Annotated in this window: 47 protein-coding genes and 4 pseudogenes (2 of these 51 only partly in view); 23 read left to right on the top strand and 28 right to left on the bottom strand. The window is 63.7% G+C overall.

Going from position 1 to position 57,671, the window contains the following annotated elements; translation table 11 throughout:
* A protein-coding gene (gene istA / locus ACX9MO_RS18170) for an IS21 family transposase (RefSeq protein ID WP_462212855.1) crosses the window boundary here: on the top strand, positions 1 to 829 show its 3' portion. 740 nt of this gene lie to the left of the window's left edge; 829 of the gene's 1,569 nt are visible here — the last part of the coding sequence; its start codon lies off the left edge, out of view; it ends in the stop codon at positions 827 to 829.
* Entirely contained in the window at positions 759 to 1,487 is a 729-nt protein-coding gene (istB, locus tag ACX9MO_RS18175) for an IS21-like element ISPkr1 family helper ATPase IstB (protein ID WP_462212856.1), read from the top strand. Before istA (ACX9MO_RS18170) ends, istB (ACX9MO_RS18175) begins: the two co-directional genes overlap by 71 nt.
* Before the next feature lie 95 nt (positions 1,488 to 1,582).
* On the opposite strand, the pseudogene ACX9MO_RS18180 reads toward istB (ACX9MO_RS18175), so the two are convergent.
* Positions 1,583 to 1,883: pseudogene (locus tag ACX9MO_RS18180) on the bottom strand (transposase); the annotation flags it as partial.
* A gap of 44 nt (positions 1,884 to 1,927) precedes the next feature.
* On the opposite strand from ACX9MO_RS18180, the gene ACX9MO_RS18185 reads away from it, so the two are divergent.
* Positions 1,928 to 3,100: an IS5 family transposase gene (locus ACX9MO_RS18185; protein WP_462214478.1), complete on the top strand. Its 1,173-nt coding sequence runs from the start codon at positions 1,928 to 1,930 to the stop codon at positions 3,098 to 3,100.
* A gap of 279 nt (positions 3,101 to 3,379) precedes the next feature.
* On the opposite strand, the gene ACX9MO_RS18190 is transcribed toward ACX9MO_RS18185, so the two are convergent.
* On the bottom strand, positions 3,380 to 4,321 hold the full coding sequence (locus ACX9MO_RS18190; RefSeq protein WP_462212857.1) for a sensor histidine kinase: 942 nt from the start codon (positions 4,319 to 4,321) through the stop codon (positions 3,380 to 3,382).
* Positions 4,322 to 4,486: 165 nt separating this feature from the next.
* Here ACX9MO_RS18190 and ACX9MO_RS18195 point away from each other — a divergent pair, with 165 nt between their 5' ends.
* From ACX9MO_RS18195 to ACX9MO_RS18230, 8 genes are all read left to right on the top strand, one after another.
* Positions 4,487 to 4,801 carry a hypothetical protein gene (locus ACX9MO_RS18195; protein WP_462212858.1) on the top strand — a complete coding sequence of 105 codons (315 nt, stop codon included), beginning with the start codon at positions 4,487 to 4,489 and terminating at the stop codon, positions 4,799 to 4,801.
* Positions 4,802 to 4,926: 125 nt separating this feature from the next.
* The gene (locus tag ACX9MO_RS18200) at positions 4,927 to 5,451 is read left to right on the top strand and encodes a 2Fe-2S iron-sulfur cluster-binding protein (RefSeq protein ID WP_462212859.1); all 525 of its coding nucleotides are present in this window, start codon (positions 4,927 to 4,929) and stop codon (positions 5,449 to 5,451) included.
* Positions 5,448 to 6,419: an FAD binding domain-containing protein gene (locus ACX9MO_RS18205; RefSeq protein WP_462212860.1), complete on the top strand. Its 972-nt coding sequence runs from the start codon at positions 5,448 to 5,450 to the stop codon at positions 6,417 to 6,419. Before ACX9MO_RS18200 ends, ACX9MO_RS18205 begins: the two co-directional genes overlap by 4 nt.
* Positions 6,416 to 8,605: a xanthine dehydrogenase family protein molybdopterin-binding subunit gene (locus ACX9MO_RS18210; RefSeq protein WP_462212861.1), complete on the top strand. Its 2,190-nt coding sequence runs from the start codon at positions 6,416 to 6,418 to the stop codon at positions 8,603 to 8,605. The genes ACX9MO_RS18205 and ACX9MO_RS18210 overlap by 4 nt, the downstream gene beginning before the upstream one ends.
* A 17-nt stretch (positions 8,606 to 8,622) precedes the next feature.
* Positions 8,623 to 9,210 carry an exopolysaccharide biosynthesis protein gene (locus ACX9MO_RS18215; RefSeq protein WP_462212862.1) on the top strand — a complete coding sequence of 196 codons (588 nt, stop codon included), beginning with the start codon at positions 8,623 to 8,625 and terminating at the stop codon, positions 9,208 to 9,210.
* Between the two features lie 121 nt (positions 9,211 to 9,331).
* Complete coding sequence (locus ACX9MO_RS18220) at positions 9,332 to 9,709, top strand: glucose dehydrogenase (protein ID WP_462212863.1); 378 nt, start codon at positions 9,332 to 9,334, stop codon at positions 9,707 to 9,709.
* 16 nt (positions 9,710 to 9,725) lie between these two features.
* Positions 9,726 to 11,846 (top strand): pyrroloquinoline quinone-dependent dehydrogenase, encoded by a 2,121-nt coding sequence (locus tag ACX9MO_RS18225; RefSeq protein WP_462212864.1) that lies wholly within the window; start codon positions 9,726 to 9,728, stop codon positions 11,844 to 11,846.
* A gap of 206 nt (positions 11,847 to 12,052) precedes the next feature.
* Positions 12,053 to 12,382, top strand: a complete 330-nt coding sequence (locus ACX9MO_RS18230; protein WP_462212865.1) for a hypothetical protein — start codon at positions 12,053 to 12,055, stop codon at positions 12,380 to 12,382.
* Between the two features lie 38 nt (positions 12,383 to 12,420).
* Here ACX9MO_RS18230 and ACX9MO_RS18235 read toward each other — a convergent pair whose 3' ends face one another.
* From ACX9MO_RS18235 to ACX9MO_RS18270, 8 genes are all read right to left on the bottom strand, one after another.
* On the bottom strand, positions 12,421 to 12,825 hold the full coding sequence (locus tag ACX9MO_RS18235; protein WP_462212866.1) for an MBL fold metallo-hydrolase: 405 nt from the start codon (positions 12,823 to 12,825) through the stop codon (positions 12,421 to 12,423).
* Positions 12,826 to 13,071: 246 nt separating this feature from the next.
* The gene (locus tag ACX9MO_RS18240) at positions 13,072 to 13,575 is read right to left on the bottom strand and encodes a MarR family winged helix-turn-helix transcriptional regulator (RefSeq protein WP_462212867.1); all 504 of its coding nucleotides are present in this window, start codon (positions 13,573 to 13,575) and stop codon (positions 13,072 to 13,074) included.
* A gap of 152 nt (positions 13,576 to 13,727) precedes the next feature.
* Positions 13,728 to 14,537 (bottom strand): DUF305 domain-containing protein, encoded by an 810-nt coding sequence (locus ACX9MO_RS18245; protein ID WP_462212868.1) that lies wholly within the window; start codon positions 14,535 to 14,537, stop codon positions 13,728 to 13,730.
* A gap of 106 nt (positions 14,538 to 14,643) precedes the next feature.
* A complete protein-coding gene (locus tag ACX9MO_RS18250) occupies positions 14,644 to 15,630 on the bottom strand; it encodes a c-type cytochrome (protein WP_462212869.1) in 987 nt (328 codons plus the stop codon).
* Positions 15,627 to 16,127, bottom strand: a complete 501-nt coding sequence (locus ACX9MO_RS18255; RefSeq protein ID WP_462212870.1) for a cytochrome c oxidase assembly protein — start codon at positions 16,125 to 16,127, stop codon at positions 15,627 to 15,629. The genes ACX9MO_RS18250 and ACX9MO_RS18255 overlap by 4 nt, the downstream gene beginning before the upstream one ends.
* Positions 16,128 to 16,195: 68 nt before the next feature.
* Positions 16,196 to 16,600: a hypothetical protein gene (locus tag ACX9MO_RS18260; RefSeq protein ID WP_462212871.1), complete on the bottom strand. Its 405-nt coding sequence runs from the start codon at positions 16,598 to 16,600 to the stop codon at positions 16,196 to 16,198.
* A complete protein-coding gene (gene ctaD / locus ACX9MO_RS18265; protein WP_462212872.1) occupies positions 16,597 to 19,158 on the bottom strand; it encodes a cytochrome c oxidase subunit I in 2,562 nt (853 codons plus the stop codon). Before ctaD ends, ACX9MO_RS18260 begins: the two co-directional genes overlap by 4 nt.
* Entirely contained in the window at positions 19,155 to 20,171 is a 1,017-nt protein-coding gene (locus ACX9MO_RS18270; protein ID WP_462212873.1) for a cytochrome c oxidase subunit II, read from the bottom strand. Before ACX9MO_RS18270 ends, ctaD begins: the two co-directional genes overlap by 4 nt.
* Positions 20,172 to 20,622: 451 nt before the next feature.
* Between ACX9MO_RS18270 and ACX9MO_RS18275 the strand changes: the two genes are divergently transcribed.
* From ACX9MO_RS18275 to ACX9MO_RS18290, 4 genes are read left to right on the top strand one after another with little or no spacing between them, the layout of a single operon-like run.
* Complete coding sequence (locus ACX9MO_RS18275; protein ID WP_462212874.1) at positions 20,623 to 22,863, top strand: acyl-CoA dehydrogenase; 2,241 nt, start codon at positions 20,623 to 20,625, stop codon at positions 22,861 to 22,863.
* Positions 22,860 to 24,143, top strand: a complete 1,284-nt coding sequence (locus ACX9MO_RS18280; protein ID WP_462212875.1) for an acetyl-CoA C-acetyltransferase — start codon at positions 22,860 to 22,862, stop codon at positions 24,141 to 24,143. Before ACX9MO_RS18275 ends, ACX9MO_RS18280 begins: the two co-directional genes overlap by 4 nt.
* On the top strand, positions 24,140 to 26,197 hold the full coding sequence (locus tag ACX9MO_RS18285) for a 3-hydroxyacyl-CoA dehydrogenase NAD-binding domain-containing protein (RefSeq protein ID WP_462212876.1): 2,058 nt from the start codon (positions 24,140 to 24,142) through the stop codon (positions 26,195 to 26,197). Before ACX9MO_RS18280 ends, ACX9MO_RS18285 begins: the two co-directional genes overlap by 4 nt.
* A complete protein-coding gene (locus ACX9MO_RS18290) occupies positions 26,190 to 27,998 on the top strand; it encodes an acetyl-CoA hydrolase/transferase C-terminal domain-containing protein (RefSeq protein ID WP_462212877.1) in 1,809 nt (602 codons plus the stop codon). The genes ACX9MO_RS18285 and ACX9MO_RS18290 overlap by 8 nt, the downstream gene beginning before the upstream one ends.
* A 25-nt stretch (positions 27,999 to 28,023) precedes the next feature.
* Here the strand turns inward: ACX9MO_RS18290 and ACX9MO_RS18295 are convergent, their stop codons facing one another.
* On the bottom strand, positions 28,024 to 28,500 hold the full coding sequence (locus tag ACX9MO_RS18295) for an MgtC/SapB family protein (RefSeq protein ID WP_462212878.1): 477 nt from the start codon (positions 28,498 to 28,500) through the stop codon (positions 28,024 to 28,026).
* A 242-nt stretch (positions 28,501 to 28,742) separates the two neighbouring features.
* Between ACX9MO_RS18295 and istA (ACX9MO_RS18300) the strand changes: the two are divergent.
* Positions 28,743 to 30,310, top strand: a pseudogene (istA, locus tag ACX9MO_RS18300) (IS21 family transposase).
* Positions 30,240 to 30,968, top strand: a complete 729-nt coding sequence (gene istB / locus ACX9MO_RS18305) for an IS21-like element ISPkr1 family helper ATPase IstB (protein WP_462212856.1) — start codon at positions 30,240 to 30,242, stop codon at positions 30,966 to 30,968. Before istA (ACX9MO_RS18300) ends, istB (ACX9MO_RS18305) begins: the two are co-directional and overlap by 71 nt.
* 473 nt (positions 30,969 to 31,441) lie before the next feature.
* Here the strand turns inward: istB (ACX9MO_RS18305) and ACX9MO_RS18310 are convergent, their stop codons facing one another.
* The gene (locus ACX9MO_RS18310) at positions 31,442 to 32,203 is read right to left on the bottom strand and encodes a MauE/DoxX family redox-associated membrane protein (protein WP_462212879.1); all 762 of its coding nucleotides are present in this window, start codon (positions 32,201 to 32,203) and stop codon (positions 31,442 to 31,444) included.
* A 10-nt stretch (positions 32,204 to 32,213) separates the two neighbouring features.
* The gene (locus ACX9MO_RS18315; protein ID WP_462212880.1) at positions 32,214 to 33,038 is read right to left on the bottom strand and encodes a DUF6692 family protein; all 825 of its coding nucleotides are present in this window, start codon (positions 33,036 to 33,038) and stop codon (positions 32,214 to 32,216) included.
* Between the two features lie 305 nt (positions 33,039 to 33,343).
* Here ACX9MO_RS18315 and ACX9MO_RS18320 point away from each other — a divergent pair, with 305 nt between their 5' ends.
* Positions 33,344 to 33,835, top strand: coding sequence for a hypothetical protein (locus ACX9MO_RS18320; protein ID WP_462212881.1), 492 nt, complete (start codon positions 33,344 to 33,346; stop codon positions 33,833 to 33,835).
* Between the two features lie 146 nt (positions 33,836 to 33,981).
* Entirely contained in the window at positions 33,982 to 35,610 is a 1,629-nt protein-coding gene (locus ACX9MO_RS18325; protein ID WP_462212882.1) for an FAD/NAD(P)-binding protein, read from the top strand.
* Positions 35,611 to 35,787: 177 nt separating this feature from the next.
* Here ACX9MO_RS18325 and tnpC read toward each other — a convergent pair.
* The 4 genes and pseudogenes from tnpC to ACX9MO_RS18345 form a co-directional block, all read right to left on the bottom strand.
* A pseudogene (tnpC, locus tag ACX9MO_RS18330) lies at positions 35,788 to 36,582 on the bottom strand (IS66 family transposase); the annotation flags it as partial.
* A gap of 19 nt (positions 36,583 to 36,601) precedes the next feature.
* Positions 36,602 to 36,997: an IS66-like element accessory protein TnpA gene (tnpA, locus tag ACX9MO_RS18335; protein ID WP_462212883.1), complete on the bottom strand. Its 396-nt coding sequence runs from the start codon at positions 36,995 to 36,997 to the stop codon at positions 36,602 to 36,604.
* A gap of 230 nt (positions 36,998 to 37,227) precedes the next feature.
* Positions 37,228 to 37,740, bottom strand: coding sequence for a LysR substrate-binding domain-containing protein (locus ACX9MO_RS18340; RefSeq protein ID WP_462212884.1), 513 nt, complete (start codon positions 37,738 to 37,740; stop codon positions 37,228 to 37,230).
* Between the two features lie 127 nt (positions 37,741 to 37,867).
* Positions 37,868 to 39,219, bottom strand: a protein-coding gene (locus ACX9MO_RS18345) for an IS3 family transposase (protein ID WP_462212885.1) whose coding sequence is annotated in 2 segments (ribosomal slippage) — positions 37,868 to 38,883 and positions 38,883 to 39,219 — 1,353 coding nt in all. Because the reading frame shifts where the segments join, the coding sequence is not laid out codon by codon here.
* Positions 39,220 to 39,326: 107 nt separating this feature from the next.
* Here ACX9MO_RS18345 and ACX9MO_RS18350 point away from each other — a divergent pair.
* The 4 genes and pseudogenes from ACX9MO_RS18350 to ACX9MO_RS18365 form a co-directional block, all read left to right on the top strand.
* Positions 39,327 to 40,427, top strand: a complete 1,101-nt coding sequence (locus ACX9MO_RS18350) for a 3-isopropylmalate dehydratase large subunit (protein WP_462212886.1) — start codon at positions 39,327 to 39,329, stop codon at positions 40,425 to 40,427.
* Complete coding sequence (gene leuD / locus ACX9MO_RS18355; RefSeq protein WP_462212887.1) at positions 40,408 to 41,013, top strand: 3-isopropylmalate dehydratase small subunit; 606 nt, start codon at positions 40,408 to 40,410, stop codon at positions 41,011 to 41,013. Before ACX9MO_RS18350 ends, leuD begins: the two co-directional genes overlap by 20 nt.
* Entirely contained in the window at positions 41,010 to 41,774 is a 765-nt protein-coding gene (locus tag ACX9MO_RS18360) for an SDR family oxidoreductase (RefSeq protein WP_462212888.1), read from the top strand. The genes leuD and ACX9MO_RS18360 overlap by 4 nt, the downstream gene beginning before the upstream one ends.
* A 105-nt stretch (positions 41,775 to 41,879) precedes the next feature.
* Positions 41,880 to 42,181 (top strand): annotated as a pseudogene (locus ACX9MO_RS18365) (transposase); the annotation flags it as partial.
* A gap of 640 nt (positions 42,182 to 42,821) precedes the next feature.
* Here the strand turns inward: ACX9MO_RS18365 and ACX9MO_RS18370 are convergent.
* The 11 genes from ACX9MO_RS18370 to ACX9MO_RS18420 all read right to left on the bottom strand — a co-directional run.
* Positions 42,822 to 43,961 carry a BamA/TamA family outer membrane protein gene (locus tag ACX9MO_RS18370; RefSeq protein ID WP_462212889.1) on the bottom strand — a complete coding sequence of 380 codons (1,140 nt, stop codon included), beginning with the start codon at positions 43,959 to 43,961 and terminating at the stop codon, positions 42,822 to 42,824.
* Positions 43,962 to 44,503: 542 nt separating this feature from the next.
* Complete coding sequence (gene ggt, locus ACX9MO_RS18375) at positions 44,504 to 46,096, bottom strand: gamma-glutamyltransferase (protein ID WP_462212890.1); 1,593 nt, start codon at positions 46,094 to 46,096, stop codon at positions 44,504 to 44,506.
* Positions 46,097 to 46,106: 10 nt separating this feature from the next.
* Positions 46,107 to 47,507: an amidohydrolase family protein gene (locus ACX9MO_RS18380; protein WP_462212891.1), complete on the bottom strand. Its 1,401-nt coding sequence runs from the start codon at positions 47,505 to 47,507 to the stop codon at positions 46,107 to 46,109.
* 17 nt (positions 47,508 to 47,524) lie between these two features.
* Entirely contained in the window at positions 47,525 to 49,036 is a 1,512-nt protein-coding gene (locus tag ACX9MO_RS18385; RefSeq protein WP_462212892.1) for a M81 family metallopeptidase, read from the bottom strand.
* A gap of 10 nt (positions 49,037 to 49,046) precedes the next feature.
* Positions 49,047 to 50,939, bottom strand: a complete 1,893-nt coding sequence (locus ACX9MO_RS18390) for a dipeptide ABC transporter ATP-binding protein (protein ID WP_462212893.1) — start codon at positions 50,937 to 50,939, stop codon at positions 49,047 to 49,049.
* Positions 50,940 to 50,944: 5 nt separating this feature from the next.
* Positions 50,945 to 51,817 (bottom strand): ABC transporter permease, encoded by an 873-nt coding sequence (locus tag ACX9MO_RS18395; protein ID WP_462212894.1) that lies wholly within the window; start codon positions 51,815 to 51,817, stop codon positions 50,945 to 50,947.
* Positions 51,814 to 52,758, bottom strand: a complete 945-nt coding sequence (locus ACX9MO_RS18400) for an ABC transporter permease (protein WP_462212895.1) — start codon at positions 52,756 to 52,758, stop codon at positions 51,814 to 51,816. The genes ACX9MO_RS18395 and ACX9MO_RS18400 overlap by 4 nt, the downstream gene beginning before the upstream one ends.
* A 6-nt stretch (positions 52,759 to 52,764) precedes the next feature.
* Entirely contained in the window at positions 52,765 to 54,363 is a 1,599-nt protein-coding gene (locus ACX9MO_RS18405) for an ABC transporter substrate-binding protein (RefSeq protein WP_222490020.1), read from the bottom strand.
* Between the two features lie 92 nt (positions 54,364 to 54,455).
* On the bottom strand, positions 54,456 to 55,472 hold the full coding sequence (gene cuyA / locus ACX9MO_RS18410; protein ID WP_462212896.1) for a D-cysteate sulfo-lyase: 1,017 nt from the start codon (positions 55,470 to 55,472) through the stop codon (positions 54,456 to 54,458).
* 60 nt (positions 55,473 to 55,532) lie between these two features.
* The gene (locus ACX9MO_RS18415) at positions 55,533 to 56,537 is read right to left on the bottom strand and encodes a LysR family transcriptional regulator (protein WP_222490022.1); all 1,005 of its coding nucleotides are present in this window, start codon (positions 56,535 to 56,537) and stop codon (positions 55,533 to 55,535) included.
* A gap of 285 nt (positions 56,538 to 56,822) precedes the next feature.
* A protein-coding gene (locus ACX9MO_RS18420; protein WP_462212897.1) for a M81 family metallopeptidase crosses the window boundary here: on the bottom strand, positions 56,823 to 57,671 show its 3' portion. It continues 648 nt past the right edge of the window; 849 of the gene's 1,497 nt are visible here — the last part of the coding sequence; its start codon lies beyond the right edge, outside the window; it ends in the stop codon at positions 56,823 to 56,825.

A 57,671-nucleotide genomic window follows, 5' to 3' on the forward strand; every position in this document is an offset into this window, starting at 1 on the left:
CGGTGTTGTCCGACGGCGGTTCTTCGTGCCACGGCCGAAGTTCAAGAGCTACGCCGAACTCAACGCCTGGCTCGCGGATCGCTGTGTTGCCTGGGCCAAGGCCAACCCGCACCAGGAGCTTCGGGATCGAACGAACTGGGAGGTCTTCCAGGACGAGCGCGCGAGTCTTGTGCCCTACGTCGGTCCGTTCGACGGCTGCCATGCCGTGCCGGCGTCGGTCTTGAAGACCTGCCTCGTCCGGTTCGACAAGAACCGCTACTCCGTGGACGGCCGGGCCGTTGGCCGACCTGTCGAGATCCGTGCCTATGCCGAGCGGGTCGAGTTCTGGCAGGACGGCAAGATCGTGGGGCAGCACGCCCGAGCCTTCGGCCGCGACAAGGCCATCTACGACCCGTTGCACTACATTCCGGTTCTGGCTCGTAAGCCCGGCGCCCTCCGGAATGGCGCCCCCTTCAAGGACTGGGACCTGCCGCCGGCGATCAGGCGCGTGCAGCGCAAGCTTGGCAAGGTGCCGAACGGCGACCGGCAGATGGTCCAGATCCTCAGCATGATCCCAATCGATGGGCTGGATGCGGTGGATGCTGCCTGTGCCGAGGCCCTGAGCGAGGGGGTCCCCGCAGCCTCGGTCGTCATCAACATCTTGGCCCGGCATCGGGAGCCGTCACCGCCGCTGACCATCGATACGCCGGCCGCGTTGCGACTGACCTGCGAGCCCGTCGCCGATTGCAAACGCTACGACAGTCTCAAGAGACCCAACCATGGAAAGATCACAGGTGCTGGACGCGATGAGCCAGCTGAAGCTCTACGGCATGAAGGCCGCCTACGATGAGATCATCACCACGGCGGTGAAGCGTCAGCACGAACCACAACAGATCGTCGGCGACCTGCTAAATGCCGAGATCAGTGAGAAGCAGGCGCGCTCGATCAAATACCAGATGACGATCGCCAAGCTGCCTCTGGCGAAAGAGGTCGATGAGTTCAGCTTTGAAGAGACGCCAGTCAACGAGACGCTGGTGCGCGATCTGGCCGCCGGGGAGTTCCTCGAACAGCAGCGCAATGTCGTGCTCATCGGTGGCACCGGGACTGGTAAATCGCACCTGGCCGTCAGCATCGCCCGGGCCTGCATCCGGCGCGGCAAGCGGGGGCGCTTCTTCAATGTCGTGGACCTGGTAAACAAGCTCGATGCCGACGCCCGTGCCGATCGACAGGGGTGCACCGCAGACCTGCTGTGCCGCCTCGACTTCCTGATCCTCGACGAACTCGGGTATCTTCCCTTCGCTCAGACCGGCGGCCAGCTGCTGTTCCATCTCATCAGCCGCCTCTACGAGCGCAACTCGATCATCGTGACGACCAATCTCGACTTCGGCGAATGGCCTTCGGTCTTTGGCGACGCCAAGATGACCACTACGCTGCTCGACCGGCTGACCCATCACTGTGACATCGTCGAAACCGGCAACGAGAGCTGGCGCTTCAAGACCCGTGAATGACCAAGACCTCGCTGGCCCGATACGGCTGCGCTGTGTGAGGGCTACACCGCATCGGGCCAGCTACCCGGGCGCTCCAAGGGGGTCATTTTTGGATGCCGATAGGGGGTCAAGATTGCCTGCCGATTGGCATTCAGGGTCTTCTGCCTGCGGCAAAGCGTCGAGTAATCCGGAACAGGCCAATCAAGCCCAGCAAGGCGCAGGAGGCTCGCGACCATCCCGGCTTTCTGCCTGAGCGGCAGCTCGAACATAACCTTGACGATAGGCAAACTGGAAAGCGGCGTTCGAAAAGACCGGCGCGTGCCTGGTCATCTCCTCGTCCAGCCAGATCAGCAGCGCCGCGCGCTTCCTGAGCGCATCTTTATCAGGCTGCTGAAAAACTCCGGTCTCGACGCGCATCGAGGAACATGATTCATCGCCACCACGGTATGATGGAGGTGGCGATGCGCGGATCGGACGAGGTGACGGGGTCGCTGTTCAGCTATGTCGATCTTGAGGAGCGCATCCCGTCCCGGCATCCGCTGCGCAAGATCAGATCCGTCGTCAACGATGCCCTGCGTTCACTGGATGCCGAGTTCGATCGACTTTATGCGGGTGAGGGCCGTCCTTCCATTGCGCCGAAACGCTTGATCCGCGCCAGCCTGTTGCAAATCCTCTACTCAATCCGATCCGAGCGGCAGCTCGTGGAGCAGATGGACTACAACTTGCTGTTCTGGTGGTTCGTAGGCCTCGGAATAGATGACGCGGTGTGGGTCCCCACGGTGTTCACGAAGAACCGCGACCGGCTGCTGACCACGGACATGTCCCGCAAGATCATGGCCGCCATCCTGGCGCATCGCGAGGTCGCGCCGCTGCTGTCCGACGATCATTTCTCGGTCGACGGAACGCTGGTGAAGGCCTGGGCATCCATGAAGAGCTTCCAGCCAAAGGACAGTGCGATGCCCGACCGGGACGACGATCCGGGTGACCCGCCAGATGACCGTGTATCGCCAACATCGTCTCCTGACCAATCCACTGCCGAGCCCAAACCCATGCCCCGTCCCGCACGCCGCAGCCGCAATGCCGAAGTCGATTTTCGTGGCGAACGTCGGTCGAACGCGACGCATGCGTCGATGACTGATCCCGAAGCCCGGCTGTTCAAGAAGTCGCCCGGCGCTGGCGCGGTGCTATGCTTCATGGGGCATAGCCTGATGGAGAACCGTTCCGGCCTGATCGTGCAGGCCGACCTCACGCAAGCTGACGGGCACGCCGAGCGCCGTGCCGCCATCGACATGCTCCATCGGCACTCGCCCGGTTCGACGCGGCGTCTGACCCTGGCAGCGGATCGTGGCTACGACAGCGCCGATTTCGTCGCCGAACTGCGCCAGATCGTGGTGACGCCGCATGTCGCCCAGAAGTCCCGCCATTCAGCCATCGACGGTCGGACCACCCGACATCCCGGCTATGCCAAATCCCAGCGATGCCGAAAGAAGATCGTGGAACCCTTCGGCTGGGCCAAGACCGTCGGCGGCCTGACACAGACCATGTATCGCGGCATAGAGCGCGTGCGCGCCCGCTTTACGCTGACAATGGCGGCCTGCAATCTCGCAAGGCTGCCGAAACTGCTGGCAGCCTGACCGGGGAAGCCGCAGTCAGGTCTGCCTGCGCATGCTCCAGCCCCACCCAGCATCCGCGTCGAGGGAAACCATCCCTCACGCGGGCCTTTTTCAGCGCCCTGTTATAGGTGGACCAGTTCGAGGTGCGGTAGCGGGCAGGCTTCGGCTTGCTCATGGTGTTAGTCTAACCGCCTGGATTCCCTATATGAATCCTTCACCGGCCGAGTTTTGCAACAACGCCCTCGCCGAGTGTCATTTTGAATTCCGGATAGGCGTAATTTCCCACTTCAGATAAGGCTTCTATTCGCCAATGGGAAACTTCAATCGGATGGTCAGCAGTCCATTATCGAAGCAACGCTGCTTCTCAGCGCCCAATTGCGATGCGCACGCCTGAAGGAGGCGCGAGCCAAACCCCTTTTCCGCGTTGAAATCGTAATCAGCCACCTTCTCTCTCCAAATCAGTTCGAGCACTCCGTCGACGACCGCCCACGCGATTTCGAGCTCCCCTTCGCAATGCTTCAGCGCACCATACTTAGTAGAATTTGTCACCCATTCGTGGATGATAAGCACAAACGATGTAACAGCTTCAGCAGGAACCATGACGTCTTCACCCTGCGAGATGATGGATTGATCACTTCGCGCCGGAGCCAGCACATTGTCGATCAGTTCCCGGAGCGGCAGCGGCTTTGACGTATCCGTCCGAAGCATCATAGAGTGCGCACGATCCAGCGCTGAGATCCGCCCCCTCAGATTCTCAACGAGTTCTTCCTTACTCTGGCTTTCCCGCCCGGCACTGGAAACCATCGAGGACACCAGAGCGAATAGGTTCTTGATCCGATGGTTCATCTCGTCGAGGTGGAGCTGCCTTTGCATTCGCAGCTCCAACTCCTCCGTCACGTCCATGCTCACGCCCAGAATACGTGGCAGTCCCGAGTGTAGACCGAGCTGGCCTATCCCGCGGATCCAACGCTGGCGGCCGTTTGGCAGATTTAGACGGAAGGTCTCGTCAAAAACGTCACCGATGGACCTTACATTTTTCAACGCCGAAGCCACTTGAGCCCGGTCTTCCGGATGTAGCCGGGAGATAACCGCATCCTTGGACTGCGCCTCTTCGGCAGTGACGCCGAAGAAAGCCCGGCATTGCTCGTCAAAGCTCATAGAGCCGGTCGCCGGCTCGATTTCCCACCGACCGAACCCGGCAAATCCTAAAGACTGCTCAAGCCCGTTTTGATCAAAAGACATTGCGCCCCACCTCGATCGATAAATCAACATCGATAAGAAAACTCAGCAACGAGACCTGGATGGCGGCGAAGTAATTCACCCCCCAAGCACCAATTCGCCGGTTTGCCTCTCAACCCCTGACGATGCTCAGCCTCCAGAAGATGGAGGCATATCATGCCGGTTACGTTGAACAAGACCAACAAAACTTGCGATGTCAAGGTAGCGGCATCGGAACAAACCGTGGCTTCATCACATCCCATCTGGAAAGGGCAACTGCGCCGGTCGCTCATTCGATCCCCGTGGAAGTTCATTCTATTATCAAGTCCGATGCCCGCGTTTCCTTCAAGCATTTCCGAGGGCCATCCGGCAAACTGCTGCGCTACCACAGAACAGCCTCCAGTGTCGGCGCCGGTCAAGGGCGACGACACCCTCAATGGCTACGAACTGGGCGACAATGAATGCAAGTCATTTGTGCGGGATGTCTGCCGTCAATCAGGCTGATCTGTGACGAGGCCGCCGCCTTGCATGAACTCTCTGGCGACTAAACGAGCTGACCGGACATCTCGCTGTTGGAACGAAGACCTATTTCATTCGTTGGTTTGAAATAACCGCCAAAGGAGAGCTCCATGAAAACGTCCTTCACCGTGAATGGCTCGCCCTTCTCGCTTGATCTCGATCCACGCGTCACACTTCTCGACGCCCTGCGCGACCACCTGAACCTGACGGGCAGCAAGAAGGGCTGCGACCACGGTCAGTGCGGAGCCTGCACAGTGCTTGTCGACGGTCGCCGGATCAATGCGTGTCTGAGCCTCGGCGTGATGCACGACGGCGACGAGATCACAACGGTCGAAGGTCTTTCCAAGGACGGTCGCTCTCCCCTGCAATCTGCATTCGTGCGTCATGACGGTATGCAATGCGGTTATTGCACGCCGGGGCAGCTATGCTCCGCCACCGCTGTCTTTCGCGAAATCGCGGAGGGTTGGCCCAGCCATGTCAGCGAAACGCTCGACGGCCCCTACGCATTGACGCGCGAAGAACTGTCCGAACGGATGAGCGGCAATATCTGCCGCTGCGCCTGCTACCCGGGGATCAACGCGGCGATCCTCGAAATTGCCGAGGAAGACGTCGGTTTTGCGGAGGCCGCGGAATGAAACCTTTCGACTATCAGCGCCCCGACACCCTCTCTGGCGCCCATGGCGCCGCCCGTGACGGCGCGACCTTCATCGCCGGCGGCACCAACCTGATCGACCTCATGAAGCTCGAGGTGATGGCACCCGATACTCTTGTCGATATCTCGCGGCTGGGCCTTGACCGGATCGAGCCGCACGGCGACGGTCTGCACGTCGGGGCGACGGTGACCAACTCTGACCTCGCAGCCGACTTGCGCATCCGTCGGGACTATCCGGTGCTGGCGCGCGCCCTCCTCGCGGGGGCCTCCGGACAGCTTCGGAACAAGGCGACCACCGGTGGCAACCTACTCCAGCGGACGCGCTGTCCATATTTTTACGACACCGCCACGCCCTGCAACAAACGCAGCCCCGGCTCTGGCTGCGCGGCTCTGGGCGGAGAAATGCGCAACCATGCGGTTTTGGGGACCTCTGAGCATTGCGTCGCCCTGCATCCGTCCGACATGGCGGTGGCGATGCGCGCGCTCGACGCGATGGTCGAGGTTGAGGGCGCGGAGGGCGTGCGTCGAGAGCTTGCCTTGGACGACTTCTACCGACTGCCCGGCGATCGGCCGCATCAGGAGACAACGCTGGACGCCGGTGACCTGATCACAGGCGTGATCCTTCCCGCCACCTTCGGCGGGCGCCAGACCTATCGCAAGGTGCGGGACCGCGCCTCCTATGCCTTCGCATTGGTCTCGGTCGCCGCGACCGTGCGGATGGAGAATGATCGTATTTCGAACGTCGCACTCGCGTTCGGTGGCATCGGGACGCGGCCATGGCGTGACCCCGACGTCGAGGAGCTGCTGACCGGGGAAACCCCCACCACCGCGCTATTCGAAAAGGCTGGAGACATTCTGATGAAGGACGCTGTCCTGCGTGAGGGGCTGGAATTCAAGGACACGCTTGTCCGCCGCCTGCTGACCGCGACCCTGACGGAGATGACCCAATGACCTTTGATCTGAAGATCGACGAGCCGCATCCCGAACACCGCGCCGACGGCCTCGCGCAGGGCCTGCTGGGACAGGACAACGACCGGCCCGACGGATGGCTCAAGGTCGCCGGGACCGCGACATATGCGGCAGAGGAACAAGCCGACAGTATGCTGCACGGGTTCCTGGTGCGCGCACCGAAGATCGGCGCAGTCTCCTGCCCGAATGTCGACGACGTGCGCGCCATGGAGGGTGTTCGCAGCGTGCTGCGGGACCCGCGCATGATCCGCAACGCCGCCCAGGGCACCGCCAATGAAGCCCCGGTTCAGGGCGTCGACCGTGCGGCCTATGTCGGTCAGCCCGTTGCGCTTGTCGTGGCCGAAAGCTTTGAGCAGGCCCGCCATGCAGCGCAGGCTCTGGTCGTATCCGTCGAAGAAGAAGACAAGCCCGTCCAGCCCGATGCAGTCGAGCCCGAAAAGCCGGAAGACAAATCAACCGAGCTCGGCGATCTGGATCGAGCCATGTCCGAGGCAGTCTTCGCCGTCGATGCCGTCTACACCACTCCCTCCATGGTATCGGCAGCAATGGAGCCACATGCGGCCACCGCGCATTGGGATGGAGAGACGCTGACGCTGCGCGGATCGCTCCAGATGCTGAAGTTCAACCGCAATGAACTGGCCGATAGCGTTGGCCTCGACCCGAAACATGTTCGCGTGCTGGCGCCCTATGTCGGCGGCGGCTTCGGGTCCAAGCTGGGCATTTCAGCGGATTGTGTCGCGGCTGCGCTCGCCGCGATGGAACTGAAACAGCCCGTGCGCGTCGTCCAGCACCGCCGCAACGTGTTCGAGGTTAACACACGGCGTTCAGAAACCCGCCAGCACATCCGTTTGGCCGCGGATGCCGAAGGCCGCCTGACAGGGCTGGGTCACGAAGCGCTGGTGTCGAACCTCCCGGACGAGGAATTCTCCGAACCCGTCATACAGGGCAGCCACTTCGCCTATGCCGCCGCGAACCGGACGCTCGGCATGAAGGTCGCGCGCATTCACCGGTCCGCAGCCGGCTCGGTCCGCGCACCGGGGGAATCCGTCGGCGTAACAGCATTCGAGGTCGCGATGGATGAACTGGGGCAGGCAGCTGGGGTTGATCCGGTGGACCTGCGCCTGCGCAACATCCCCGAAAAAGACCCCGAGAGCGGCAAGCCCTTCTCCTCGCACTGCCTGGAAGCGGCCCTGCGCCAAGGGGCGGACGCCTTCGGCTGGTCGCACCGCCACGCCGCGCCGCGTCAGCAGCGAGAGGGCGAATGGTGGATCGGCACCGGCATGGCAGCAGCCTTCCGGGTCAACATGGTGATCGAGGCCGAGGCGCGTATCAGTCTGACCCGTGACGGCGCAACCGTGATGTCGGACATGACCGACATTGGCACCGGCAGCTACGCGATCTTCGGCCAGATCGCCGCTGAATTGCTGGGCCTCCCACTGGATCGCATCGACGTGCAACTGGGCGACACCCGTTTTCCGCCCGGCTCCGGCTCTGGCGGGTCGTTCGGCGCGGCCTCGACCGGCACCGCCGTCTGGCTTGCGGGAATGGAGATCCGCAAGCAGATCGCCGACCGGCTCGGCTGTTCCGAAGCGGAACTGACCTTGCAGGACGGCATGGCCACCTACGCCAATAAGCGCGCCTCCCTGCGTGATCTGCTGTCGGATGAGCCGATTGCGGGCCACGGCCATGTCGAACCCGGCGAAGCGGCAGAAAAGGTCCGGCAGGCCACCTTCGGCGCGCATTTCGCAGAGGTTGCGGTCAGCGATGTCACCGGCGAGGTCCGCGTGCGGCGCATGCTGGGCAGTTTCGCAGCAGGCCGCATCCTCAACCCGCGCACGGCCACGTCGCAGTGTCATGGTGGTATGACCTGGGGCATCGGGATGGCCCTCACCGAAGAGCTCACGCACGACCGCCGAGACGGCCATGCCGTGAACCGGGATCTGGCGGGCTATCACCTGCCCGTCAACGCCGACGTGCCCGCCCTTGAGGTGCATTTCGTCGAGGAACTGGACGACTGGGCCGGTCCGATGCAGGCCAAGGGCATCGGAGAACTGGGCATCTGCGGCGCCGGCGCGTCGATCCTGAATGCGGTCTACAACGCCTGCGGGGCGCGTGTGCGGGACATGCCCGCGACGCCGGATCGGGTGCTGGCCGCCCTGCCATCGTAGCGGGATAGGGTGGCGCCATGAGTGATACAACGAGTGATCAGACACACGCGTTAAGCGATGTCCTCGACACGCTCGAGGCGTCGCTTGAGGGCGACAGCGTTACGGTCGAACATGTTGTCGACAAGCTGGGCCGCGCCTCCTTTGCTTCGGTGATGCTGATTTTTTCACTGATCTCGACCTCGCCTGCCAGTGCCATTCCCGGGGTCACGGCGGTGGTTGCAATGCTGGTTCTACTCCTGATCGCCCAGATGATGATCGGGCGAGAGAGCGTATGGCTCCCTGACTTCGTCTCCCGCAAACGCATGGACGCAGACAAAGTGCAGCAAGGCATCAACTGGCTGCGCAAACCCGTCGCTTGGGTCGAACGGTTCATCAGGCCACGGCTGACATTCCTGTTCCACCGGCCATGGCTCTGGCTGCCAATGATCCTGATCGCTGCGTTGACGCTGTTCATGCCGTTCATGGAGATCGTGCCGACCTCCGGGTCCATCGCATCAGCCGTGATCGCCCTCTTCGCAGCGAGCCTTCTCACCCACGACGGAGTGCTGGCCTGTCTGTCTTTCGGTTTGCTTCTGGTCGTTCCGGTCACGCTCTATTTCGTCTGATCCGGCTCGATCCACTGCGACGTTTCGGCTCCGGGACGGAACAGACCAGCCGTCAACCCGTTGGTCTATCATGCGCCCTTCGTGCGCTTGATCATGCCCGACCGATCAGAAGGAGGCCCCCATGTTCGACATCACCGCATCCCCCGCCAATCCTCCGGGACATGAAACCTCATGGGGCGTCAAGATACTCGGATGGGTCTGCGTTCTCTTCGGTGCGGTCATTCTGGCGGGCGGGGTCTGGCTGATCTTGCTGGGCGGGAGCTGGTATTATGGCCTCGCCGGCCTTGGCCTTGCTGCCACTGGCGTCCTACTGAACCGCTACATGATGGAAGCCATCTGGCTCTATCTCGTGGTTTGGATCGGAACGGTTGTCTGGGCCTGGTGGGAAGTCGGAGCCGACTGGTGGGCCGAGGTCCCACGCCTTGTCGCTCCGACCGTGATCCTCATCCTCGTGCTGTTCTGCATACCGGCACTGAGGCGCCACCCCTCCAAACTTTGATACGGATTTGCTTCAGATGACACGTTTTGTCCCCTTGGCCGCTGCCGTCCTCCTCGCTGGCACATTGCCGCTTCAGGCGCAGCAGGCGACCACCCCTGACATGCAGCAACCCGCGAACGGTGCTGCCGAAGACCCCTCCCCCTCAGAAGACGCGGCGGTTTCGCCCCCCCCCGAAGAACAGGCCACAGAAGAAGCTACAGCAGACGGCGCCATCGCCGCTGCCCAGCCCTCAAGGGAGGTCGGGAGCGACTGGCCCTATTGGGGCGGCGACGCACAGGCGACCCGCTATTCACCGCTGGACCAGATAACGCCCGAAAACGTAGGTCAGCTGGAACAGGTGTTTACCTTTCACACTGGCGATCTTCCCAAAGGCACGGCGGAGGGCAAATATTCACCCGAGGTTACGCCCCTCAAGGTCGGTGACGACCTGCTGATGTGCTCCGCGATGAACATCCTCATTTCGGTCGATGCCGCCACGGGAGAGGAAAACTGGCGTTTCGATCCGGGCGTGCCGAACCAAGCGATCCCCTATGGTGCCACATGCCGTGGCGTCTCGGTTTATAGCAATCCGGACGCCGCCGAAGGTGATGCCTGCGCAACGCGCGTGATCCAGGGCACGCTCGACGCCAAGCTGGTCGCCGTTGACGTCGAAACCGGAGCGCCCTGCGAAGACTTCGGCGAAAACGGCACTGTCGACATGTGGCAGGATATCGGCGAACGCGTGCCCGGCTGGTATGCGGTCACCGCACCCCCGGCCATCGTGCGTGGCGTCGTCGTGACGGGCGCACAGGTCAAGGACGGTCAGGCCGAGGACGCGCCTTCGGGCGTGATCCGTGGCTATGACGCCGTGACTGGTGAACTGGCGTGGGCCTGGGATCTGGCTGCACCCGATGAGAACCGCAACGGCCCGCCGGAGGGCGAGGTCTACACCCGCGGCACGCCGAACATGTGGACAACAGCTGTAGCGGATGAAGAGCTCGGACTGGTCTACCTGCCAATGGGCAATTCCTCGGTGGATTATTACGGCTCCAACCGCAGCGATGCCGAGAACGAATACGCCACGTCGCTCGTCGCGCTCGACGCGACCACCGGCGAAGAGGCATGGCACTTCCAGACCGTGCGCCACGACATTTGGGACTACGACCTTGGGTCTCAGGCCTCCCTGATTGACTATCAGGGCACCCCGGCGGTGCTCCTGCCGTCCAAACAGGGTGACATCTACATCCTGAACCGAGAGACCGGTGAGCCGCTGACGCCGGTCGGGGAACTCACCGACCTGCCGAAGGGTGAGGTCGAGCCGGATTACATCTCGGACACGCAGCCGGTAAGCGAATGGCACACGCTGCGAAAAGACCCGCTGGAAGAAAAGGACATGTGGGGTTTCACCCCTATCGACCAGCTTTGGTGCCGCATCCAGTTCCGCCGGGCGAATTACGACGGCTTCTTCACGCCGCCTTCCACCGACAAACCATGGATCCAATATCCCGGCTATAATGGTGGGTCCGACTGGGGGTCGGTGGCGATCGATACAGACCGCGGGATCATCATCGCCAATTACAACGACGTGCCGAACTACAACCGGCTTGTGCCGCGTGATGAGGTGACGTCCAAACCCATCAACGAGATGGAGACCGGCGAAAGCGGCGGAGCAAATGCCGAAGGTGCCGCAGACCCGCAATCCGGCGCCCCATACGGCATCAGCGTCAATGCGGGTTGGCGAAACGACCTGACCGGCGTGCCATGCACGCGTCCTCCCTACGGCGGTATCCGCGCAATCGACCTCGAAACCGGCGAAACCCTCTGGGACCGCCCTCTGGGCACAGCACGGCGAAATGGTCCGTTCGGCATCCCGTCCTTCCTGCCCTTTGACATCGGCACGCCGAACAACGGCGGGTCCGTGGTGACCGCTGGCGGACTGGTCTTCATTGCCGCGGCGACGGACAACCTGTTCCGCGCCATCGATATCGAGACCGGAGAGACCGTCTGGTCGACAGTTCTGCCAGCTGGTGGACAGGCGAACCCGATTACCTACGAGGTCGATGGTCGCCAATTCGTCATGGTAAGCGCCATGGGTCATCACTTTATGGAGACGCCCGTGGGCGACGAGGTGATCGCCTGGGCCCTACCAGAGGGCTGATCGTCCAGAATAGCAGACTGCGCGCGGCGGCAGACCAAGGTCTTGCCGCGGCCGCTGTATCTGCTGATCACGCGGGGGGCGGTCGGGACAGACGCAACTGTTTCGCCAGCGCCCTGCCTCGCAGGCAAATGCCCGCCCTGCGTCGGCGTGGCACGGAATTCCGCAAGCAGACTGCCGTTGATCATGTAGGAGCGAGGAGCATTCCTATGACCGATACCAAGGCGAAAGCCCCCGAAGATCGCACGACCGAGACGTCCGACCAACTGCGCGATGAGATCGACAGAGGCGGAACCGGCGACAAGGTCGCGTTCTCCGACCCTGCCGCGGCCCCCTTGGGCACAGACGACGAGGCCGGAGGGCACCCGCCCGACCCCGATCAGGTCAGACGCGCCGCCGCACACGAAACGCCGCGCGCAAACCCGGAAGACAGAAAGAAAGGTCCGGCGGAGTTGCAAGGCAGCAGGCTGAGCCCCCGGCTTCTGGTTGTTGCTGCCGTCTCCGGGATCGCGCTGATCGTGGTCGTGTTGGCGCTGTAGAAGCAACCCCCACACATGGGACGACCTCCCGCAGTCCCTCAGGCACTCTCCCCGGCTTTAAGGCGCCCGATAATCCGGTCGAGGTTCGACGCGGCCTCTTCGCGGGTTACCGCATAGCCATAAGGCGAACCATCCTCGACACCCCAGGGAACGAGGATATCAAAATCGATCTCCTTCAATGCCGCAAGGCTGCCCAGATAGGCCGCCCGATCGCTGTCGCTCAGGAGAACCGCCCTCCATTCACCGTTCCGCACCCACAGACTGTCTCCCGGAAAGAGCAGGCGATGGTCTCCGTTGTTCCAGAGGAAGGTCGTGGTTCCCGGCGTATGACCGGGCGTCGGGATAATTTCCAGATCATCATCGATCATTTGGCGTTCCGAAAAGGTGCCGGCGATGGCCATGTCGACATTGGCGCGGTCCGCCTCATTGATCCAGACGGGCAAATGGAGGCGCGGCGCGCCATACGATGGTGGTTCATGAGAAGGCGCTCAGGCCGACCCATTTCACGGATCTCGTCAGCAGCCTCACTGATGCCCGGGGCATTGAAGACGATGACGTTGCCCCGCAGCCTCTCAAGCACGAAAGCGCGAACCACGACGCCGTCGAGGAAGGGCAACGGTGCACTCGGGGTCCCGTGCAGACCTCGGATCGTGGATTGCAGTCCATTGGAGGTGCCGTCGATGGTGAGCTCATCCGTCATCGGTCGGTCTCCTTTGCTTTCGGCTGGGCAAGCTATGGCTTCGGCCCGCCGGCGGCTGGTCCGAGAGGTGCGCTTCGATGCGGCGCAGTGCCTGCGTCGTCGCGGCGATCATGTCAGGGTCCAGCCCGGCATCGCTCAGGGCCGCGCTCCAATGCTCGCGCATGCGAAGGCTGTTCTTCTCCGCCAAATCAGTTGGGTGCAGAAGTGCGATGCGCGCGTCTTCCGGGTCGCTCCGCCGCTCAAGTAAGCCCTTCGCCACGAGGCTCTTTGACACCCGTGCGAAGTTGCTGGTTGGCAGGCCGCAGGCATCGGCCGCGGCACGCGCGGATACTCCGGGGTTTCGCCCGACAAACCGCATCACGCTGATTTCAACCGGCGTGCAGGGCCCCGGCTCCAGATCAAGCGGCGCCGGGAGCCGCCGCGCCACCGCGTGGACCAGATCAACCAACTCGTAAAGCTCCGTGGACTGTCTTTCAGCCATGACATCGGCCATTTGCTATTATGCGATAGTTTTTATTTAATACCCAACACCGTCACTTCAAGGCGGCCCTCCTTCAAGCAAGCCGCAGCGCGCGTCACATCCTGTTCACTGGCGCGGTGACCGACACGATTTGCGGAAATCCTCTGAATACCCGGATGATCCGGTCAGCCGTCGCAGGACCACCACCCGCGATACCCCGACGAGGGGCCGGGATCGAAGGCGAACGTCAGGGTCGCGTCAGACCGAAAATCCGGATCGTCCCTCGACGCGACGGAGATGCTGAGACCTTGGGTCTCCCATGTCCCATCCTCACCTTCCAGCGGTAGAAGCACGCCACTGACCTGGGCCACCGCTTGTCCCGCGTCGTCCGTCCACAGGATCGGATCGGCTTCGGGCGCACGGCGGAACTGACAACCCATCCCGGAGATCACCTTTGCGGCGTCCTCTCGGGCAACCGGCGTCGGATCAAGGGGCGACAGCTGCACATTTCGTCGCGCCTCCTCCATCGTGCCGACACTGGACGGTTCATCTTGATATGCACCCGCGACAGTCCGGCCGGCTGCGGTTTCAGCCACGAGATACCGCATCTCGGCGATTTCCTTTCTCTGAGCCGACGCGATCTCATCTGCCAGCCGTGCCACGCGGGCATCTTCGATCCCCGCCCGTTCAGAGGTCATGATCGCAATCGAATGATGCGGCATCATGGCCCGCATGTAACTGGGGCCCGACACGGTCACCTGACTCCGCACGAGCCAGAGCGCAAACCCCGACACGACGACCGCCCCTGCGAGAATGGCGAAGTTGGCTGCCCGGTTCGGATACATCCCCCACATCCAGAGCATCATGACGATCGCCATGACGCCCCCCATCAGGATCGCCATGTAGACGCGTGTTTCGGAATAGAACACATGCGCGGAGGAGTAGGTGTTCAGATACATCAGACCCAGCATGACGATGGTCGACGTAAGGATCATGAGGGCAAAACGGAGATATGGCATTGCGGCCTCCGGCTGGCTTGGAAATGGTGTGTGGATGACAGATCAACTCAACGTAATCCGCGATGTTCCGCTGGTGGCTTTTCTAACGCCCGACACCAGCAAAATAGCGGCTCAGGGTCTTGATATCCTCGGTCGTCAGATCCCGCGCCGCCGCAGCCATGAGCGCATCATGGTCAAGGGTTCCGTCCCGCCAGAGCTTCAGCTGGGCGACGAGATAGGCCTCGTTCTGACCGAATAGCCGAGGGCCCTTGCTTGGTTGCTGTCCACCGTGGCAGGCGAGGCAGGCAGGCACATCACGGGTGCCCTGCCAAGCCAGCGCCGCGCCCGGCCCCTCCCCCGGCGCCGGGTCCGGAGCAGGGGCGGCGGGCTTGGCTGAGAGCGCCTCCGCCAGCTCTGCAAAGCTGTCCTCCGACACCCGGGTCGCCGCCTGCGCCATGATCCCGCTCGGCCTCTCTCCGGTCAGATAGGAATCAAGCTGCGCTTCGAGGTATCCGGCAGACTGGATGTCCAGCCGGGGCACCGGGCCGCCGATATCCCCGTGACAGCTTTGGCAATAGGCCGTGCCGGTCAGGGTTGGCGAAGGCATCTGAGGTGCCGTATCTCGCTTGATCGCTTCCAGGAACGCAACGACGGCCCAGACCTCGCCACCCCGCGCCTCGACGGGCCAGGCCGGCATGCCGGTCATCTTGGCCCCGTTCTCGACGATCCAGTGCATTTCGTTCGCCTCCCAATGCACAACGGCCTCGTTGATGGGCGGCGGCGCGGGCACCATCGATTGGGCTGTGGCGCTGCGCGTTTCACCCGGCGCGCCGTGGCACATCGCGCAGGCCGTCGCGTAGTGCCCGGCACCAAGGGCGATCAGGTTCGGATCGTCCAGCGGCGGCACCTCTTCGGGCGCGGGTGCGCGCAAGGCGACCGAGTTGCGGAAGGTCGTGTGCAGCACCCAGGAGACACCGGGCAGATGGCCCACCTGCGCCGACACGTTGTAAAGGCCAAACCCCACGACCGCCGCCGCGCCCGCAAGCCCAAGTCCGCCCAACACCGCCAATGTCAGCAGAACCCGCCTCATGCGACCCCCCTTTCCCGCAGGGCCTGCCCGGTCAGCCACAGCCCCGCGATCAGGTAGATCGGGGTTCCGATGGCCAGCATCAGCATGCCCCCGATCTGCTGCCCCGAGAGATCGGGCGCGGTGCCGCAGATCTCGGCATAGATGTCGCGCGGCGCCAGAACCAGCAGTGCCCCAAGCAATGTCATGTGCATCGAGGTCAATAGAAGCCCTCCCGCCCCGGCGAGGGGCTGGTCACGCCGCAGACAGCTGGCCCAGACCAACAGGCCGACAACAAGGAAGCTGACCTGTTCGGCCGCGAACCCCAGACCCTGCAACCGCCCGAGGGCATGCGCGGCAGGCAGATGCCAGCCCCAGACCACGAGGAATTCCCCAAGGGCCGCGGCGAGCGGCGGCACCGCCATACGATCGGCGGTATCCGGCAGGGCCAGCACGATCAGCGGCGCGGCCAGGGCGACCAGCACCATGTGCCTGATCATATGCGCGGCGAAGATCGGCATGTATATGTCCAGCGGAACCAACCAGACGACAGCCAGCAGCAACAGCGCGGGAATGAGGAAAACCGGCTTCACTGGCACCCCCCGATCAGCACCAGCGGAAGTGAGACGAAGACCACACCGATCGCCGAGATAATCGAGAGCAGGAAGGCCGCGTGGCCGAGGAAATGGTGCCGGTCCTCCGCCCGCCCGCCACGGTTCACGAAATCCCCCGTTTGCGCGACATTCCACTGTCGCCAGGCAGTCCACCCGACCCAGCCGATCCCGCAAAGCGCGCCCCCGCTGGCCGCCAGCAGTCCGAACCGCACGGCATCGATATCCCAGCCCTTCGCGCAGGTGACCGCAACCAGCCCATAGCAGGCGACGAAATGCGCGGCCCAGATCAGCGGGGCGAGCGTGATCTTGAACAGGCTCGCCTGTTCTTCGGCGAACTCCTTTTCGTCCTCATCCCGGCGTGGCTGATGCTCGTCCGTCATAGCGCCCCCGGCATAAGGCCCAGCACCGCACAGGTCACCAGCGCCGAGATCGTGACGAAATGCCAGAAGAGCGAGACGTTCCAGATATCGGCGTCATAGCGCGGCGTCAGCTTGCCGAAGAGCGATCCGGCCAGACAGTAGAGCTGCATGATGACGCCGGCCCCGGAATGGACCGCGATCCAGATCGCAAGCGCCCACAGGATTGCCGGATAGACATGGGACGCCGGCTCCAGTTCCATCACGGCCCCAAGCAGCGCTGCTGCCCCGGCGGCCGCCACCAGCGGTGCGACGATCAGACAGACCCGCGCCGAGGTCACCCGCCCTGCCCGGTTCAGGTGGCGCGCCCCGACAGTTAGCCCCCAGTTGACCGCAAAGGCCACCGCAGCCATGGCGACAAGGCCCGGCACCGCATGGGCTGCGCCATCAGGCGGGAAATCGGGCGACGCGGTCCAGTAGAAGAAGAACCCGAAGACCAGCGAAGCAAAGGCCGTCGCATCCCCCAGCATGGTGATCCAGATGGCCCACCACCCGACAGAGGCCGGACCGGCGGAATAGGTCGGCAGGCGCAGCCCGAGCCCAACGTCCTTGCTGTCCGCCTCGGGCACCTGCGCGGTTGCGGTCCAGAGCCACCAGATGATGCAGCAGATCGCCAGCGCTCCGCTGATGATCGCAGGCGTATACCAACTGAAGGTCGGGAAGATGAACGCGCCGCCCGTAAACGCTGCGGCCCAGAGCGTGATCCACGTCGGCCCGGTGACCCGCTGCACCTGCACCGGCTCTGCATCGATGACCGAGGTGATGAGGGTCTCGCGTTTGCCCTCCTGCGCGTCGGGCAGGTAGTAGCGCCCCGCGTCCAGCCGCGCCAGCATGTCGGGCTGGTCCCAGAGCGGATAGCGCGTCGTCACATGCGGGATGGACCGCACGCCCCAGGCCTCTTCGGGCACGTCGTGGGTCCATTCCAGCGTGCCACCATCCCACGGATTGCGCGGGATCTGCGGCAGCCTGTGCTTGGGCCGGATCAGATCCCAGACAAATGTCGCAAACCCTGCGGCAATGACAAAGGCCCCGACGGTCGAGATCAGGTTGAGCCAGTCCCAGCCGAGACCGCCCGGATATGTATAAACCCGGCGCGGCATGCCCCAGAGCCCGGTCAGGTGCATCGGCAGGAAACACAGGTTGAACCCGCTGAAGGTCAGCCAGAAGGCCCATTTCCCCAGCCGGTCCGACATCAGCCGTTTCTGGATGAACGGGAAGAAGTAATAGACCCCCGCGATCACCGGAAAGACCATGCCGCCGAAGAGAGTGTAGTGCAGGTGCGCCACGATGAAATAGGTGTCATGCGCCTGAAAATCGAAAGGTGCCAGCGCCAGCATCACGCCGGTCAGCCCACCCATGGTGAAGATCGCCAACGCCCCGGAAATCCAAAGCATCGGTAGCGTCATCTTCACCCGCCCCGCCATCAGCGTGGCGAGGAAGGCGAAAATCTGGATACCCGTGGGGATCACCACCGCCTCAGATGCCGCCGAAAAGAAACCAAGCGAAATCGACGGCAACCCCGTGGTGAACATGTGGTGCACCCACAGCCCGAAGGACAGGAACCCGGTGCCGACCGCCGACAGCACGATCCATGAATAGCCAAAGATCGGGCGGCGGGCGACGGTCGGGATCACCATTGCGGCTATGGCGATGGAGGGCAGGAAGATGATGTAGACCTCCGGATGGCCGAAGATCCAGAAGAGGTGCTGCCACAGCATCGGATCGCCGCCACGTGTGGGATCGAAGAACGGCCAGTCAAAGGACCGTTCGAGCTCGAACAGGAAATCCCCGGCGATCAGCGGCGGGAAGGCGAAGAGGATCATTCCACCCACCACCAACACATACCACGCGTAGAGTGGCATCAGGTTCACCCGCATCCCCGGCGGTCGGCATTTCAGCGTGCCGACGATCAGCTCGACCGCCGCCGCAATCGACGCCACCTCGATGAACGACAGACCAAGCAGCCAGATATCCGATCCCGGCCCCTCGTCCTCGGTGGCCAGCGGCGGATACATGAACCACCCGGCGCGTGGTGCGACGTCGAAAAAGATCGAGCCGATGACGAAGACGCCTCCAATTAGGAAACACCAGTAGCCGAAGGCCGAGAGCCGCGGAAACGGCATGTCCCGCGCCCCCAGCATCCCCGGTAGCAACAGGATAGCCACCGCCTCGAACATCGGCACGGCGAAGAGGAACATCATCGCCGATCCGTGCATGGTGAAGAGCTGATTAAAACGGTCGGCAGAGACCAGATCGTTTTCCGGAACCGCCAGTTGCAGCCGGATTATCAGTGCCATTACTCCGGCCAGCAACATGAAGACCAGCGCTGTCAGGCAATACCACTTGCCGACCTCGGTATTGTTGACCGCTGTAATATAGCGCCAGCCTTTCGGCGTCTCCCAAGCCGCCCGCAACCGGCTGGCCTGTGCCTCTTGCATATCCCGAGGCACCGGCTCGGCCAACATCTCGTCGGTCGGAGGATACGGGCCTTCGGGCTGCGGCAAACCGGACGGGCGCGTCATTTCAACCCCTCCAGATATGACGCCAGATCGGACAGCTGCTCGGGTTCCAGATTGTAGCTCGGCATCTTGACCTCGGGTTTGAGAACGTCCGTATGACTGATCCAGGTCGAGAGGTCATCAATGGTGACTTTCAACCGCCCGGCACCCAGGGTTTGGCGACTGCCGACATGGGTCAGGTCCGGCCCGACCTGCCCGACGTTTTCTGTGCCGCGCACAGCATGGCAGGCACCGCAGCCCTCGGACCGGAACAGCCGCTCGCCTCGCGCTGCGGCGTCGGTGGATGGGGAAACCGCATCGGCAGCTTCGGACGCAAGCCACCGGTCGAAATCGGCGGGCTCCATCACGACGGCGGCAAAGGCCATCCAGGCGTGCGACGCACCGCAGAATTCGGCGCATTGACCGCGATAGGTGCCTGTTCTTTCGGGGAGCAGACTGATCATCGTCTCGCGGCCGGGGAACATATCCATCTTTCCGCCGAGTGCGGGTATCCAGAACGAGTGAATAACTTTGTCGGAGGTCAGATGGATTTCAGTCCTTTGTCCGACTGGCAAACGGATTTCGTTGGCTGTGAGGACAGGTGCATTCGCTCCCTCAGGCCAATATTCCACCCGCCACCACCACTGCTCGCCCGTCACCCGGACCACCAGGCCGTCACCGGGACGGCGCGGGTCGGGCAATATGCTCAGGCCCCAGACCAAAAGCGCGGTCAGCACGACGACCGGCAACACGAAGCCGCCACCGATCATGATATGTCGGGCATAGCGCTGATCGAATTTGCCCGGCATGACACGAGACATGAAATAGAAGGCGCCATTCACTAATAGCCAGAGCACCACGGCACCGGCCAGCATCACCCAAAAAAGCGTTGAGATCGAAAGCGCATCACGCCCGGCGGGGTTCAGAGACGACTGCTCCCCCCCGCAACCGGCGAGAGCCAGAAGCGGGACGCACACTTTCAAAATTCGTCCGCGCTGGTGGCGGTGGGTAAATTTCTCACCCGTTATGACGACCATAACACGAGAACGTGAATGTCGCGCAAAAGTTCCCGCGCCTGTCAGGCTCTCGAATCCCACGCACAATATTTGTTTTTCCCGTCGCGGCCGCTTCGCCGCGGGACTGCTCAAAACTGCTCAAAAGCGATCAGGGCCACGCAGGATCGTCGCGCCGCACCTTGTAAGTATTCCACAGCCCCGCCGAAATTCCGGCCACCGCGCCGATTACCGCAGCCACAGCGAAAACTTCCCAGCCGACCCACCCGAGCACCAGAAATGCAGTTACAGCCGGGCCTGCGATACACAGGGCCCACAGCGGGAAGAAAATCAGTCTCCAACCATAATTTATGACGGTTCTCCATCGGAATAACCGAAGACCAACGGAGCCGTCGAAGGCAGAGTTCCGATGCTGCCCCGCCCTTGCAGGAACTCCATGGGAAGCGAGTGCGTTTGCAGATCAGGAGGATCTCAGATGTCATTTCGGAAACGCTACCTCACCCGACCAATTCACAAATGGGCCAAAGGGGTGCTTCCAACCCTGTCTGCGACCGAAGCCGAAGCGATCAATTCCGGCGACGTCCACTTCGAAGCCGAGCTGTTTTCCGGCAAACCAGACTGGATCATGCTGCGCAAGTTGAAGGCGCCGCAATTGACGGACGAAGAAGCCGCCTTCGTCGACGGCCCCTGCCGCGCTTTCTGCGATATGATCGACCCGTGGGAGATTGATCACCATACCGGAGACATCCACTCCGAAGCGTGGGATTTCCTGCGCGAAAACGGCTTTTTCGGCATGATCATTCCCAAAGAGCACGGGGGGCTCGGGTTTTCGGCCTATGCCCATTCCGAGGTGGTGCGCTACATAGCCAGCCATTCGGTCGTCGCGGCGGTGACGGTGATGGTGCCCAATTCGCTCGGCCCCGGTGAGCTGATCCTCCAGTTCGGCACCGAGGACCAGAAGAAGGTATGGCTACCCCGGCTGGCCAACGGCAAGGAGCTTCCCGCCTTCGGTCTGACAAGCGAAGATGCCGGCTCCGACGCCTCGGCAATGACCGACGACGGGGTCATCTGCAAAGGCCAGTGGAATGGTGAAGAGGTGCTCGGCATTCGCCTGAACTGGGCCAAGCGTTACATCACCCTGTCCCCGGTCTGCACGGTCCTCGGGCTCGCCTTCAAGTTGCGCGATCCGGAGGGCCTGTTGGGAGAGACCGAAGACATCGGCATCACCTGCGCCCTCGTCCCGACTGACTTGCCTGGTGTCGAGGTCGGACGACGCCACCTTCCCTCGGGCACCATGTTCCAAAACGGCCCGACCACCGGTAAGGATGTCTTCATCCCGCTCGACCACATTATCGGCGGACCGGACTATGCGGGACGCGGCTGGATGATGCTGATGAGCGCACTGGCCGCCGGGCGCGGTATATCCCTGCCCTCTCTGTCGGCGGCGGCGACGGCCATGGCGGCGCATACAACAGGTGCCTACTCCCGCATCCGCACCCAGTTCAACCTGCCCATCGGTCTTTTTGGCGGGGTGCAGGAGCCCTTGGCCCGGATCGCGTCAAGCGCCTACGTCATCGACGCTGGCCGTCGGCTGACCACGGCGGCACTGGACGAAGGACACAAGCTCGCCGTCATCTCGGCGATCATGAAATACCATGCGACCGACCGGATGCGCGAGGCGATCAACGACGCGATGGATGTGCATTCGGGCAAGGCTGTGATCGACGGCCCGCTGAACTACCTGCAACCGATCTACCGGACCATCCCGATCGGGATCACGGTCGAGGGCGCTAACATCGTGACCCGCAACCTGATCATCTTTGGTCAGGGGGCCATCCGGGCTCACCCTCATCTTCTTAACGAGATGCAGGCCCTTCAGGAGCCCGACCAGGACAAGTCGCTTGACGACTTCGACAGACACTTCTGGGCCCATGTCAACCACTCCGTTCGCACCACGTTCCGCGCTGGCTGGTCGGCCTGGACCGGACGCGGCGATGCACCGGCGGATGCGGGCAAGGTTGCCCAGATCTATCGTCGCCTGTCCCGCTGGTCCGCGGCTTTTGCCCTGACCGCCGACATGGCCTTCCTGACACTCGGCGGGGCCCTCAAGCGAAAAGAGATGATCTCTGCCCGCCTCGGCGACGCCCTCTCGGAAATGTATCTGATCGCGGCCACCCTGAAACGTTGGGAGGACGAAGGCCGGAATGAAGCGGACCTTCCCCTCGTGCAGCACGCCGCCGACACAGGCTTTGCGCGCATCGGCCGGGCGCTCGACGAGACCATCGCCAACATGCCCGCGAAATGGGTCGGCTGGGTGCTTCGCCCGATCCTGCGACCCGGCGCACACGCACGGGGCCCATCCGACAAGGTGACGGAGGCCGTGGCGAAACTCGTCTATGAACCGAGCGCATCGCGCGAGCGTTTGGTCAAGGGTGCCTATCCGCCCAAGCCTGACAGCGGTCTTGGCTTGCTCAATATAGCCTTCAAACTGGTCATGGAGGCCGAGCCGATCACGAAACGGCTGCGCACCGCTCGCAGAACGCCGCGCGAAGGGCTTGAGGCCGGTATCCTGTCCAATGCCGAGTTCGAACAGCTCAAGCGGGTCGAGGACGCAGTGCAGAAGGTGGTCGCGGTGGACGACTACACGCCCGACGAACTTGCGCGCCTGTTCCCCGAAATGCCCCGCCAGACCACCTGGCCGGAGCCGGCGGAATGAGCCGCCCCGTCTACCTCGTCGATGGCGCCCGCACCCCGTTCCTGAAGGCACGCGGCAAGCCCGGCCCCTTCACCCCTGTCGATCTGGCTGTTCAGGCTGGACGACCGTTGCTGATGCGTCAACCCTTCGCGGTGACGGCCTTCGACCTTGTCATCCTCGGCTGCGTGAACGTGATACAGGACGAGATGAACCCCGCCCGCGTTGCCGCGCTGCGCCTCGGCATGGGCGACAGCCAAGTCGCCTTCACCGTTCAGATCAACTGCGGGTCGGGCATGCAGAGCATCGACACTGCCTTCCGCTACATCCGCGACGGCAGCCACGAGATGATCCTCGCCGGCGGGACGGAGGCGCTGAGCCATGCCCCATTGGTCTACAGCCGCGATGCAACGGAATGGTTCGGTCAGATAGCCCGCGCGAAAGGGCCGCTGGACAAGGCCAGAGCCCTCGCCGAGGTGCGCCCAGATTTCTTCTCGCCCGTCATCGGGCTGGAGCGTGGGCTGACCGACCCGATTACTTCGCTAAACACGGGCCAGACGGCCGAAGTGCTGGCGCATCGTTTCGGTATAGACCGGGTGACCGCCGACACCTATGCCGTCGAAAGCCACAAACGCCTCGCCGCAGCCCAGTCCGAGGGCCGACTGAAGAGCGAGGTTCTGCCGGTCTTCGACCGCGATGGCGAGGCGCACGAGCACGACGACGGCGTGCGCCGGGATTCCTCCGTCGACAAGCTGGCCAAGCTCGACCCGGCCTTTGAAAAACCCTACGGCAAGGTCACACCCGGCAATTCCAGCCAGATCACCGACGGCGCGTCCTGGGTGATCCTCGCTTCGGAAACAGCCGTCGAAGCGCATGGGCTGGAGCCGATTGCGCGGATCGTCGACAGCCAGTGGGCCGCGCTCGATCCCGGCATCATGGGGCTTGGCCCGGTCCTTGCCGCCACGCCTCTGGCACAACGCCACGGTCTGGCCTGCGACGACATCGACCTCTGGGAAATCAACGAAGCCTTCGCCGCGCAGGTGCTTGCCTGCCTTGCTGCGTGGCAGGACGATGATTTCTGCCGCAACGTGCTGGGCTACGATGCCGCCTTTGGGCGGATCGACCGAGGGCATCTCAACGTCGATGGTGGGGCGATCAGCCTCGGCCATCCTGTCGGGACCAGCGGCAACCGCATCGTCCTGCACCTGGCCAATGCCCTGAAAGCGCGCGGAGCCAAGCGCGGGATCGCAACGGAATGCATCGGCGGCGGCCAGGGCGGCGCGATGCTGTTGGAGGCCGCATGACCGACGTTCTCGATGAAATCACCCCCGATGACGTGACCGACGCCCCAAAAGCGCCGGAGGCGCGCAACTGGCGGCGGGAAGAGCATGACGGCACGCTGACCCTTTGGCTCGATTGCGCCGGCACAGGCACCAACGTCATCTCCGAAGCAGTGCTAAGGGAATTCGATGCCCTGCTGGACGAGGCGAAGGAGGCCCGACCGGATCTTCTGGCGATCCGATCCGCCAAGCCCGGCGGGTTCGGAGCTGGCGCGGACATCGAAGCTTTTTCCGCGCTCAGCGGGGAGGACGCCGTGGCAATGCTCCGCCAGGGTCACGCCGTGCTCGACAAGCTGGCCGCCCTGCCCTTCCCGACCGTCGCGGTGGTGCATGGCACGACGCTTGGCGGCGCTTTCGAACTGGCCCTCGCCTGTGATCACCGGATCGGCGCCCTTGGCGTCAAACTGGGCTTTCCGGAAATCCAGCTTGGCCTGCATCCCGGCCTCGGCGGCACGGTCCGGCTGACCAACCTGATCGACCCGGTCGAGGCGATGCAGATGATGCTCACCGGCAAAAGCGCCCATGATCGCAAGGCGAAAAAGCTTGGCATCATCGACGCGCTGGTGCCAGAGCGGCATGTCGATACGGCCATCGCGGCGGCCGCCTCCGGTCAACTCGACCATGAGGGCAGCTTTCGCGCCTCAGCCCTGCGCACCCGTGCGGCGCGCGGTCTTGCGGCAACCCGGATGCGGTCGGAGAGCGAAAAGAAGGCCCCGCGCTCTCACTTCCCTGCGCCCTTCGCCCTGATCGACCTCTGGGAAGACCACGGCGGCGACGCGGGCGAGATGCAGAAGGCCGAGATCGCATCCTTTGCCACCCTGCTGGACAGCACCACGGCGCAGAACCTGATCCGTGTGTTCTTCCTCCGTCAGCGCCTGAAAACGACCGGCAAGGGCGAAGACGGCGTTACCCATGTCCACGTCATCGGCGCCGGTGCCATGGGCTCGGAAATTGCCGCCTGGGCCGCGATGCAGGGCAAACGGGTGACGATCGAGGACGTCGAACTTGCCCCTCTGGGTCAGACGATCCGCCGCGCCACCCGGATATACGAGCGCAAGCATCTGAGCGGGATCGAAACGCGTGACGCACTGGACCGGCTGATGCCCGACCCGGATCGTCTGGGCCGTGCGCGCGCCGACCTGATCATTGAGGCCGCCCCAGAGAAGACCGAGATCAAAGAAGCGGTCTACGCCGAACTGACCAACGAGATGAAGCCCGGCGCAATCCTTGCGACCAACACGTCGAGCCTGCCGCTCGCCTCGCTCATCGACGCGGCTCCGGATCCGGCACATTTCGCCGGCCTGCATTTCTTCAACCCGGTCAGCAGTATGCCCCTGGTCGAGGTCGTCTCTCACGACCTCGCTTCGCAGGAGACGCTGGACCGACTGGCGGCGTTCACAACGGGTATCGACCGCCTGCCCGCGCGGGTCACCGACTATCCCGGATTCCTCGTCAACCGCGTCCTGGCCCCTTACATGATGGAGGCGATACTGATGCTGGACGAAGGCCACGACAAGGTGGCGATAGACCGCGCCGCTCTGGCCTTCGGCATGCACGTGGGGCCGGTCACACTGGCCGATCAGGTCGGGCTGGATATCTGCCTTGAGGTCGGGCGATCCCTTCGTGACGGCCTCGACACGCCCGTCGCCAACACGCCGGACTGGCTGCGAGAGAAGGTCGAAAATGGCGAGACTGGAAAGAAGAACGGCAAGGGTCTTTACGATTACGAGAATGAAGACCCGCCCAAGGATCCGGCGGACGACCCCGACCAGCAGGTGATCGACCGCCTGATCCTGCCCATGTGCAATGCGGCAGTCGAGGTTCTGCGAAAAGGCGTCGCGCCCGATGCGGATACGGTCGACGCGGCGATGATCTTCGGCACCGGCTGGGCACCCTTCCGTGGCGGCCCTCTGCACTACGCAAAGGTGCGCGGCGACGTGCCTAACGCCCTGCGGCAACTGGCTGAAAAACACGGGCCCCGGTTCAACCCCGATCCCGGCTGGGACAGCCGTGACTGAGCCGCTCACAGCCGACGCCATCGCCGCCGAGATCATCGACCGGACCGGGGGCGACATCCGGCTTGCCCTGCCCTTGGGCCTGGGTAAGCCAGTCACGCTTGTCAACGCGCTCACCCGCGCGGTCGCGAACCGCCCGGACACGCGCCTGTCGATCCTGACCGCGCTGACGCTTGAGCGACCGGACATGTCCGAGGACATGGCGCACCGTTTTCTTGAACCCGCCGCGGACCGGCTGTTCGGCAGATACCCGGCCCTCGACTACGCGACGATGATGCGTGACGGGACCCTGCCCCCGAACATCGAAGTCTCAGAGTTTTTCCTTCTGGCCGGCCGATGGATCGGCGTGCCCGCGATGCAGCGACGATATATCCCGTCCAACTACACCCATGCCTACGATGTGCTGGCCGCCTGGAAACCGAACGTTCTGATGCAGCTTCTGGCCCCGCTCGGCGACGAATTCAGCCTGTCCTGCAACACCGACATATCGGCAGACCTGCTGCGCGCCCGGCGTGAGGGGCAGCAGGATCTCCTTGTCGTCGGCGAAACCAACGCCAACCTGCCCGCCATGTCCGGACCGGAGGCCCGTCTGCCGCGCGACGAAGTCGACCTTTGTCTCGACCCCGCACCGGACTTCGACCTCTTTTCGGTCGTCAAACGCCCGGTTGGTCTGACGGAACACGCGATCGGCCTGCATGTCGCCAGCACGGTGCCCGACGGCGGCACGCTGCAAATCGGTATCGGCGCGATTGGTGACGCCGTCGCGCACGCCCTGCTGCTCCGGCAATCCGGGAGATTCCCGAAAATCCATGCGGCCAACCCTTTCGCACGAGAGGGCTACGATGAAGACCGCGCGTTCGACACGGGCCTTTATGCCGTCACCGAAATGCTGGTCGACGGCCTTCTTCACCTGTTCGAAAGCGGCGTCATCCGGCGCGAGGTGGATGGCGCGGCAATCCATGCCGGGTTCTTCGTCGACTGCCGGGACTTCTACGACCGCCTCCGGTCCCTGCCCCAGTCTAAACGGGACAAAATCCGAATGATGCCGGTGAGCTTCACCAACCAGCTCTACGGCGACGAGCCTGCCAAGCGTGCTGCACGAACCGATGCCCGTTTCGTCAATGCCGCCATGAAGGTCACGCTTCTCGGCGGCGCGGTCAGCGATATCACCTCCTCCGCGCAGGAGGTCAGCGGGATCGGCGGCCAGTTCAACTTCATCGAACAGGCCTTTGCGCTGGACGGCGCCCGATCCATCCTGACGCTTCCCGCAACCCGCACAAGCAAGAGCAAGACGGTATCCAACATTGTCTGGGAGCACCCGCATGAAAGCGTGCCCCGCGCCTATCGCGACATCATCGTGACCGAATACGGGATCGCCGACCTGCGCGGCCAGCGTGACGAGGATGCGATTGCCCGCATGCTGGCCATCACGGACAGCCAGTTTCAGGATGAACTGTTGGAGCGGGCCAAATCATCAGGCAAGATCGCGGCCGAGTATCGCCTGCCCGAGAAGGCAAGACACAACACGCCCGACAAGGTCAAGCAATGGCTGCGCCCCCTTGACCTGCCGGACTTTCCCTTCGGCTCAGACTTCGACGAACAAGAACGCCGCCTGCTGCCAGCGCTCGGCATGTTGTCGGGCGTCCAAGGCGATACCCTGGGGCTGGCCAAGCTGATTCTCGAGGGGATGACCGCAGAACGACCGGACGACCTGCTGGCACGGATGGGGCTGGACCGGCCCAAAGGTCTGAAAAACCGCGCGATGGCCTATGCCCTGACCGGGGCGATACGCCGTGCCACCTGAGTTGCGCGCGGCGTGGCGTGGCCGTTCACGCCACCCTGCTCTCGAACTTTTTCAGAACCCCCACGATGAAAAGTGACAGCCCTGTCGCGGCCAGCGCTATCGACCAGACACCAAGGCCGCTGGCGGTCCCGATCGCTGCGACAAGCCAGAGGCTGGCACCGGTGGTGAGACCCTTGACCTCACCGCGCGTGAAGACGATGAGACCCGCCGCCAGAAACGCGACACCGCCCGTGACAGCCTCGATCATCCGGATCGGGTCCATGCGCACGTCATCGCCGAAATCCCGACCCACAAGGTCAAGCGACAGAAGGCAGTAGCAGGCTGCTGCCAACCCGACGAGCATATGGGTCCTGAGCCCCGCCGCATGATCCTTGGTTTCACGTTCGAAGCCAATTACGGCGGCAAAGAACAGCGCGCCGAGGATGCGGACCATGACCACCGGCCAGGGCAGTGTGCTATGTCCGGAAAACTCCGTAGTAAGTACTTGAAAGATATAAGTCATTAGGTCAGTCAGGTCTTCGATTTTTTGAACTCGAGTGAGAGAGGAACCAAATAGAGAGTGCCAGAGTTCCGATCCGGAGTATTTTAAGAACGACTTTGAAGGCCTGTAATCCCGCTCGCGGCCTGTCTCTTGTGAACCTGCGTGTAATTTTGACCCCGTAGCGGGGTGATCGGCGCCCAAAAGTGACCCCCTTACACTGATGTGGATGATGCCCCCGAGGTCATCGGGGAGCACAGAGTGGGATGTTGGTCGTGGAGACGATAGCGAAGATCCGGCGGGCGTATTTTCAGGACAAGAAGTCGATCAAGCAGATCTGCCGGGAGCTGCGAGTATCGCGGAACACGGTGCGCAAGGTGATCCGGTCCGGTGCGACGGAGCTCACCTACGAGCGGACCATTCAGCCGTTGCCGAAGATCGGGCCCTGGAAAGACATGCTCGACGAGATGCTGGCGGTGAATGCGCGGAAGCCCAAGCGCGAGCGACTGACCCGCATCCGCATCTTCGAGGAACTCCGGGCTCGAGGATATGACGGTGGCTATGATGCGGTCCGGCGATACGCGGCCTCCTGGTCCAAGGGGGAAGAGGTGGCATCTGCCGCGGCCTATGTGCCGCTGAGTTTCGATCCGGGGGAAGCCTACCAGTTCGACTGGAGCCATGAGATCGTAGTGATCGATGGCGCGACGACCACGGTGAAGGTGGCGCACGTCCGCCTCTGCCACAGCCGGATGCTCTTCGTTCGGGCCTACCCGCGTGAGACGCAGGAGATGGTATTTGACGCCCACGACAAGGCGTTCGCCTTCTTCGGCGGCGCCTGCGCGCGAGGTATCTACGACAACATGAAGACGGCAGTGGACACGATCTTCGTCGGCCGCGACCGCGCCTACAACCGCAGGTTCCAGCAGATGTGCGGGCATTACCTCGTCGATCCTGTTGCCTGCACCCCGGCATCCGGCTGGGAGAAGGGACAGGTCGAGAACCAGGTCGGTGTTGTCCGACGGCGGTTCTTCGTGCCTCGGCCGAAGTTCAAGAGCTACGCCGAACTCAACGCCTGGCTCGCGGATCGCTGTGTTGCCTGGGCCAAGGCCAACCCGCACCAGGAGCTTCGGGATCGAACGAACTGGGAGGTCTTCCAGGACGAGCGCGCGAGTCTTGTGCCCTACGTCGGTCCGTTCGACGGCTGCCATGCCGTGCCGGCGTCGGTCTTGAAGACCTGCCTCGTCCGGTTCGACAAGAACCGCTACTCCGTGGACGGCCGGGCCGTTGGCCGACCTGTCGAGATCCGTGCCTATGCCGAGCGGGTCGAGTTCTGGCAGGACGGCAAGATCGTGGGGCAGCACGCCCGAGCCTTCGGCCGCGACAAGGCCATCTACGACCCGTTGCACTACATTCCGGTTCTGGCTCGTAAGCCCGGCGCCCTCCGGAATGGCGCCCCCTTCAAGGACTGGGACCTGCCGCCGGCGATCAGGCGCGTGCAGCGCAAGCTGGCAAGGTGCCGAACGGCGACCGGCAGATGGTCCAGATCCTCAGCATGATCCCAATCGATGGGCTGGATGCGGTGGATGCTGCCTGTGCCGAGGCCCTGAGCGAGGGGGTCCCCGCAGCCTCGGTCGTCATCAACATCTTGGCCCGGCATCGGGAGCCGTCACCGCCGCTGACCATCGATACGCCGGCCGCGTTGCGACTGACCTGCGAGCCCGTCGCCGATTGCAAACGCTACGACAGTCTCAAGAGACCCAACCATGGAAAGATCACAGGTGCTGGACGCGATGAGCCAGCTGAAGCTCTACGGCATGAAGGCCGCCTACGATGAGATCATCACCACGGCGGTGAAGCGTCAGCACGAACCACAACAGATCGTCGGCGACCTGCTAAATGCCGAGATCAGTGAGAAGCAGGCGCGCTCGATCAAATACCAGATGACGATCGCCAAGCTGCCTCTGGCGAAAGAGGTCGATGAGTTCAGCTTTGAAGAGACGCCAGTCAACGAGACGCTGGTGCGCGATCTGGCCGCCGGGGAGTTCCTCGAACAGCAGCGCAATGTCGTGCTCATCGGTGGCACCGGGACTGGTAAATCGCACCTGGCCGTCAGCATCGCCCGGGCCTGCATCCGGCGCGGCAAGCGGGGGCGCTTCTTCAATGTCGTGGACCTGGTAAACAAGCTCGATGCCGACGCCCGTGCCGATCGACAGGGGTGCACCGCAGACCTGCTGTGCCGCCTCGACTTCCTGATCCTCGACGAACTCGGGTATCTTCCCTTCGCTCAGACCGGCGGCCAGCTGCTGTTCCATCTCATCAGCCGCCTCTACGAGCGCAACTCGATCATCGTGACGACCAATCTCGACTTCGGCGAATGGCCTTCGGTCTTTGGCGACGCCAAGATGACCACTACGCTGCTCGACCGGCTGACCCATCACTGTGACATCGTCGAAACCGGCAACGAGAGCTGGCGCTTCAAGACCCGTGAATGACCAAGACCTCGCTGGCCCGATACGGCTGCGCTGTGTGAGGGCTACACCGCATCGGGCCAGCTACCCGGGCGCTCCAAGGGGGTCATTTTTGGATGCCGATAGGGGGTCAAGATTGCCTGCCGATTGGCAGTGCGGGTGCATGCTCCCAGTCACCACCGGAACCATCGTAAACGGCAGAGAGACCGGCAGTCCATGAAATGCCGGACCGCAACCCGCCGCGTGATGACAGTCGACGCCCGAGGTGTGCCCGACGGTGTGTCCCATGCCCGGGCAGTTCTCGCAGTCGCTACCCATGGTCCCGGCCCCCATCTCAGTATGCGGCATGTCATGCGCTTGCGCCGCGCCGGGCAGAAACGCGGTGACGATCAGCGCGACGATGATAAGGATACGCCGCAAAGGACCTCCGCATGAGTGGCCGGAGTATGACGCGATGCGCCTGGCAAGGTCAACTGTGGCGGGCAATCACGCCCGCCTCAACCGGCGAAGGCCCGCACGCCCATCCAGATGCCCATCACTATCATCATCAGGTTCTCGGTCAGCGAGATGAACCCGAGCGGCACATTTGAGTCCCCGCCGACGCAGGCACACTTCAGTTCGCGTTTGTCGACGTAGACCGCTTTGAATACGCTCACCGCGCCGATCGTTCCGATAAAGAGGGCTACCGGAGCCGAGATCAAGGGCAGAATGCCCGCCGTCATCAGGATGCCGGCCAGGGCCTCGCCATAGGGATATATCTTACCGTAGGGCACCCAACTCTTCGCCAGCAGGTCGTAGTTGAGGAACATGGTCGAGAACTGCTCCACATTCTGAAGCTTCTGGGTCGCCAGGACCGTCATCGACAGCGAGATGAACCAGACTAAGCTCTGCCAGGTCAGGACGGTGTCATACTCGTGCCACGCCAAACCGAGCGCCAGCAGCGCGCAGACCGAGAAGATGGCGATCACCGGCCGGTAGCTGGCATCGCTCTGTTCCTCTTTCGGCGGGTCGATCCCGAGGAAGATGCGCAGCTCGTCGTGGCCGCCGATCCGCTCACCATCAATGAAGGCCTGCGGGGTTGTTTTCACGTCGTGATCTCGCATGAATGCATCGGTCTCATTGCGGGTCTTCAGGTGGTGGTCCTCCACCTCGTAGCCGTGCGCTTCGAGCAGATGCTTCGATTTTAGGCCATAGGGGCAAGTGTGTTCCGGCATGACCATGCGGTAGAGCGCGGCGGTTTTCGTGAAGTCCTTGGGCATCTCGTTCTCCTTAGTTCGCACAGGTGAGCTGACCGCGAAACCCGGCGCTGTAGTCGGGACCGGCGGTCACGAGCAGGTCTTGCAGTTTTTCGTCGTCCGTCCGGTTGACCTGCACCTTCAGCGGGTCGGCGACAAAGCCGTCACCGGCGACTTCAAGCCGGACAAGGTCGCCGCTCATACGGATCAGCGCGCTGTCGTTGCCGATCACAAGCACCGGCGGGCTGGTCTCTGTGTAGGTGAAGCGGCAGACGCCACCATCGTGGAAAGCCTTTGCAATGTCAGCGTCGGTCAGGAATTCAGGATCGACAGTCTGGACGACCTCGGTCGACAGCGCCTCGGCAGCATCTTTCATCTTCGGTGCGGGTGAAGCAGGCCCCGATTGCGCCTCACCATTCGCGGCGATGTCGGCCAGAAGATACCGCATCTCGGCGATCTCTTTGTCCTGCGCGTAGACGATGCTGTCCGCCAGTTCGCGGACACGGGGATCGGTCAGATTGGCGCGGGAAGAGGTCATGATCGCGATCGAATGGTGCGGGATCATCGCACTCATGTAGGACCGGTCCTGCACCGTGGTCTGGCTGCGCACGAGCCACAGCGACCCGGCGAAGACAAGGATCGATCCGGCGAAGATCGCGATGTTGGCGCTGCGGTTCTTATACATGCCGAGCATGAAGGCCAGCATCACAAAGGCCATGACCGCGCCCATGACCAGCGCCATGTAGGCCCGCGTTTCCGACCAGAACATATGGCTGACGAGGTATGTGTTTAGATACATCAGACCGAGCATCAGCGCGGTTGACATCACGATCATGAGGAAAAAGCGGGTGTAGACCATGGGGTTCTCCTGAAGACTTCAGGAGGACAACAACCTTCCAGTGGGTGGATGTTCCCGGAAAAGTTATGAAGTCCTTAGGAGGGCGGAATTTTCTCTGCACAGATGTCTCCAATCGGGCTGGGAGCGATCATGCGAATGGGTGAAGAGACGCAGCGGCGCGCGACCATTCAGGACTATGTGGCTTTCTTAGTCGGGACACACGACTTTCAGGCCGACGCCGAGAAATTGGCAGGTAGCGTGTTCGTTGGCACCAACCTCGAGACCGCTATACTGGCAACTGACATGCGGCTTGCCGGGGGGAACGGGTGACAACTGATCGCTGGGTGGCCTGTCGCGCGGTGGACGAGGTCAACATCGGGCTTGCCGAGGGCGATAAGATCGAGTTCGAAACGGCCTTCTGCCAATCCGTTCGGCAAATGTCGCCGAAAATCCTGTTTAGCGATGTTGCGACGGACAAAATTTATAAGAAACACCCCATTGCGGCCAAGCTCGGAATCGTCAGCGACGCCTCATTACCGATCCTTCGCAGCGACGGCACCTTCTCCGGCACGCTCTGCGCGATCGATACCATGCCACGTGACGTGCAGCACCCGCGCGCGGTCGCGATGCTGGGGATGTTCGCTGAGATTATCGGCCGAGGACTGGAAGTCAAGGAGACGCTCGAGGGGCAAGAGCGGCTGATCGAATACGAGCGCAGGATGGCCCCGGCGCAGGAGGAGTTTGTCGCGGTGCTCGGCCAAGAATTGCGCAATCGGGTGGCGGCCCTGCACGGCCAAAGGAACTCGGACGAGACATAGAAAGTTCCTTTTCTCAAATGCACGTCGCTGTTCTATGAGGGATGGCCAAGACCAGTTACTCCGCGCTTATAGCGAGGGATAGGCCAATACCGACGACACAGGACCCGATGTGGACGGCGTAAAATATTGAATATTGGAAAAAGCACTTGGACAAACAGACAGGCCGAAAGGTCGCAATCATCGGATTTGGCCCTCGTGGGCTTGGAGCGCTGGAGGCTCTCGTCCACGGGGCAAATGAGCGCCGCATTCACATCGAGGTCGATATCTTTGACACCTATCCCGAGCCGGGCGCTGGCCCCAATTTCGATCCGCGGGAGCCGCAGCACTGTCTGTTAAATATTCCCATGCGGGATATCGACCTGCGACAGCCAGAGGGGCTTGACCTTGCCTCGTTTGCCGAATGGCTGGGGCCCGAGATCGGCGAGGATGACTTTCGTCCGCGCGCAGAGGTCGGACAGTATCTTGAGCAGCGGTTCACCAAGTTGAAAGACGCCGCGACGGCGGTGACAACCCGGCACTGCCCGGAGCAGGTTGAAAGCCTTCAGCGCAAAGATAATGCTTGGCATGTCCACGCTGGGTCGACCAATCACGGACCTTATGCAGAGGTTCTGATGGTCCCCGGGCAGCCGCCGACCCGGCCAGACAATCAGCTGGCCGAATGGAAGGCCCATGCAGCTAACCACGAAGGATCACTCGCCACTGCCTATCCGGCGCGGCTGCTTGCAAAGGCGGCCGGCCAGTGGTCCGGTCAGTCTGTCGCGATCAGGGGCTTCGCCCTGTCATCAATTGACGTCATCCGCTTGCTGACAGTTGGTCAGGGCGGCCACTTCTCACGCGGGCGATACGTCGCATCTGGTCGGGAACCGGCCTGCATTGCGCCCTTTTCGATAGACGGCAAACCGCCCTATCCCAAACCTGCCACCGGTGAAATAGACGTTCGGTATGAGCCAACACCAGACGAAACAGATGTCTTCAGAAAGGCCGTGTTAGAAGCTTCGAAAGGCACGCCCGAAGCGGCACAGACCCACTTAACAGAAGCGCTGGCTGCGCCCTTGTCCCGCATATTGGCAACCTTCAAATCAGAAGTCAGCCATTCTGCTGTATGCGACTGGCTGGGGCGTGAATGGTCCGTTCCGGGCAGCCAGGAGGATGCCTCTGCTCTGGAAGTCCTCAAGAACGGGGTCGAAATGGCGGAGGGCGTCAGCCCGCCATCGATTGGCTACGCTGTTGGACAAGTCTGGCGCAAGTGGCAGGATCCGTTGCGGCAGGCCTACAACCCGGCGAACACTTCACCTTCCACAGCCGTGGCAATTGTGGGGTTTGATGAGGGCCTCAAGCGTTACTCCTACGGGCCGCCGGTCAGCGCCTGCCGAGAGCTGCTAAGCCTGATAGACGCCGGTATCGTATCGATCGAATGGGCCCGTGACCCGGACATATCGCCGATCAACACCGGCTGGAAGCTGAACATCGGGGCCCGTAGCGTGACCGCGGCGGTCATGATCGACGCCGTCCTGCCCTCTCCAGATCCGCAGCAGGTGGAGTCAGCCCTGATCTCCAGGCTAATCACGGATGGATACCTCACAACGCTGGATAACTTGGGAGCCCACACGGCGTCCGACGGGCGGTTGATTGGCAATGACGACGAGCCCGTGCAAGGGTTGAGCCTTCTCGGACGCCTTTCCGTCGGCAGCGTGATCGCGGCGGACAGCCTGCATGATTGTTTCGGTGCGTCATCTGAACGATGGGCCGAGGGCGTCCTCTCTCGTCTCTCCTAACGATACGTGCTGGTCCTATTGGTCACCTTCGCAAATGTCATGGAAACATTTTGGCCGGGTCGCTTTGGCCTTCCTAACCACAGCGAACCGGGAACGCCCCATGCGCAACCCCGATCAGGCGTTGTTGCAGAACGGCGGCCTGAGGTATGAGTGGTAAGCATCCGGCGTAGGCCGCGGTCATGCAGCGAGTTGGCGCCTTGATGTTTGCCAATTCCACGGCAGAAGGTCCGGCACCCGTGAGACCGTTGTGTTGGGCAGCCTGGCGAGGACGTCGGCAAGCCATGCCTGCGGGTCGATATCGTTCATCTTAGCGGTGACGATCAGGGAATACATGAAGGCCGCGCGGTCGCCGCCGCGCTCTGATCCTGCGAAGAGCCATGATTTTCGCCCGAGCGCGACACCGCGCAGGGCCCGTTCTGCGGCGTTGTTGGCCAAGCAGATGCGCCCGTCCTCGAGGAACCGGGTGAAGGTAGCCCAACGGCCCTTGCCAAGCATGTAGCCGATCGCCTTGGCGACGGGGTTATGCCGCGACAGAACGCCCAGCTCGATGCGCATCCAGTCGTGCAGGTCTTCGACGAGCGGGGCCGTCAATCGTTGCCGGGCGTCGAGCCGTGTGCCGGCATCCACGCCGTTGATCCCGCGCTCCATGTCGAAGATGGCATCGATCCGACCCACGGTTTCGAGTGCGACGGGCGATATGTCATGCGCGACCTTCCCCTTGCAGGCGCGCCCCTGAATGTCGGCAAGTTCGAAGAACTTCCGTCGGGCATGGCTCCAGCACAGGGCGCTGGTGACGGGGCCTGGCTCACGGTCGCCTCGGTAAAGGTCGTTGTAACCGCCGTAAGCGTCGGCTTGCAGGATGCCCTGCCACCCGGCCAGATGCCGGTTTGGGTGGGCCATCCCCCTGTCGCGCGAGAAGTGGAACAGCGCAGCCGGTGGCGCGCCGCCGCCGAAGGGTCGGTCGTCTCGGACACCCCCGCCGGGAAGGCGATCATTTGCCCTCGAGGATCGGCAGCAGCCTGGCCAATGCGTCCGGGTCCACCGACGAAGGCACGAGCAGGCGGCGTCCGTTCCTCAAAACGACCTCGTGCTGGACGTCGGGGCCCAGCTGCCGCGGCGATGGCTTGTCCATGGCGGGCGCCATAGTCACTGGCACGAAAGCCGGACCGCTCTGGATCGCGAAGTCACCGTCCCGATACTGTCTCCGCCAGGTGGTCAGAAGCGAACGGGAGATGCCATGCCGCCGCGCTGTCGCTGAGACCTGCCGATGCCCCCGATGACTTTCCTGGACCACCCGGATCTTGTCCGCGTCGCTCCAGTGCCGCCGCCGCGGCACATCCTCGGCGGACAGGAACTCGATCTGGGGTGTGAACGTAAGGTCGACCATAACGTCGGACTTATCATCGCCTCCGGCGTCCCGTCAGACGGCCCTCGCCGGAGGGTTACTATGAGTGGTCCTTTCCTGCCGACATCTCACGGACCCTGAAGGTCGAAGCAGGGAGTGCGGCCCTCGAGCTTCGGCGAACCTACCTTGACGGTGACACGCACCCGGGGCACATCGGCGAACCAGGTGTCCTCCAGTCAACCGAAGCAGCAGCCAAGTAGTAGTTGCGAATGTTATCCTGCAAATTCACTGCGCACACGGGTCCAAAGCTCCTCCGCAGATGTGGAGAGTCTTGCCTTCGGCCGCCATATCCGAACCTCCACCTCGACCGTTTCCCCAAGGCTCGAGACTTTCCGAAGCACTCCGGCGGCCAAATCCTCTCCGATCTGGCTGTCCGGGCACCAGGCAGCGCCGCGTCCGTTACGTGCCATGGTCGTCAACACGTTGCTGAGGTGCGACGAGAAGATCACCGGATTCGGAAGCGGATCGTCTGTCGAGCGTGCACTGGCGAGGATGCGACCCATCCCGGACTGCGACGTGAAAGATAGGAGCGGCAACTCGTCTTCGGAAAACCGGTCGATCAGTTCGGGTGTCGCAACAGGCACCAGCGTGTCCCTCCCGATGAGATGAGACCGGAAGGATTTCTGCAATTCTGTAGGCATGTCGGGGTGATTGTGGCAGATCAAGAACTGCACTTGCCCCTCGGTCATTAGGCCTTCGCAGGCGACCATGTGGTCTGCGGTCAACTCGATTGTCGCGGCCAGCGGCTCCTCCCGCTCGAGGGACCGGAGCCATTGAGGTGTCCGTCGTCAGATGATTTGAGACACGAGGGCTTGATCGAGAACGGAGGGCCTGGCTCGTTGTGGTTTCAGTTTATGCCGCGTTTTTGCGATGCAGCAAGCGGCGCTTCTCGATGGTTTTGGCTTTGATCTCCTTTCGCGTTTTCAGGATGGCTTCGGCCCTGCCGAGATAGACGTCGGCGGGCGCGAGGTTGCCCAGGCTCTCGTGGTAGCGGTGATGGTTGTAGTGGTCGATGAAGTCGCCGATCGCCTGTTCCAGAGCGCCGGGCAGGTAATAGTTCTCGAGCAAGATGCGGTTCTTGAGGGTCTGGTGCCAGCGTTCGATCTTGCCCTGTGTCTGAGGGTGCCGAGGAGCACCGCGGACGTGATCCATGCCTTCGTCAGCAAGCCAGCCTGCCAGCTCTCCTGAGATGTAGCTGCTGCCATTATCGCTGAGCAGCCGCGGCCGGTGGGCGACTGTGGCCCGATCACAGCCCGAGGCGATCAGGGCCTCTTCCAGCGTCGCGGTCACATCCGACGCCTTCATCGTGGTGCAGAGCCGCCAGGAGATGACGTAGCGGCTGTAGTCGTCGAGGATGGTCGAGAGGTAGAACCAGCCCCAGCCGATAACCTTCAGATAGGTGAAGTCGGTCTGCCAGAGCTGGTTCGGCCTCGTGGTTTTCTCGTGGAACTCGTTTGCCGCCTTGATGACCACGAAGGCCGGGCTGGGAACCAGATCATGCGCCTTCAGAACCCTGTAAACGCTGGCTTCCGAGACGAAGTAGCGCTTCGTATCGGTGAACAGGACTGCCAGCTCCCGTGGTGACAATTCCGGCTCATCGAGGGCCAGATTCACAACCTGCTTGCGCACCGTGTCGGGGATCCGGTTCCAGACCCGGCGCGGATGCGAGGGCCGGTCCTCAAGTCCCGCTTCACCAAGCGACAGGTAGCGATCATACCAGCGGTAGAAGGTCGTGCGCGGGATGCCCAGCATATCCAGCGTCCGCTTCGCCGGCAGGTGCGATTGCTCCACCTGCCGGATGATCTCGAGCTTCTCTGAGGCGGGATATCTCATTCCTCGTCGCCCCCATCCCCGAGCATGCTTTTTTTGAGCAGACGGTTCTCCAGGGTGAGATCGGCCACCGCCTCCTTCAGCGCCGACGCTTCCTGCCGCAGATCTTTGACCTCGGGACTGGTGGCCTGGCGCGCTGTGTCGCCGGCGAGCCGCTTCTTGCCAGCCTCGAGGAACTCCTTCGACCAGCTGTAATAGAGGCTCGTCGCGATCCTCTCGCGCCGGCAGAGCTCGGCAATACTGTCCTCGCCGCGCAGCCCTTCCAGGACAATGCGGATCTTCTCTTCGGCGGAATGATGCTTCCGCGTCCGTCGGCGGATGTCCTTCACCATCGACTCCGCCGACGGCTTCGCTGTTCCGGGTTTCTGTCTCATCTTCACTCCTTGGTGGTTACGATGAGCCAGAAACCCTCCGTTACAAAATCAACTCAGATGTCCCAGGGGCGCTGACGGGGAACACCCGACAGGGCATCGAGCATGTCGTGCTGCCTGAACTCGGCCTTGCCCTGCCGGGCATGGTGATCGCCGCAGGCGACAGCCACACCACCACCTACGGGGCCTTCGGCGCCGTGGGGTTCGGCATCGGCACGTCGGACATCGAACACTTGCTGGCGACCCAGACCCTGAAATACCGCCGCCTGAAGAATCTGCGCGCGACCTTCGACGGAACGCTGCCGTCGGGCCTGACCTCTAAGGACATGATCATGGCTCTCATCCGCCGGATAGGCGCGGACGGAGCAGTGGGCCATGCCGTCGAACTTTCAGGCCCGGCCATCGAGGCGCTGTCCGTCGAGGCGCGGATGACAATGTGCAACATGGCCGTCGAATGCGGCGCGCGGGTCTGCCTGATCGCGCCCGACGACCGGGTCTTCGAGCACATCGCGGGCCGTCCTCGGGCGCCCGATGCCGCCATGCTCGCGCGGGCCCGCCCCGCATGGCGGGCACTGGCCACGGACGAGGACGCGACTTTCGACCGTGAGGTCCGTATAGACGTCGGCGATATCGCTCCCATGGTCAGCTGGGGCATCAGCCCCGATCAGGCCGCGCCGGTCACCGAGCGCGTGCCGGATCCGGCGGAGCTGCCCGAACATCAACGGGCCGATGCACGCGCCGCGCTCGACTACATGGGCCTCACACCCGGTGCGGCGCTCACCGGCATCCGCATCGACCGCGCCTTCATCGGGTCCTGCACCAACGCGCGCTTGTCCGACCTGCGGGAGGCGGCGGCGATCCTGCGCGGACGCCGCGTTGCAAGCCATGTCCGGGCGATGATCTCCCCCGGCAGCAGCACCGTGCGGCGCGATGCGGAGGTCGAGGGCCTTGACCGCATCTTTCGGGACGCGGGCTTCGAATGGCGGGAATCCGGCTGCTCCATGTGCCTCGCCATGAACGACGACGTGCTGGCGCCGGGGGAACGCTGTGCTTCAAGCACCAACCGCAACTTCCGTGGTCGTCAGGGCTCTGGTGGGCGGACGCATCTGATGAGTCCCGCCATGGTCGCGGCCGCCGCGCTGGCTGGGAAGATTGCCGATGTCCGGGATTACATGCCGAAGGAGGCCGCCGATGCAGCCATTCACGACTGAGACCGGCGTCCTGGCTTCGATCCCCATGGCCAATGTCGATACCGACGTCATCATGCCCAAGCAGTTCCTCAAGGGGATCGACCGCAAGGGTCTTGCCCGCGGCGTCTTTTACGACCTGCGCGCGTCGCCGGACAAGCACCCCGACTTCGCCCTTAACCGACCCGGCCTCGAACGTCCGAAGTTCCTCGTGACCGGTCCTAACTTCGGTTGCGGTTCGTCCCGCGAACATGCGGTCTGGGGCCTGATGCAGTTCGGCGTGCGAGCCATATTCGGCACCAGCTTCGGCGGCATTTTCGCTGACAACGCCGCGAACAACGGCCTGCTGATCGTGCCGCTCCCGGAGGACGACGTCGATGCGCTACACCAAGCGGCGGCTCAGGCCCCTTGCGACGTGACTGTCGACCTGCATTCGCAACGTATCACCCTGCCCCACGCCACGATCTCCTTTCCGATCGGGCGCGAGCAAAAAGTAGCGATGCTTGCGGGCCGGGACTCGATAGCACGCACCTTTGCAGTGATGTGCGACTTTCACGGGTTCGAGCGCACATATCTCGACGCCCACCCTTGGCTTACCAGGAAAGAATGAACATGGATCTCGGACTCAAAAACCGCACCGCGCTTGTCACCGGCGCCAGTGCCGGCCTTGGCCGCGCTATCGCCCTCGCACTTGCCGGCGAAGGCGTGTCGGTTATCGGCGTCGCCCGACGAGAGGACAAGTTGCGCGACCTCGGCAATGAGATCGCCGAAGGCGGCGGACCTGCACTACGGATCCTGACGTGCGACCTGTCGAACCCCGACGCCGCCCGCGACCTCGCCGCTCGGGCCGAAGCGCTCGCCCCCGGCGGCATAGACATCCTTGCCAATGTCGCGGGTTCCAGCCGCCCAACAACGATGGACCCGGACATGACCATCTGGCGCGAGGCCTACCAGCTCGGCTTCCTGTCGCACGTTCAGCTCACCTTCTCCCTCCTCCCGGGGATGAGGCGCCGGGGTTGGGGTCGCATCGTTACCATCACCGGATCGTCCGAACCCCAGTTCCTCAGCGCCGCGACCGCCCCGAAGGCGGGACTCCACGCCTGGTCCAAGGCCGTCTCGAAACTTGTGGCAGCTGACGGTGTGACCGTGAACTGCATCCAGCCCGGCAAGGTGATGAGCGAGCAGATCGAACGGCAGTTCCCGGACGCCGCCGACCGGGACGCCTACGCCCGTGAAAGCATCCCGATGGGTCGCATTGGAGAGGCGCGGGAACTTGCGGAGGTCGCAGCGTTCCTCTGCTCAGGAAGGGCAAGCTACGTGACCGGCATCGTGTTCCCAGTGGATGGTGGGTTGAGGAACTTCTCACATTGAGGCGCCTACCCCAGCCATCATAGCAATCAGCGTCTCCGAAATGCCCCCTGTGACGTGGTCCGCCGACTGGGATAGAATGATCCCATCATGGAGATAGGCCAGAGCATGGCTGGGAAGCGAGAGAAGCCCGAAGGACTCGCGCTGAAGCCACGACAAGTTGAGGTGGTGCAAGGCCAGGGACCGTCGGTCGGTGTTGCAGCGCGGCAGGGCGGTATCGAGCAGCAGAGCCACTACCGGCGGCGGCGGCACTACGGCGGTCTGAGCCGCGATCAGCTGAAAAGGCTCAAACTGCTTGAGAAGGAGAACCGACGGCTCCGGCGTGCCGTCTCCGAGCTGACCCTCGACAAGATGATCCTGAGCGAGGCGGCTCGGGGAAACTGCTGAGCCCCTCGCGCCGACGTAAGTGCAACGAGTTTCTCGACGGAGTAGTCCTCTTCTTGCCCCGACGGGCGCAGATCCTGATCGAATGGTGGCGACGCCATTATCGATTCCCGCTTGAAACTACACGTCAGAATTCGACATCATGTCTCGTGCCAGCTTGAAGGCGGGCCTACAATTCGGGCCTACACACCTCCGGCGGCACCCATCGAAGCCTTAGAAACAAGGCAAAAGCAGACCAGAAGGAAATTGATCGGCACCATCCATCATCGGGGCGACCGAAAGGCGGGCGGCGCGGTGGAGGTCCGGACTCCCGTGTGCTGTCGACTGCTGGTTCATGGTCACCTGACCGCTTGTAGAGGGTTGGGGGGCCTTTTGCCCCCGATTGGCCGGGCAGTGCAACCCGTTGTTGGAACGGCTCCGGCGACATGGCCCCCGCGCCAAAGGACCGGGACTTCTGACCCGTCAGGTCAAGGCGTCGGCCCCACCTCCCAACGAAAGAGGCGCGAGGTCTTGCGGACTGACGCTCCGCGTCGGGCCGCGCCCTCCTGCGAGGCACAGGTGGGCCAGATCAGAGGCCGCGCGGCACGGGCGCCTTGCAGGCCAGAGTGGCAGGACGCGCGACCGCCCGACGGCAGACCCCGGCACCGACGGACCGCCGGGAAGGCGTCAGAACTTCTGTCCCAGAGTGATGTAGAGATACCCCTCGGACTGGTCGTTCACCGCGTAATCGACCGCATAATCAAGCTTGTAGGCTTTCGAGAGCCGGATGCGCAGGCCGGCGCCATAGGAATAGCCGCCCTGGCTGAAGGACATGGAGCCCAGATCCCGCCCCCCGCCGCCGAGGGCGGCAAAGGCGACATATCCGAACCGCTCGCTGATGCGGCCCCGGTATTCGACCTGTGCAGAGGCCGACGCGCGGTTGATGTAGTCCGTCGCCGGAAACCCGCGCAAACCGCTGGCCGCGCCGACGCCGCAGGTGTCGAAGAAGGGGGACTTGCTGGAGGCCGCGCAGAGGACCCCCCTGAGCGCGACCACGCCCTCTGCCCCCACGGCGTGGTAGGAGGAGAGCGAGAAAACGCCCTTGGTATACTCGGTGTGACCGATCTCCAGCCGTCGATCGAAAAGCGAATCCACCTCGACCGCATGACCGATAGACAGGGACGCGCGCAGGCCATCGGTCGGGAAGAAGGTGTTGTCCCGCGTATCATAGGTGCCCGTCAGCGAGATCTTGGCGAGATCGAGCTCTGCTTGTGGCTGCAGCACAGGCGGAAGTTCGTTGAAGAACTCGCTGTCGAACGCGATGTCCGTCTCCAGGTAACTGAGGCCGAGGCTGAAACTCAGCCGATCCGACAACGCCCGACCGATGCTGACGCCGGCAAGGAAGCCCTCGTGCTTCAGCGGTATGTCGATGCTTTCATAGGCGAGGTCGTAATAGAGCACGGCCTCGCCCGCCACGGCGGCCAGCGTCCAGTCACCGTCCGCGAAATTGACCGACCCGCCGAGCGCCAGACCCTCGCTGCCGTTGGCGGATTTCATCTTGCCGATGCCGATGCCCGAAGGCTTCGAGTCTGGCAGGGTGAAGAGATAGCCCGCGCCAAGAGCCAACCCGCCCCCGATCATCGGATTGGAAAACGGAATCGGCGCGACGATGAACGAGCCGTCTCGGAAACTCAGCGCGGTCTCGGAGGCAACCGCGGGCCCGTGTTCCTTGAGATCCGGCAGGTAGGGCTGCGCCTGACCGAGCAGAGGCAACGCCGAGAGAAGAAGGCTCAGGGCCCCGCCACGCAGACCTGCTCTGGATGTCATCTCGTCAACCTCGTCAACCTCGTCAAACCGATGCCGCCCGATCATGGCAAGGCAAGGGGGGCCCTGTCCATGCCCGAGCGTGACCGGGCCCCACGGTTCGGGGGCGCAGGGGACCGAGAAGACACGACATTGAGGCAGCGGGAGGCCCGGACCGGTGCAGCGCAGACCTGCGGACATCCGGTCCGCTGACCAGGTTCGGAGGTCACCTGCATTGGCGTAGCTCGATGGCACGGTCCAACATCAAAGGCCGATATCAAAGGCCGACAGCAAGGTCTGATAGAAGGCGTCCGGGTGAAGACGCCTGCACGCAGGCTTCCGGGCGCGGTCCGTACACCGGAGACACGGGCAGGGCCGCAGGGATGCAGCCTCCGCCCCGTCGCCCTTCGGCCCGCGCGAAACGACAACTGCCCGGGGGCACCGGCCGTGCGCCCCCGGGCAGTCGCTTCCCGGCCGGTCCACATCCCCATGGAGCCCGGCCGGTGAAACGCGCGCCATCCCCCGCTGTCGCGCGTTTCCTCTTGGCGGCCGCAGCCGCGACGGGCTCAGTAGCCCATGGCGCAGCCGTCCTTGCGCGGCTCGGAGCCGCCGATCAGCAGCCCGCGCTCGTGGTCGATCCAGATCGCCTGACCGCCGCCCACCGGGAACTGCGATTTCACGTCGTGGCCGCGGGCGCGCAGGCCCTCCCAGATCTCGGGCTTGAACGTGTCCTCCAGCAGCATCTCGCCGTTGTAGGCAAAGCTGCGCGGCGCGGCGATCGCCTCCTGCGGGTCGAGCCCGAGGTCGAGGATGTTGCTGATCAGCGCCGCATGGCCCACCGGCTGGTACTGGCCGCCCATGACACCGAAGGGCATCACCATCTTGTCGCCCTGCCCCAGCATGCCCGGAATGATCGTGTGCATCGGACGCTTGCGCGGCGCGATGGCGTTGGGATGGCCTTCGATCAGGCGGAAGGAAGACCCACGGTTCTGCAGCACCACGCCGGATTTCGGCGCCGTGATCCCCGAGCCGAAGCCCGAGAAGAGCGAGTTGATGAAGGAGAGCGCGTTGCGGTCCTTGTCCACCACGGTCATGTAGGTCGTGTCGCGGTGCACGAAGCGGTCCGGCTCGCCCTGCGGGGCGGCGCGGGTCATGTCGATCTTGGAGCGGATGAAGTCCGCCTCTTCCTTCGACAGCAGACGCTCGACCGGGACCGGGCCGAAATCGGGGTCCCCGATCAGCGCGTCGCGGCGGACATAGGCGTGTTTCGCCGCCTCGGCGAGGATATGCACCCGGTCCAGTTCGGAGAGCGACGCATAGTCGTAGCCTTCCAGCACGTTCAGGATCACCTGTGCGGTGACGCCCTGCCCGTTCGGCGGGATCTCATAGACCTGATGACCGCGGTAGGTGGTGCTGATCGGCTCGACGTAGGTCGGCTCGGAGGCTTCGAAATCCTCCAGCGTGTGCAGACCGCCGACAGAGGTCAGCTTGGCGACGATGTCCTCCGCGACCCAGCCCTTGTAGAAGCCATCGCGCCCCTTGGAGGCGATTTCGCGCAGGGTCTTGGCCAATTCGGGCAGTTTCACCCGGTCGCCGACCTTGGGCGCCTTGCCGTCGAAGAGATAGCGCGCGGTGCTGTCCGCATCGCGGGCGAGTTTCGAAACGCATTCCCCCCAGTCCCGCGCCACGCGGGGCTGGACGATATAGCCCTCTTCCGCCGCCTTGATGGCGGGGGCGAGGATCTGCGCCATGTCCAGCTTGCCGTGATCCGCGTGGATCCGGCACCAGCCGTCCACCGCACCGGGCACGGTGACGGCATGGGCGGTGGGCACCTCGATCTCCGAGATGCCCGCTTCCTTGTACCACTCCAGCGTCGCAGCCGCGGGCGCGCGGCCCGAGGAATTCAGCCCGATCGGTTTGCCCACGCCCCCCTTGGAGAGGATCATGAAGCAATCGCCGCCGAGGCCGGTCATCGCCGGTTCCACCACGCAGAGCGTGGAGATCGCCGCGATGCCCGCATCCACGGCATTGCCGCCCGCGCGCAGAATGTCGAGCGCGGCCTGCGTGGCCACCGGGTGCGACGTCGCCGCCACCCCGTTCTCGGCATAGATGGCGGAGCGTCCGCCGGTGTAATCCTGTCGGTTGTTCAACTGGTGCATCCTGTCCTCCTCAGTCGCGCGCCGGCAGCCAGGTGCCCGGCTCCAGCACGAGGGCCTCCATGCCTGCGGCCTTCACCGCGGCAACGCCCTCGGACGTGGCAATGAAGCGCGACGGCATCGGGAAGACCTCACCGTTCTCCATGATGCGCTTGCCGTTGGAATAGGCCAGAACCGGCTCCAGCTTCTCCATGTCCAGCACGGTGACATCGGCATCGGCGCCCACGGCAAGGTGACCCTTGTCGCGCAGGCCCAGCATGACGGCCGGGGTCCAGCTCGACTTCATGACGAATTCGCTGATCGTCAGCGCCGTCATCCGCACCAGCGGCAGGCCGCGCTGCACGATGTCGTTGCGGGGGATGCCGCCACCGTCGGTGGCAAGACAGTCGATGAAGAAGGAGCCGTCCTTCTTCTTCTTGGTGACGAGGTGCATCCGGGGTTCCGGCGGGTTCACCATGAAGGAACAGCCGGTCTGCATCTCGACCGATTTCCAGAAGTCATAGCCTTCCTGCCCGGTGGCCAGAACGATCTCGCCATCGACGACCGCGTGGATGTGGGTCCAGCCGCCAAGGATCGACTCTTCCATGCCCGCCTGCGTCGGCTCGAAGCCGCCAAGGGCCACGCCGCGCTTGGTGGCGTTGGATTCCGGCACGCCGTTCGAGCAGAGCGCCGAGGTGCCGTTGAAGGGCGCGAGGTAGCTTTCCGACCAGATGTGCGGATGCTCGGCCAGCTTGTCCATGACCTCCTCGCCACCCATCACGCCTTCGTTCCGGCAATAGGAGTTCACGTGCGGCATGTGCAGCGGACGACCCTCGGCCAGTTCGCAGGCCTCGGCCATGGTGGCTGGCGCGGGCGGCGGGGTTTCCAGCGTGCCGGCGTGGAAGGCGACATAGGCGCCGGTGTCGGCGCAGACCTTCATCACCCGGGCCGAGGCATCCTTGGTCAGCGGGAAGTGACCGCCCAGGATCTTGAGGCCGATGGCCCCTGCCCGCTGGCTCTTGGCCAGCACGTCCTTCAGCTCGTCCTCCAGCGGGTTGGCCGTGTCGACGGTGTGGCCCGGACGGACGTAGTTGATCGAGGCGATGTTGAGGCCCGCGCCGTACTTGCCCGCGATCTCGACCACGCCCTCGATCGGGCCGGCCATGTCCAGTGCCGTGGTGACACCGGCCTTGGCCATCATCTTGTGGCCTTCCTTGCCACCGACCCAGCGGGAGATGTGCACGTGGGTGTCGATGATGCCCGGCATCACCACCTTGCCGGTCAGGTCGTGCTCGCGCTCGGCGCTGCCCTCGATGGTTTCGGCGACCATGACGACCTTGCCGCCGCTGATTGCGATGTCACGCTGCGCCTCGATCCCGTTCTTGGGATCCACCAGCGTGCCGTTGCGCAACAGCACATCGAATTTCTCAGCCATTTCTGAATGTCCTTTGGTTATTTGACGCCCGGGGTCCAGACCGTTTCCGGATCGAGAGGCACGACCGGGCGTGGGAGATGCTTGAAGTCGAGACGCGAGAAATTCGCGCTGACAAGGCCCGGCACATCGACCTCGAAGGTCTGCTCGGGCGGGAAGAATTCGTCGAAACCGGCGCGGAAGTGGCCGCGGCTCTTGACCACGACGCAGTGCAGCTTGGCGATGTCGATGCCGTGCATTTCCAGCATCCGGGGTTCCAACAGCTGACGGCGGAGCGAGCCCACGACCACCAGCAGGCCGCTGTCGGTCAGGCGCAGCAGGCCGGCGTCGCCGAGGTCGAACTTGCGCCCCGCCAGCGTGCCGCGCCGGCCGATGTCGTTGCCGTCGGTCAGGCAGAGGATCTCGGCCTCGGCCTCGAAGGTGTCGGAGTAGAGCCCCGGTTCACGGTTGAAGACCGCCTTGAACGTGGTGCCTGCGCCCTTCTCGTGCATCTCGGCGGCAAGCGCCGGATCGACCAGCACGCCAAAGGCGCAATCGGGGACCTTGGCCTCGTGGAAGGCGCGCAGCACGTAGGTCGTGTTGCCGCGTCCGCCGCCGCCGGGGTTGTCGGCCACATCGGCGAAGATCACCGGCTTTTCGGAGGAGAGCGCCAGCGAAACGGCGTCCTCCAGCTCCATCATGTTGGTGACATAGGAGCCGCGGTCATCCCAGAGTTCCTGCGCCAGGTCGGTGCAGACCTGATCGGCAAGCGCCTGGTCGCCCCATGTGGTGACGTTGACCGTCATGCCGCATTTCGACAGGTCGCTTTGGGCAAAGCCGCCGGTGATCGAGACATTGGCGATGTCGTCGCGCTGCATCACCTCTTCGGCGCGGCGGATCATGCGGGCATAGGGCCCGCGCGCGGTCAGAAGCGTGACGGAGGGCGGCACCAGCGGCAGGCGGATGAAGGCATTCGCAACCTTCTGGCCGCCCAGCATGGCGCGCAGCACATCGGCGCTTTCGGACGCGATCTGGCGCATGTCCACGTGCGGGTTGGTCCGGTAGGCCAGCAGCGCATCCGCGGCGTCGGTCAGTTTTTCGGAAATATTGCAGTGCAGGTCGTGGCTGACCACGATCGGGATATCGGGGCCGACGATCTCGCGGGCGAGCGCGACGAGCGTGCCGTCGCTGTCTTCCAGCCCGTCAACGGCCGAGGCGCCGTGGCTGGCGACATAGATCGCGTCCACCGGCAGGGCCGCGCGCAGCATCTCTTCCATCCGGTCCTTGATCCGGGCGAAGAGCGGCGCTTCGATGGGGCCGCCCGGAGGGGCGGCCACCATGATGAGGGGGACCGGCTCCCAGTCGCCGGTCTCATCCATGCGTTCGTAGAAGCCCGGGAGTTCGGACGGCAGCTTGCTGACCTCCCGCGCCCCCTTTGTGATTTCCTCGCCTTCTGCCCAGCAAAGGGCGCGGAAATCCTCCTCCACCGTCGGCGGTGCAAAGGCGTTCGCCTCAAGGTGCAGGCCGAAGATGGCGATACGGGGCGCGGGCATGGTGGTCTCCTTAGTACTTGCCGCCGACCTTGTGTCGGGCAACGAAATGGCCCGGTCCGACTTCGACCAGCGGTTCGACAACCGGATCGTCGCCAAGGGCCCGTGTGGGGCTGGGCAGATCCGAGGTGTCGCGCAGGCGGTCAGGCCGCTTCCGGGACGGGTCGGCCACCGGAACGGCCGACATCAGGCGCTTGGTATACTCGTGCTGCGGGTTCTCGAAGACAGCACGGCGCGGACCGATCTCGACGATCTGGCCAAGGTACATCACGGCCACGCGGTGGCTGATCCGTTCCACGACGGCCATGTCGTGCGAGATGAACAGGAAGGCGATGTTGAACTCGTCCTGCAGGTCCATGAGCAGGTTCACGATCTGCGCCTGGATCGACACGTCGAGCGCGGAGACCGCCTCGTCCGTGATCACGACCTTGGGGTTCACCGCAAGGGCGCGCGCGATACAGATACGCTGACGCTGACCGCCCGAGAACTCGTGCGGGAAGCGGTTCGCCATCTCGGGCGCAAGGCCCACCTTTTCCATCAGCCACGCCAGACGGTCCTTGGCTTCCGGGGTCCGGATCGAGCCCATGGGCCGCAGCGGCTCAAGGATCGAGTTGCCGATCGACTGGCGCGGATCCAGCGAGGAGAACGGGTCCTGGAACACGAACTGCATGTTCCGCTGGAGCACCTTCTTGACGTCCGGGCTGTTCGGCTGGCTGACGTCCTTGCCCTCGAACAGCACGGTGCCCGAGGTCTTTTCCGTCAGGTTCAGCAGCGACCGGCCGGTCGTGGTCTTGCCGCAACCGGATTCCCCCACGATCGACAGGGTTTCCCCCGGGTAGAGATCGAAGGAGACCTGCTCCACCGCGTGCACCTTGTGGGTGACGCGCGACAGGATCCCGCCCCGGATGTCGAAGTGGGTCTTCAGATCGCGGACCTGGAGGATCGGTTCGGCGGCCGTGGGCGCCTTCACCGGCTTTTCTGCCGTGGCCACGTCGGGGTTCGACATGGTCAGCAGCGGGAAGCGCGCCGGCAGGTCGGTGCCCGTCATTGCCCCCAGCTGCGGCACGGCCGACAGCAGAGCCCGCGAATAGGCGTGCTCGGGGTTCTTGAACAGGCTGACGGCGTCCTTCTCCTCGACCTGGTCGCCCCGGTACATGACCAGAACGCGATCCGCGACCTCCGCCACCACGCCCATGTCGTGGGTGATGAAGATCACCCCCATGTCCATGTCCTTCTGGAGTTCACGGATCAGGGTCAGGATCTGGGCCTGCACGGTCACGTCGAGCGCGGTGGTCGGCTCGTCCGCGATCAGCAGCGAGGGTTTGCACGACAGCGCCATGGCGATCATGACCCGCTGCCGCATCCCGCCCGACAGCTCGTGCGGGTACCGGCGCAGGATCGCACCGGCGTTCGGAATGCGCACCCGGTCCAGCATGTCCTGTGCTTCTCGCAGGGCATCGTGCTGGCTGACATTCTGGTGCAGGCGGACCGCTTCCGAGATCTGCTGGCCCACGGTGAACACCGGGTTCAGCGAGGTCATCGGCTCCTGGAAGATCATCGCCATGTCGGCGCCGCGCATCTTGCGCAGCAACTGCGGGCTGGCGGCCCGCAGGTCCACCACCTCGTTGTTGCGGCGCCGGAAGCGCATGTCGCCCTTGATGATCCGGCCACCGCCGTTTTCCACGATGCGCATCAGCGCCAGCGAGGAGACCGACTTGCCCGACCCGGATTCCCCCACGATCGACAGGGTCTCGCCCCGGTCGACGTGGAAGGAGAGATCGCGCACGACGTCCGCAGGCTTGGCGTCCGAGCCGAAGCGGATGGTCATGCCGTTCACATCGACGAGGCGTTGCGGCGGCATCTCCAGCTTGGTTTCGGGACGGATGAGGGTTTGAGTATCGCTCATGTCTCTCAGTGCCTCCGGGTGCTCATGCGCGGATCAAGCGCGTCGCGCAGACCGTCGCCCAGCATGTTGATGGCCAGAACCGTGATCGACAGCGCGATGGCCGGGAAGGCGATGATGTGCGGCTTGATCTGCCACAGCGCCCGGCCCTCGGCCATGATGTTGCCCCAGGACGGCGTGGAGGGCGGAACGCCCGCACCGATGAACGACAGGCTGGCCTCGGAGATGATCGCGACGGCGCAGATATAGGTCGCCTGCACCAGCAGCGGTGCAAAGGTGTTGGGCAGGATGTGGCGGAAGATCACGCCCGGCATCGAGATACCGGCGATCTGGGCCGCGCCCACGTAGGGTTCGTCCCGCAGCGACAGCACCACGCCACGGACCAGACGCACGGTGCGCGGGGTCTCGACGATGGTGATGGCGAGGATCACGTTCCAGATCGAGGCGCTCGAAAGGGTGATCAGCGCGATGGCCAGCAGGATCGAGGGGATCGACATCAGCCCGTCCATCAGGCGCATGACGATGGCATCGACCCAGCGGATGAAGCCGGAGAAGACGCCGATCAGCGCGCCCAGAACGGTCGAGCAGATCGCCACGAGGAAGCCCACCGTCAGCGAGACGCGGGTCCCGTAGACAACGCGCGACCAGAGGTCACGTCCCAGCATGTCGGTGCCGAACCAGTGTTTCGCGGACGGCGTCTGGGTGCGTTCGAAGGGCGAGACGGCCTTGGGATCGACCGTGCCGAGGAACGGCGCGAAGACCGCCATCAGCACGAGGATCGACAGCACCACGAGGCCGAAGAGAACAGCCGGGTTCCGGCGCAGCCACGTCCAGCTGCGCGACAGACCGGACCGCGGGGGATCAATGGTAGAGACGGTCAATAGCGGATCCTCGGGTCGAAGACGGTGTAAAGGATGTCGACGATCAGGTTCACCATCACGTACATGAAGCTGAAGATCAGGATCACGCCCTGGATCACCGGGTAGTCCCGGCGCAGGATGGCGTCGACGGTCAGACGACCGACACCCGGAATCGCGAAGACGGTCTCGGTCACGATGGCGCCCCCGATCAGCAGGGCGACGCCGCTGCCAACGGTGGTGATGATCGGAACGGAACAGTTCTTCAGCGCGTGCTTGAAGACGATGAGGGATTCCTTCACGCCTTTGGCACGGGCCGTCCGGGTATAATCCTGGCTGAGGCTTTCGAGCATGGTGGCACGGGTGATCCGCGCGATCAGGCCGACATAGACGGAGCCGAGTGCAAGCGCAGGCAGCGTCAGCGAGCGCACGGCGGCATAGAGTCCATCGGAACCGATGGCCTTGTAGCCCTGCACCGGCAGCCAGCTGAGCTTGAGACCCAGCGAATAGGCCAGCAGGTAGCCGACGACGAAGCTGGGCACCGAGAAGCTGAGGACCGCGATGATCATGACGATCCGGTCCACGATGGTGTTGTGTTTCCAGGCGGCGATGGCCCCCATGGGAATGGCGACGATGACCGAAAGCACGAGGGTCATCGACATCAGCAGGAAGGTCGGTTCGAGGCGCTGGACGATCATCTTGAGAACGTCCTGCTTGGTGTACATCGAGGTGCCGAAGTCACCCTGAAAAATACCACCGACCCAGGAGCCGAAACGTACGAGGAAGGGTTGATCGAGCCCAAGGGTTTCCCGAATGCGCTCGATGTCCGCCGTCGTGGCCGCATCCCCGGCCATGATCGCCGCGGGGTCCCCGGGTGCTAGGTATAGCAGCCCGAAGACGAAGAACGCGACCAGGATCATGACCGGGATCGATGCCAGAAGGCGTCGAATAATATAGGCAGTCACCTGAGGTTAGCCTGCCGGTTTCATGGTGTAGTACAGCGGCATTTCCTTGGGCATATCGACCCAGTCCTTGGTGTAGGCGGTGATCTGCGTGTAGGCGCCCATCGGCACGTAAGGCACCTTGTCGAAGGCCGTTTCCTGGATCTTCTCGATGATCGCGGTCCGTTCGGCCGCGTCTTCTGCGAAGAACCAGTTCATCCGCATCTCTTCCATCTCGGGGTTGTCCGGCCAGCCGAACCATGCGTCGCCACCGTTGCCGCGCAGGCCGAGGTGACCGGCAGGGTCGAGGTTGTTCGGGCCCGAGAGCGAGGTGACGAAGACGTTCCAGCCCCCCTCGTCCGGGGTGCCCTTGACCGGACGGCGGGTCATCATCGTGCCCCAGTCCATGGTCTGCAGGTCGACGTTCATGCCCAGCTGTTCCAGCAGGTTCGCGGTCAGCATGGCGCCGGCGTGGATCCAGGCCTGGTCGGAGGGGTCGAGGACGACGACGGGGGTGCCGTCATAGCCGGCATCGATGATCGCCTGCTTGGCCGCGTCGATGTTGGCCAGCGAACCAATCTTGTCCTTGCCCGCGTCCACGTCGTTCGGGGTGCCCGGGGTGAAGTAGCCCACGTTGGTCGCCCAGGAGGCCTTGTTCTCTTCGCCGAAGATGGCGGTCATGAACGCTTCCTGATCGACGGCCGAGGCGACGGCCTGGCGGATGGCCTGGTTGTCGAACGGCGGCTGCAGGTGGTTGAAGCGGATGATGCAGAGGTAGAACAGCGCACGGGCAACCGAGGTGATGTCGGGGTCTTGCGTCACGATCGAGACGAAGTCCGGTGCCACGGCTTCCAGCGAGTCCACTTCGGCCGACTTCAGGGCGGCGTAGGCGGTCGAGCTGTCGTTGATGACCGGCCATTCGACGCGGTCGACATAGGCGATCTTGGCGCCGGCGGTGTATTCGCCGGGCTCTTCGCGCGGGATGTAGTCCTCGAACTTCTCGTAGACGACCTTCGAGCCGGAAACCCACTCGTCCGCCATGAACTTGAACGGGCCAGAGCCGATGCACTCGGGGATCTGCTCGTGCGGGCTGGTGGCGGCAAGACGGGCCGGCATCATGGCGCACATGTTGCCCGACGGCTTGGCGAGCGCGTTCGGCAGCATCGAGAACGGACGGTTCAGGGTGAAGACGATGGTCTTCTCGTCCGCGGCTTCCAGGGTGTCGGTGACGCTTGCCAGGGTCTGGCCCAGCGTGTCACGGACCCACCAGCGCTTGATCGAGGCCACGCAGTCTTCCGCGGTGACCATTTCGCCGTCGTGCCACTTCAGGCCGTCGCGCAGCACCAGGGTCCAGGTCAGGCCGTCCTCGGAGGGCTCACCGGATTCCAGCATCTGCAGCTGCGGCTGGAACTTGCTGTCCAGGCCGTAGAGCGTGTCGAAGACGCAGTTCGAGTGGATCGCGGTGATCATCGCGGTGGTCCAGATCGGGTCGATCGAGGCCAGGTCGGACTGCGGGACGCTGGTGAAGGTCATGGAGCCCTGGGCGCGGGCAGCGGTCAGGCTGAAGCCCGGCGCCACGCTCAGCGCCGCGAAGGCGGCAGAGCTTTTCAGAAGGTCACGTCTTTTCATTGAATTGGTTTCCCTGTTTTTGTGATCCGTCTTGGGAGGACTTAAGTCCGGATCGGGTTGTCCCGACCCCTTGCGAGGCCGGAAATCGTGGATCAGGAGGCCGGAGTGGCCTCCTGCATGAAGGTCGAACGGTAGGCAAAAAGCCCGGCGGAGCCGCCGGTGTGGAGGAAGACCACCTTCTGCCCCTTGGTGAACCGGCCCGCGCGCACGGCAGCGATCAGCCCCGCGGCACCCTTGCCGGAATAGACCGGATCGAGGAGGATCCCCTCGAGGCTGGAGAACATGCGCACCGCCTCGATCATCGCGGGCGTCGGCACGCCGTAGCCGCCACCGACCTGTGTGTCGTCCGCCTCGATCAGCGCCGCGTCGATGGCACCGCCGTAGCCCAGCGTCTCGGCCGTGGCCCGGGTCAGCGCCAGGACGTTGGCTACCTGCTTCTCCTTCGGTGCACGCACGGAGATACCCAGAACCGGGATGCCCGCATTGGCCGCCGTCAGCCCCGCGACCAGACCGGCCTGCGTGCCGGTGGACCCGGTGGCGGTGACGATATGGTCGATGGCGAGGCCCATGGCCTCCGCCTGCCCCAGCATCTCGTAGGCACAGGCCACGTAGCCGAGCGCGCCGGTGGTGTTGGAGCCGCCGCCGGGAATGACATAGGGCGTCTCGCCCGCGTCTGTCAGATCGGCGGCAAGAGCCTCCATCTCGGCCTGCATGTCGGTGCCGGCGGGATAGGTCCGCAGGGTGCAGCCCATCAGCTCGTCCAGCAGGACGTTGCCGTTGCCGAGGTAATCGGGATCGTTGGTCTCGACCCGCTGTTCCAGCAACGCGGTGCACTTCAGCCCATGTTTTGCCGCCGCCGCCGCGGTCTGGCGCACGTGGTTGGACTGATGCGCCCCTTGGGTGATGACGTGGTCAGCCCCGGCGGCGAGCGCCGCACCGATGAGAAATTCCAGCTTGCGGGTCTTGTTGCCGCCGGAGGCGAGACCGGTGCAGTCGTCGCGCTTTACCCAGATCTCGGGCCCGCCGAGCGCGTCGCTCAGCCGTTTCATGGGCTCAAGAGGAGTGGGCGCGTGGCAAAGGCGCACACGCGGGAAGCGAGAAAGCTGCATGTCGGGAACCGTGAGTGGTCGTCTGATGTTTTCGTATTACAATCAGCCTAGGAGCCGGTCTTACCGCGAAACAAATGCCAGTTTGGCATGGACAGTTGCCGGATCGGCATTGGCGCTATCCGGCGTCACCCCGTTACCCCCCTCCAAATGGCGCCAAAGCCGTTCCAAACGCGGGTTTTTCGCGTCCTTGCGCCGGTAGAGCCGAACCTCGAGCGGGGCCGACCACGGACTGCTCGCCAGCTCATCGCTTTGGCAAGGTGCTGCAGAAACGAGCAGACCGAGCTTCAGCTCGCGCCGGATCGCGGAGAGCGGCAGCCACCCCATGCCCCGCCCGGAGAGGACCATGGTCTTGAGGGCCTCCGCCATGTCCGAGGAATACTCGCGCCTGAGGTGAAGCGGCCCTTCGCAGCTCTCCAGCTTGGCGCTCACCGCGCGCCCGATCACGATGGCCGAGGCATAGCCGAGGTAGTTCACCGGCGCGTCGGGCGTCCCGGGCAGCGCATGGCGCGCTACCCCGGGCTGGTCCGCCTGCGGCGCAGAGACCGGCACCATCACGTCGCGGGCCACCACCTTGTAGGGGTTCGCCACCATCGCCGCAGAGGCCCGGTCCATCCCGCCGTAGTGGTAGCTGAGCGACAGGTCGGCCTTGCCGTCCACAAGCTCCAGCACCGCCTCGTGGGAGTTCGCCACCGCCACGTTGAAGTTCACGTCCAGATCGGCGTTCTCGATCTCCTCCACGAACTCGGGGCAGAAATGCACCGCCAGCGTATGAGAGGCCACCAGCCGCAGCGCATTGGACGGCCGTCCCCTGTCGCCCGTCAGTTGGGAGCGCACCTCGCCGATCTGATCGATCATCTTCTGCGCCACCTCGAGGAAAAGCTTGCCCTCTGCGGTCAGGCTGGGTCGGCTGCATTCGCGGTCCACCAGAGAAACGCCCAGCCACTCCTCCAGCGCGCGGATGCGTCGCCCGAAGGCCGGTTGCGTCACGTTTCGTCGGGCCGCGGCCTCCGAGAAGCTGTGCATCTCCGCGAGGGCGACAAAATCCTCCAACCACTTGAACTGCATGGGCCTAACTCCGGTAAGACGAAAGGGGCCCCGGCCCTCGGCCGGTCGCCCCCTCTACAGGGCCAGTCTACACCCGACAGGCACCGCCGCGACGCCCCAGCGTAGACTGCCGCTCACCGAATGCTCAATGGCTGTTGAACTGCCTATAAAAGCGCCGAAAATTCCGAAGGGAATCGCACGGCTCCCTGTGCAGCTGATCCGCTGCCACCCAAATCGCCATCCCCACCATCCGAGCGCACACGCGCGCGATTCTTCCAAGCCGGCGCTAAGCGAGCCTACGCTGCGTCAGGCGGGCGCCTCTGCCCCCCGGTCATAGAAGGCGCGCGGCACATGGCGGTAGGGCAGCAGCGACATGTCCACCGGCGCCAGCCCCGGGCAATCCACCTCGACGATTTGCGCCAGCAGCGGTTCGAAGCCCGCGCGGAAGTGGTTCTTGGCCTTGATCCCGAAGATCGCCACCTTGTCCAGGTCGATGCCGTGCAGGTCGCACCATGCGGGGTCATTGGCGCTCTGGCAGGTTTCGCTGATCACCACCTGCATCTGGCCCGACCGCAGCACCGCCGTCCGGCCCAAGTCGATCTCGCGCCCGTATTCCATCGGGCCCCTGTTGCGGAACCGCCCGTCGGTCAGCCGCTCCACCACGCCTTCGAAGGGCACCGGCGCACCGAAATCGGGCGCGATCCGCCCGCCGAGCGCGCAGGAGATCGCCGCGCCCTGCCCCAGTTCATGGGCCCGCGCCACGAGGTCTGGGTCGTAGAAGAAGCAGAACAGCACCGGCAGGTCGGTCCCCGCCGCGACAAGCGCCCGGAAGAGCGCCGTGGTATCACCGATCCCGCCGGAAAGCGGATTGTCCGCCGCATCGACCAGCGCGATGGGTCCCTTGCCGCCCTGCCCCAGCCGGTCGAGCGCCGCGGCCACCGCCGTGGGCGCATCGGGCAGCGTGATCGCGAAGGCATCGCGTCGCGCCTCGTAGGCGGCGCAAAGCCGGGCGACTGCCGGGTCGGGATCGACCTCCGGCGCATGAGTCACGGTCACAATCGCCCGCGTATGGGGCGTGTCCGCATAGGTGAAGCCCCCGAAGAGCGAGACATCCATCAGTCCGTCGGCGGCACGGACCTTCGCCCCGATCTGCTC

This window comes from Pseudooceanicola profundus (assembly GCF_054919315.1).

What these genes read in the sequence shown, in the direction of transcription:
- ggt (WP_462212890.1), bottom strand. Translation starts at nt 46,096, where the DNA reads ATGCACCAGTTGAACAACCGACAGGATTACACCGGCGGACGCTCCGCC.
- ctaD (WP_462212872.1), bottom strand. Translation starts at nt 19,158, where the DNA reads ATGACGCGCCCGTCCGGTTTGCCGCAGCCCGAAGGCCCGTATCCTCCG.
- ACX9MO_RS18380 (WP_462212891.1), bottom strand. Translation starts at nt 47,507, where the DNA reads ATGGCTGAGAAATTCGATGTGCTGTTGCGCAACGGCACGCTGGTGGAT.
- ACX9MO_RS18315 (WP_462212880.1), bottom strand. Translation starts at nt 33,038, where the DNA reads ATGGTCTACACCCGCTTTTTCCTCATGATCGTGATGTCAACCGCGCTG.
- istB (WP_462212856.1), top strand. Translation starts at nt 759, where the DNA reads ATGGAAAGATCACAGGTGCTGGACGCGATGAGCCAGCTGAAGCTCTAC.
- tnpA (WP_462212883.1), bottom strand. Translation starts at nt 36,997, where the DNA reads ATGGTCGACCTTACGTTCACACCCCAGATCGAGTTCCTGTCCGCCGAG.
- ACX9MO_RS18310 (WP_462212879.1), bottom strand. Translation starts at nt 32,203, where the DNA reads ATGCCCAAGGACTTCACGAAAACCGCCGCGCTCTACCGCATGGTCATG.
- ACX9MO_RS18190 (WP_462212857.1), bottom strand. Translation starts at nt 4,321, where the DNA reads ATGTCTTTTGATCAAAACGGGCTTGAGCAGTCTTTAGGATTTGCCGGG.
- ACX9MO_RS18405 (WP_222490020.1), bottom strand. Translation starts at nt 54,363, where the DNA reads ATGAAAAGACGTGACCTTCTGAAAAGCTCTGCCGCCTTCGCGGCGCTG.
- istB (WP_462212856.1), top strand. Translation starts at nt 30,240, where the DNA reads ATGGAAAGATCACAGGTGCTGGACGCGATGAGCCAGCTGAAGCTCTAC.
- ACX9MO_RS18270 (WP_462212873.1), bottom strand. Translation starts at nt 20,171, where the DNA reads ATGGTCGTCATAACGGGTGAGAAATTTACCCACCGCCACCAGCGCGGA.
- cuyA (WP_462212896.1), bottom strand. Translation starts at nt 55,472, where the DNA reads ATGCAGCTTTCTCGCTTCCCGCGTGTGCGCCTTTGCCACGCGCCCACT.
- ACX9MO_RS18205 (WP_462212860.1), top strand. Translation starts at nt 5,448, where the DNA reads ATGAAACCTTTCGACTATCAGCGCCCCGACACCCTCTCTGGCGCCCAT.
- ACX9MO_RS18200 (WP_462212859.1), top strand. Translation starts at nt 4,927, where the DNA reads ATGAAAACGTCCTTCACCGTGAATGGCTCGCCCTTCTCGCTTGATCTC.
- ACX9MO_RS18245 (WP_462212868.1), bottom strand. Translation starts at nt 14,537, where the DNA reads ATGATCCTTACGTCGACCATCGTCATGCTGGGTCTGATGTATCTGAAC.
- ACX9MO_RS18275 (WP_462212874.1), top strand. Translation starts at nt 20,623, where the DNA reads ATGTCATTTCGGAAACGCTACCTCACCCGACCAATTCACAAATGGGCC.
- ACX9MO_RS18220 (WP_462212863.1), top strand. Translation starts at nt 9,332, where the DNA reads ATGTTCGACATCACCGCATCCCCCGCCAATCCTCCGGGACATGAAACC.
- ACX9MO_RS18230 (WP_462212865.1), top strand. Translation starts at nt 12,053, where the DNA reads ATGACCGATACCAAGGCGAAAGCCCCCGAAGATCGCACGACCGAGACG.
- ACX9MO_RS18250 (WP_462212869.1), bottom strand. Translation starts at nt 15,630, where the DNA reads ATGAGGCGGGTTCTGCTGACATTGGCGGTGTTGGGCGGACTTGGGCTT.
- ACX9MO_RS18255 (WP_462212870.1), bottom strand. Translation starts at nt 16,127, where the DNA reads ATGCCGATCTTCGCCGCGCATATGATCAGGCACATGGTGCTGGTCGCC.
- ACX9MO_RS18360 (WP_462212888.1), top strand. Translation starts at nt 41,010, where the DNA reads ATGAACATGGATCTCGGACTCAAAAACCGCACCGCGCTTGTCACCGGC.
- ACX9MO_RS18370 (WP_462212889.1), bottom strand. Translation starts at nt 43,961, where the DNA reads ATGACATCCAGAGCAGGTCTGCGTGGCGGGGCCCTGAGCCTTCTTCTC.
- ACX9MO_RS18385 (WP_462212892.1), bottom strand. Translation starts at nt 49,036, where the DNA reads ATGCCCGCGCCCCGTATCGCCATCTTCGGCCTGCACCTTGAGGCGAAC.
- ACX9MO_RS18225 (WP_462212864.1), top strand. Translation starts at nt 9,726, where the DNA reads ATGACACGTTTTGTCCCCTTGGCCGCTGCCGTCCTCCTCGCTGGCACA.
- ACX9MO_RS18260 (WP_462212871.1), bottom strand. Translation starts at nt 16,600, where the DNA reads ATGACGGACGAGCATCAGCCACGCCGGGATGAGGACGAAAAGGAGTTC.
- ACX9MO_RS18415 (WP_222490022.1), bottom strand. Translation starts at nt 56,537, where the DNA reads ATGCAGTTCAAGTGGTTGGAGGATTTTGTCGCCCTCGCGGAGATGCAC.
- ACX9MO_RS18280 (WP_462212875.1), top strand. Translation starts at nt 22,860, where the DNA reads ATGAGCCGCCCCGTCTACCTCGTCGATGGCGCCCGCACCCCGTTCCTG.
- ACX9MO_RS18215 (WP_462212862.1), top strand. Translation starts at nt 8,623, where the DNA reads ATGAGTGATACAACGAGTGATCAGACACACGCGTTAAGCGATGTCCTC.
- ACX9MO_RS18285 (WP_462212876.1), top strand. Translation starts at nt 24,140, where the DNA reads ATGACCGACGTTCTCGATGAAATCACCCCCGATGACGTGACCGACGCC.
- ACX9MO_RS18240 (WP_462212867.1), bottom strand. Translation starts at nt 13,575, where the DNA reads ATGGCCGATGTCATGGCTGAAAGACAGTCCACGGAGCTTTACGAGTTG.
- ACX9MO_RS18210 (WP_462212861.1), top strand. Translation starts at nt 6,416, where the DNA reads ATGACCTTTGATCTGAAGATCGACGAGCCGCATCCCGAACACCGCGCC.
- ACX9MO_RS18390 (WP_462212893.1), bottom strand. Translation starts at nt 50,939, where the DNA reads ATGAGCGATACTCAAACCCTCATCCGTCCCGAAACCAAGCTGGAGATG.
- leuD (WP_462212887.1), top strand. Translation starts at nt 40,408, where the DNA reads ATGCAGCCATTCACGACTGAGACCGGCGTCCTGGCTTCGATCCCCATG.
- ACX9MO_RS18185 (WP_462214478.1), top strand. Translation starts at nt 1,928, where the DNA reads ATGCGCGGATCGGACGAGGTGACGGGGTCGCTGTTCAGCTATGTCGAT.
- ACX9MO_RS18295 (WP_462212878.1), bottom strand. Translation starts at nt 28,500, where the DNA reads ATGACTTATATCTTTCAAGTACTTACTACGGAGTTTTCCGGACATAGC.